The 57671-nt window shown below is 70.8% G+C and carries 50 protein-coding genes (1 of these 50 running past the window's edge); 29 read left to right on the plus strand and 21 right to left on the minus strand.

Going from position 1 to position 57671, the window contains the following annotated elements; translation table 11 throughout:
- Positions 1-272 precede the first annotated feature (272 nt).
- The 6 genes from ASG87_RS04595 to dapD all read right to left on the minus strand — a co-directional run bounded on the left by ASG87_RS04595 (position 273) and on the right by dapD (position 4846).
- Positions 273-1331 carry a VIT1/CCC1 transporter family protein gene (locus ASG87_RS04595; protein ID WP_056001519.1) on the minus strand — a complete coding sequence of 353 codons (1059 nt, stop codon included), beginning with the start codon at positions 1329-1331 and terminating at the stop codon, positions 273-275.
- Between the two features lie 87 nt (positions 1332-1418).
- A complete protein-coding gene (locus ASG87_RS04600; RefSeq protein ID WP_056001522.1) occupies positions 1419-2594 on the minus strand; it encodes a TPM domain-containing protein in 1176 nt (391 codons plus the stop codon).
- An 80-nt stretch (positions 2595-2674) separates the two neighbouring features.
- Positions 2675-3169, minus strand: a complete 495-nt coding sequence (locus tag ASG87_RS04605) for a DUF2165 domain-containing protein (RefSeq protein ID WP_056001525.1) — start codon at positions 3167-3169, stop codon at positions 2675-2677.
- Positions 3170-3181: 12 nt separating this feature from the next.
- Positions 3182-3535: a Spx/MgsR family RNA polymerase-binding regulatory protein gene (locus tag ASG87_RS04610; protein ID WP_056001528.1), complete on the minus strand. Its 354-nt coding sequence runs from the start codon at positions 3533-3535 to the stop codon at positions 3182-3184.
- Positions 3532-3999 carry a hypothetical protein gene (locus ASG87_RS04615; protein ID WP_157510882.1) on the minus strand — a complete coding sequence of 156 codons (468 nt, stop codon included), beginning with the start codon at positions 3997-3999 and terminating at the stop codon, positions 3532-3534. Before ASG87_RS04615 ends, ASG87_RS04610 begins: the two co-directional genes overlap by 4 nt.
- A gap of 19 nt (positions 4000-4018) precedes the next feature.
- A complete protein-coding gene (gene dapD, locus ASG87_RS04620; protein WP_056001534.1) occupies positions 4019-4846 on the minus strand; it encodes a 2,3,4,5-tetrahydropyridine-2,6-dicarboxylate N-succinyltransferase in 828 nt (275 codons plus the stop codon).
- A gap of 257 nt (positions 4847-5103) precedes the next feature.
- Here dapD and ASG87_RS04625 point away from each other — a divergent pair, with 257 nt between their 5' ends.
- The gene (locus ASG87_RS04625) at positions 5104-6216 is read left to right on the plus strand and encodes an HD domain-containing phosphohydrolase (protein WP_056001537.1); all 1113 of its coding nucleotides are present in this window, start codon (positions 5104-5106) and stop codon (positions 6214-6216) included.
- Here ASG87_RS04625 and glnD read toward each other — a convergent pair.
- From glnD to map, 3 genes are read right to left on the minus strand one after another with little or no spacing between them, the layout of a single operon-like run.
- Entirely contained in the window at positions 6213-8894 is a 2682-nt protein-coding gene (gene glnD, locus ASG87_RS04630; protein WP_056001540.1) for a [protein-PII] uridylyltransferase, read from the minus strand. The genes ASG87_RS04625 and glnD overlap by 4 nt on opposite strands.
- 40 nt (positions 8895-8934) lie before the next feature.
- Positions 8935-9207, minus strand: a complete 273-nt coding sequence (locus ASG87_RS04635) for a hypothetical protein (protein ID WP_056001543.1) — start codon at positions 9205-9207, stop codon at positions 8935-8937.
- A 16-nt stretch (positions 9208-9223) separates the two neighbouring features.
- Entirely contained in the window at positions 9224-9988 is a 765-nt protein-coding gene (gene map, locus ASG87_RS04640; RefSeq protein WP_056001546.1) for a type I methionyl aminopeptidase, read from the minus strand.
- A gap of 325 nt (positions 9989-10313) precedes the next feature.
- Here map and rpsB point away from each other — a divergent pair, with 325 nt between their 5' ends.
- The 15 genes from rpsB to ASG87_RS04715 all read left to right on the plus strand — a co-directional run bounded on the left by rpsB (position 10314) and on the right by ASG87_RS04715 (position 25419).
- Positions 10314-11195, plus strand: a complete 882-nt coding sequence (rpsB, locus tag ASG87_RS04645) for a 30S ribosomal protein S2 (protein ID WP_056001549.1) — start codon at positions 10314-10316, stop codon at positions 11193-11195.
- A 72-nt stretch (positions 11196-11267) separates the two neighbouring features.
- Entirely contained in the window at positions 11268-12146 is an 879-nt protein-coding gene (gene tsf / locus ASG87_RS04650; RefSeq protein WP_056001552.1) for a translation elongation factor Ts, read from the plus strand.
- 334 nt (positions 12147-12480) lie between these two features.
- Complete coding sequence (gene pyrH, locus ASG87_RS04655; RefSeq protein WP_056001555.1) at positions 12481-13203, plus strand: UMP kinase; 723 nt, start codon at positions 12481-12483, stop codon at positions 13201-13203.
- Positions 13204-13266: 63 nt separating this feature from the next.
- Positions 13267-13824, plus strand: coding sequence for a ribosome recycling factor (gene frr / locus ASG87_RS04660; RefSeq protein ID WP_056001558.1), 558 nt, complete (start codon positions 13267-13269; stop codon positions 13822-13824).
- 15 nt (positions 13825-13839) lie between these two features.
- Positions 13840-14577: a polyprenyl diphosphate synthase gene (gene uppS, locus ASG87_RS04665; RefSeq protein WP_056001560.1), complete on the plus strand. Its 738-nt coding sequence runs from the start codon at positions 13840-13842 to the stop codon at positions 14575-14577.
- Between the two features lie 14 nt (positions 14578-14591).
- Complete coding sequence (locus ASG87_RS04670) at positions 14592-15413, plus strand: phosphatidate cytidylyltransferase (RefSeq protein WP_056001563.1); 822 nt, start codon at positions 14592-14594, stop codon at positions 15411-15413.
- Positions 15414-15418: 5 nt separating this feature from the next.
- Positions 15419-16600 (plus strand): 1-deoxy-D-xylulose-5-phosphate reductoisomerase, encoded by a 1182-nt coding sequence (locus ASG87_RS04675; protein WP_082582749.1) that lies wholly within the window; start codon positions 15419-15421, stop codon positions 16598-16600.
- A 13-nt stretch (positions 16601-16613) separates the two neighbouring features.
- On the plus strand, positions 16614-17960 hold the full coding sequence (gene rseP / locus ASG87_RS04680; RefSeq protein ID WP_056001569.1) for an RIP metalloprotease RseP: 1347 nt from the start codon (positions 16614-16616) through the stop codon (positions 17958-17960).
- 201 nt (positions 17961-18161) lie between these two features.
- Positions 18162-20639 carry an outer membrane protein assembly factor BamA gene (gene bamA / locus ASG87_RS04685; protein WP_056001572.1) on the plus strand — a complete coding sequence of 826 codons (2478 nt, stop codon included), beginning with the start codon at positions 18162-18164 and terminating at the stop codon, positions 20637-20639.
- Between the two features lie 100 nt (positions 20640-20739).
- The gene (lpxD, locus tag ASG87_RS04690; protein ID WP_056001574.1) at positions 20740-21798 is read left to right on the plus strand and encodes a UDP-3-O-(3-hydroxymyristoyl)glucosamine N-acyltransferase; all 1059 of its coding nucleotides are present in this window, start codon (positions 20740-20742) and stop codon (positions 21796-21798) included.
- On the plus strand, positions 21791-22264 hold the full coding sequence (fabZ, locus tag ASG87_RS04695) for a 3-hydroxyacyl-ACP dehydratase FabZ (RefSeq protein WP_056001577.1): 474 nt from the start codon (positions 21791-21793) through the stop codon (positions 22262-22264). The genes lpxD and fabZ overlap by 8 nt, the downstream gene beginning before the upstream one ends.
- Positions 22261-23034 carry an acyl-ACP--UDP-N-acetylglucosamine O-acyltransferase gene (gene lpxA, locus ASG87_RS04700; RefSeq protein WP_056001580.1) on the plus strand — a complete coding sequence of 258 codons (774 nt, stop codon included), beginning with the start codon at positions 22261-22263 and terminating at the stop codon, positions 23032-23034. Before fabZ ends, lpxA begins: the two co-directional genes overlap by 4 nt.
- A 64-nt stretch (positions 23035-23098) precedes the next feature.
- A complete protein-coding gene (gene lpxB, locus ASG87_RS04705) occupies positions 23099-24316 on the plus strand; it encodes a lipid-A-disaccharide synthase (protein WP_056001583.1) in 1218 nt (405 codons plus the stop codon).
- 58 nt (positions 24317-24374) lie between these two features.
- Positions 24375-24962 (plus strand): ribonuclease HII, encoded by a 588-nt coding sequence (rnhB, locus tag ASG87_RS04710; RefSeq protein ID WP_056001758.1) that lies wholly within the window; start codon positions 24375-24377, stop codon positions 24960-24962.
- Between the two features lie 256 nt (positions 24963-25218).
- Entirely contained in the window at positions 25219-25419 is a 201-nt protein-coding gene (locus ASG87_RS04715; RefSeq protein ID WP_056001586.1) for a hypothetical protein, read from the plus strand.
- 30 nt (positions 25420-25449) lie between these two features.
- Here the strand turns inward: ASG87_RS04715 and ASG87_RS04720 are convergent, their stop codons facing one another.
- Positions 25450-25983 carry a TlpA disulfide reductase family protein gene (locus ASG87_RS04720; protein ID WP_056001590.1) on the minus strand — a complete coding sequence of 178 codons (534 nt, stop codon included), beginning with the start codon at positions 25981-25983 and terminating at the stop codon, positions 25450-25452.
- A 198-nt stretch (positions 25984-26181) separates the two neighbouring features.
- On the opposite strand from ASG87_RS04720, the gene dnaE reads away from it, so the two are divergent.
- The 7 genes from dnaE to ASG87_RS04755 all read left to right on the plus strand — a co-directional run bounded on the left by dnaE (position 26182) and on the right by ASG87_RS04755 (position 35752).
- Positions 26182-29757: a DNA polymerase III subunit alpha gene (gene dnaE, locus ASG87_RS04725; protein ID WP_056001593.1), complete on the plus strand. Its 3576-nt coding sequence runs from the start codon at positions 26182-26184 to the stop codon at positions 29755-29757.
- 115 nt (positions 29758-29872) lie between these two features.
- Complete coding sequence (locus ASG87_RS04730; protein WP_056001596.1) at positions 29873-30829, plus strand: acetyl-CoA carboxylase carboxyltransferase subunit alpha; 957 nt, start codon at positions 29873-29875, stop codon at positions 30827-30829.
- Positions 30830-31170: 341 nt separating this feature from the next.
- Complete coding sequence (locus ASG87_RS04735; protein WP_056001599.1) at positions 31171-32391, plus strand: hypothetical protein; 1221 nt, start codon at positions 31171-31173, stop codon at positions 32389-32391.
- 76 nt (positions 32392-32467) lie between these two features.
- A complete protein-coding gene (locus tag ASG87_RS04740; RefSeq protein ID WP_056001603.1) occupies positions 32468-33217 on the plus strand; it encodes an NYN domain-containing protein in 750 nt (249 codons plus the stop codon).
- A complete protein-coding gene (gene tilS / locus ASG87_RS04745) occupies positions 33214-34509 on the plus strand; it encodes a tRNA lysidine(34) synthetase TilS (RefSeq protein WP_056001606.1) in 1296 nt (431 codons plus the stop codon). Before ASG87_RS04740 ends, tilS begins: the two co-directional genes overlap by 4 nt.
- Before the next feature lie 108 nt (positions 34510-34617).
- Positions 34618-34869, plus strand: coding sequence for an exodeoxyribonuclease VII small subunit (locus ASG87_RS04750; protein ID WP_056001609.1), 252 nt, complete (start codon positions 34618-34620; stop codon positions 34867-34869).
- Complete coding sequence (locus ASG87_RS04755) at positions 34853-35752, plus strand: farnesyl diphosphate synthase (protein WP_056001612.1); 900 nt, start codon at positions 34853-34855, stop codon at positions 35750-35752. The genes ASG87_RS04750 and ASG87_RS04755 overlap by 17 nt, the downstream gene beginning before the upstream one ends.
- 30 nt (positions 35753-35782) lie before the next feature.
- On the opposite strand, the gene ASG87_RS04760 is transcribed toward ASG87_RS04755, so the two are convergent.
- Complete coding sequence (locus ASG87_RS04760; protein WP_056001615.1) at positions 35783-37312, minus strand: alpha/beta fold hydrolase; 1530 nt, start codon at positions 37310-37312, stop codon at positions 35783-35785.
- An 85-nt stretch (positions 37313-37397) separates the two neighbouring features.
- Here ASG87_RS04760 and ASG87_RS04765 point away from each other — a divergent pair, with 85 nt between their 5' ends.
- A complete protein-coding gene (locus tag ASG87_RS04765; RefSeq protein ID WP_056001618.1) occupies positions 37398-37922 on the plus strand; it encodes a MarR family transcriptional regulator in 525 nt (174 codons plus the stop codon).
- Positions 37923-37976: 54 nt separating this feature from the next.
- Here ASG87_RS04765 and ASG87_RS04770 read toward each other — a convergent pair whose 3' ends face one another.
- Positions 37977-38336: a DUF4870 domain-containing protein gene (locus ASG87_RS04770; protein WP_200948992.1), complete on the minus strand. Its 360-nt coding sequence runs from the start codon at positions 38334-38336 to the stop codon at positions 37977-37979.
- Positions 38337-38534: 198 nt separating this feature from the next.
- A complete protein-coding gene (pmbA, locus tag ASG87_RS04775; RefSeq protein ID WP_235499564.1) occupies positions 38535-39902 on the minus strand; it encodes a metalloprotease PmbA in 1368 nt (455 codons plus the stop codon).
- Between the two features lie 108 nt (positions 39903-40010).
- Between pmbA and ASG87_RS04780 the strand changes: the two genes are divergently transcribed.
- Both ASG87_RS04780 and yjgA read left to right on the plus strand, forming a co-directional pair.
- Positions 40011-40244, plus strand: a complete 234-nt coding sequence (locus ASG87_RS04780; protein WP_056001621.1) for a DUF1653 domain-containing protein — start codon at positions 40011-40013, stop codon at positions 40242-40244.
- Positions 40245-40275: 31 nt separating this feature from the next.
- The gene (gene yjgA / locus ASG87_RS04785) at positions 40276-40830 is read left to right on the plus strand and encodes a ribosome biogenesis factor YjgA (RefSeq protein WP_056001624.1); all 555 of its coding nucleotides are present in this window, start codon (positions 40276-40278) and stop codon (positions 40828-40830) included.
- Between the two features lie 404 nt (positions 40831-41234).
- Here yjgA and tldD read toward each other — a convergent pair whose 3' ends face one another.
- A complete protein-coding gene (gene tldD / locus ASG87_RS04790; protein WP_056001627.1) occupies positions 41235-42674 on the minus strand; it encodes a metalloprotease TldD in 1440 nt (479 codons plus the stop codon).
- A 325-nt stretch (positions 42675-42999) separates the two neighbouring features.
- On the opposite strand from tldD, the gene ASG87_RS04795 reads away from it, so the two are divergent.
- The gene (locus ASG87_RS04795; RefSeq protein WP_056001630.1) at positions 43000-44205 is read left to right on the plus strand and encodes a sterol desaturase family protein; all 1206 of its coding nucleotides are present in this window, start codon (positions 43000-43002) and stop codon (positions 44203-44205) included.
- Position 44206: 1 nt separating this feature from the next.
- Here ASG87_RS04795 and ASG87_RS04800 read toward each other — a convergent pair whose 3' ends face one another.
- The 3 genes from ASG87_RS04800 to ASG87_RS04810 form a co-directional block, all read right to left on the minus strand.
- On the minus strand, positions 44207-48091 hold the full coding sequence (locus ASG87_RS04800; protein ID WP_082582753.1) for a YhdP family protein: 3885 nt from the start codon (positions 48089-48091) through the stop codon (positions 44207-44209).
- Between the two features lie 24 nt (positions 48092-48115).
- The gene (rng, locus tag ASG87_RS04805; RefSeq protein WP_056001633.1) at positions 48116-49594 is read right to left on the minus strand and encodes a ribonuclease G; all 1479 of its coding nucleotides are present in this window, start codon (positions 49592-49594) and stop codon (positions 48116-48118) included.
- Between the two features lie 110 nt (positions 49595-49704).
- A complete protein-coding gene (locus ASG87_RS04810; RefSeq protein WP_082582754.1) occupies positions 49705-50820 on the minus strand; it encodes a mechanosensitive ion channel domain-containing protein in 1116 nt (371 codons plus the stop codon).
- 122 nt (positions 50821-50942) lie between these two features.
- Here ASG87_RS04810 and ASG87_RS04815 point away from each other — a divergent pair, with 122 nt between their 5' ends.
- Positions 50943-51452, plus strand: a complete 510-nt coding sequence (locus ASG87_RS04815) for a mismatch-specific DNA-glycosylase (protein WP_056001636.1) — start codon at positions 50943-50945, stop codon at positions 51450-51452.
- Between the two features lie 41 nt (positions 51453-51493).
- On the opposite strand, the gene ASG87_RS04820 is transcribed toward ASG87_RS04815, so the two are convergent.
- Entirely contained in the window at positions 51494-52783 is a 1290-nt protein-coding gene (locus tag ASG87_RS04820) for a cytochrome c (RefSeq protein ID WP_056001639.1), read from the minus strand.
- Positions 52780-53487 (minus strand): c-type cytochrome, encoded by a 708-nt coding sequence (locus tag ASG87_RS04825; RefSeq protein ID WP_235499567.1) that lies wholly within the window; start codon positions 53485-53487, stop codon positions 52780-52782. Before ASG87_RS04825 ends, ASG87_RS04820 begins: the two co-directional genes overlap by 4 nt.
- 152 nt (positions 53488-53639) lie before the next feature.
- Between ASG87_RS04825 and ASG87_RS04830 the strand changes: the two genes are divergently transcribed.
- Entirely contained in the window at positions 53640-55229 is a 1590-nt protein-coding gene (locus ASG87_RS04830) for an amidase (RefSeq protein ID WP_326937881.1), read from the plus strand.
- A 230-nt stretch (positions 55230-55459) separates the two neighbouring features.
- On the opposite strand, the gene ASG87_RS04835 is transcribed toward ASG87_RS04830, so the two are convergent.
- Together ASG87_RS04835 and ASG87_RS04840 are read right to left on the minus strand one after the other, a co-directional pair.
- Positions 55460-56272, minus strand: a complete 813-nt coding sequence (locus tag ASG87_RS04835; RefSeq protein ID WP_056001645.1) for a hypothetical protein — start codon at positions 56270-56272, stop codon at positions 55460-55462.
- Positions 56273-56391: 119 nt separating this feature from the next.
- On the minus strand, positions 56392-57671 hold the 3' portion of the coding sequence (locus ASG87_RS04840) for a 3-deoxy-7-phosphoheptulonate synthase class II (protein WP_056001773.1). 97 nt of this gene lie beyond the right edge of the window; the window shows 1280 of its 1377 coding nt (coding positions 98-1377); the start codon falls outside the window, past its right edge; its stop codon occupies positions 56392-56394.

Below are 57671 nucleotides of genomic sequence, written 5' to 3' on the forward strand. Positions count from 1 at the left end.
AGCCTGCAATTCATCCACTTGGCGTTCCTTGCCCTCCTCCTCAAAAGATTTTGAACAGGCTCTCAGAGCCAGTTCACGATCTCTCCCATGGAACGTCGTCCCGGATGAGGCGTCATCCCAGCGGCTTTCAACGGCCGCAGGGCCGGTCAAGCCGGGATCCGGCGCCTTTGAGCTGGGGCATCAAGTCACTGGATGACCACAGCCCTCCGGCTGTTGAAAAGCGCTTCCTGCTTTCGCAGGAACGACGAGCGGGCGGTTGGATCGACAGGTTCTCAGCCCGCGACCACCGTGCCGAGCAGGTGGCCCACGCCATAGGTCACGGCCGCCGCCGCGGCGGTGATGCCGAACTGGCGCGCGATCGAGAACAGCAGGCCGCGGCCGGTGAACAGCGCCGTGCCGGTGCCGATCACCGCCAGCCCGGCGGCGGCGGAACACGCGCTGGCGAGCAGCGCGGCACGGCCGCCGAGGAACAGGTACGGCGCCACCGGGAACAGCGCGCCGAACGCGAACAGGCAGAACGACGACACCGATGCGCTCCATGCCGAGCCGCCCAGTTCGTCCGGGTCCACGCCCAGGTCTTCGCGCACCAGGGTGTCGAGCGCGGCGCGCGGCGTCTCGGCGAGGTGTCCGGCCAGGTGCTCGGCCGCCGCCGGCTCCAGCCCTTTCTCCCGGTAGATGCCGGCGATGCGCTGCAGGCCGTCTTCCGGCGCCACCGCGAGGCGCTCGGCGCGCTCGGTGATCTGCGCCTGGTAGAACTCGCGCGAACTGTTCACCGACAGCCATTCGCCCAGCGCCATCGAGCACGCGCCGGCGACCAGGCCGGCCAGCCCGGCGAGCAGCACCGCGCGGTCGCTGCTGGCGGCGCCGGCCATGCCCATCACCAGGCTGACGTTGGAGACCAGCCCGTCGTTGGCGCCGAGCACGGCCGCGCGCAGCGTGTTGCCGCTCTGCGCGCGATGGCGCCCCGCGGCACCCTGCCGCGCCGGCACGAAATGGTCGCGGTGGCCCTCGCGGTCCACCGGCGAGGCGACGTGGTCGGCATGCTCCAGCCGCACCACCGTGGGCATCACGAACTCCGTGCCGAAGCGCCGCGCGAACCAGCCCAGCACGCGCACGCGCGGCCCGGTGCGCGGCGGCGGCACCGCCGCGCCGGCTTCGCGCAGGCGCGCTTCCCAGAAGGCCGCATTGGCTCGCTCGATCGCCGCGATGCGCCGGTAGGCACGGCCCAGCCGCGCATCCGATGCCAGTTCGGCCAATTGCTCGTACAGCGCCGCGTTGTCGCGCTCGATGCGCAGGTTGGCGTGGTAGCGCCGGATCCGGGGATGGCTCATGTCGGCCTCTGGCAATGGTTCATGGGTGGCTCGCGCAATGCCTTGCCTGTTCGCTGCGTGCCGGCGGCCGCCGCGCACCAGCCCAGCCTACCAACTGCCGGAGGCTCCGCCGCCGCCCGAGCTGCCGCCACCGCCGAAACTGCTGGACGAGCTGCCGGAGGAGCCGCTGGACGAACTGCCGGAACGGCTGTCGTCGTCGCGGGACGAGCCGCCCGATCCGCTGCCGCAGCCGCCCTTGGAACTCGACGTGGCGTAGCGGAATCCGCCCGCGGTAGCCAGCAGCAGGTCGGACAGGTGCGCGCGCCAGCCATGCGGCTCCAGTTGTTTCCGCTGCACCGGCGACAGCGAGCCGACATAGTCCAGGTTGTTGGCGATCAGGTATTTCAGCCAGGGGATCGCCAGCGCGAACAGCGCCATGCCGGCGGTCGCCAGGCCGTCGCTGCCGAATGCCTTGCCGGGAAATCCCCAGAAGGGGATCAGTGCCGGGTAAAGCAGCCAGCCGAACACCGGCAGGTGCAGCGCCACCAGGCTGAAGGCGGACAGCATCACCAGCAGCAGGACCATTGCCAGGATCGCGCCCAGCCACTCCAGCGCGGACCCTGGGCCGCTGCCGGCGGCGACCGCCTCGGTGTCGATGCTCGACGCCGATTGCGGCGGCGCCTGCCACAAGGCCGCCCAGTCGCCGCCGAGGGTCGCCACGATGGCGCCGGCCCCATCGACCATCGCCGTGGCGGCGTCGCCGTCGCGCATCGCCGGGATCACCTGCTCGCGCAGTATCTGCGCGCTGCGCAGGTCGGTGAGCCGGCCTTCGAGGCCGTAGCCGACTTCGATGCGCGCGCGGCGCTCGTTCGGCGCCAGCAGCAGCATCGCGCCGTTGTCCTGGCCTTTCCGGCCCACGCCGCGGCGCTCGAATTCCTTCACCGCGAACTGCTCGATGCTGTCGCCGTCGAGCGAAGGCACGGTCAGCAGCAGCACCTGGTTGCCGCTGGCCGCCTGGAACGCCGCCAGCGCGCCGCGCAGCCGCGCGGCCGTATCCTCGCCGAGCAGGCCGGCGCCATCGTCCACGTAGAGGTACGACGCCACCGGCTGCGCCGGCGCGCGCAGCCGCATGCAGGTCGCCAGCGGCAGGAAAAGCAGGCTGACGACGATGGCGAGCAGCAGCCGCAGGCGGCGCCCGGCGGAGGCGGGTACCGCCCACATCGAGGGCCGGGGCGGCAACGCCGGCACGGCGGCCGGGTTGCCCGGGCGGGCGTCAGCGGTCATGCCCGCATCCGTGTCTCGCATCCATTTCGGCTGGCTCCTTGGTTCTTCGATTCCTTTCCGCGCGGCGGTCGCAGCGCCGGTCAATCCGGCCCGTCGTCGGGCTGCCCCAGGTAGATCAATGCCGCCAGCAGCACGGCCGCGAAGCGGAACGCGCTTTCCAGGCCGTTCCACTGCGTGGACATCCACATGCCGAACCACTCGCCGCCGATCGCCATGAAGCCGCCCAGCCACAGCAGCAGTCCAGCGGACAGCCCCGCCACCGCGATGCGTTTGGCGCGATGGAACGCCGCGGCGTCGGCGCGGCGCGCGCGCCACATCCGCCAGGCGCCGATCCAGCACAACGCGCCGGCCAGCGCCTCCACCGCGATGATCAGCGCATAGGCGGCATGCTGCAGCAGGGGCGAATGGATGGCGCGGTAGCGGATGCCGGCACCGGGGAAGATCGTGTCCATCGCCAGCACGTGCCGCACGAACTGCCAGTTGCTGCCGTAGTCGGTGAGGTTGCCGAACGCGACCAGGCTCACCCACAGGGCGATCGCGGCCACCAGCAAGGTCCTGGCGAGGCGGGCGGACACGGCGCGGCCCGCTCAGCGCGCGAACAGCTTCTTGAAGCCGTTGTCGCTGAAGCCGACGCTCACCGCGCCGTCGTCCTGCACCACCACCGGGCGGCGGACCAGCGCGGGATACTCCTTCAGCAACAGGGTCCACTCCGGATCGGAGGCCGGGTCCTTGCGCTGCGGCAGCAGGTTGCGCCAGGTGGTGGACGACTTGTTGACCAGCTTCTCCCAGCCGCCGAGCTGCCGCGCCCAGTCCTTCAGCGTGGCCGCCGGCACCGGGTTGGCGCGGTAATCGACGAAGCTGTAGGCGACCTCGAAGCGGTCGAGCCAGTTGCGTGCCTTGCGGCAGGTGTCGCAGGTGGTCAGGCCGTAGACGGTTGTCATGCACGATTCTCCTGGCGCACGGCGTCGACACGCCGGATCAGATCTTCCGCAACCTCGTTGCGGGCGAATGGGTTCAGGCGGAACAACGGCAGCCTGGGGATGAACGCGATCTCGTCGCCGAACGCGCACGGCGTGCGCAGGCGCAGGGTCAGGCGCCTGGGGTTGGTGAACTGGCTCATGCTGACGTTCATCACGTTCGCCAGCGGCACCCGCTGCTTCACCGGACCCTTGCGCACCAGCAGGAAGCTGCCGCCGTCGCTCACCTCGTCCGCGAGATTCCAGACCAGCTTGCGGAACAGGAAAAAGCCCAACGCCATCATCAGCGCCGGCTCGATCACGAAGATCGCCGACTGCCGGCCATGCGCGAAGGCGCCGACGAACATGAACACGGCGAGGAACACGAACCAGAAGCAGGGAAAGGCCACCTTGAAGAAGAAGGTTCCCCCGTACGAGATCTTCTTCATCCCGCCGCTCTCCATGGCCTTACTCGGCGCTTCTCAAGAGTTCGTTGATGCCGGTCTTGCTGCGCGTCTTCGCGTCCACCCGCTTGACGATCACCGCCGCGTACAGGCTGTGGCTGCCGTCCTTCGCCGGCAGGCTGCCGGCCACCACCACGCTGCCGGCCGGCACGCGGCCGTAGCTGACCTCGCCGGTGGCGCGGTCGTAGATGCGGGTGGACTGGCCCAGGAACACGCCCATGCCGATCACGCTGCCCTGCTCCACCACCACGCCCTCGACCACCTCCGAGCGCGCGCCGATGAAGCAGTCGTCCTCGATGATGGTGGGATTGGCCTGCAGCGGCTCCAGCACGCCGCCGATGCCGACGCCGCCGGACAGGTGCACGCGCGCGCCGATCTGCGCGCAGGAGCCGACCGTGGCCCAGGTGTCGACCATGCTGCCGGCGCCCACGTAGGCGCCGATGTTGACGTAGCTGGGCATCAGCACCGCGTCCTTGGCGACGTGCGCGCCGCGCCGCACCAGCGCGCCGGGCACCACGCGCGCGCCGAGGCTTTCCAGCTCGATGTCGTTGCCGTGGCCGAAGCGCAGCGGCACCTTGTCGAAGGCCAGCGCCGGGCCGCCGTCCACCACCTGGTTGCCGTTGATGCGGAAGTACAGCAGCACCGCCTTCTTGATCCACTGGTTCACCGTCCAGCCGCCCTGGCCGTCCGGCTCGGCGACGCGGCGCTCGCCGGATTCGAGCAGTTCGATCACCTGTTCGACCGCGGGCCGCACCTGGGCCTCGATCTCGCTCTGGGTCAGTTCGTTGCGACGTTCGAAGGCGTCTTCGATGAGGGTTTCGATGGCTTGCATGGAGGTCGGTTCGCTCGCAGGGGAAGGGGCCGGCCGCCAAGAGTAATGCAGCCGGCGCGGGCGATGGCGAACCGCTTGGCGGCAAACCGCTCAAGTTTCTCCGCCGGCGGCCGACAAAGCCTTCTGCCGATCCGCGAAATGCCGGGTCCAGCCCATAGGGGGTGACGCCGATGCTGCCGTCGTGTCCTTGCGCCGCAAGCCGGAGGGCCGGAGCGCGCCCGCCCCGGCCCGGCCGGTCGTCCTGACCCGGCAACGGCATGCCGCGACGGACCATCCATCCTTCGGAACTCCAGGTCGGCCGTCCGCTGCCGTGCGACGCCTACGACGCCAAGGGCAAGCTGCTGCTGCGCAAGGGCCAGCTCCTCGCCAGCGCCAGCCAGCTCGAGCGGCTCGCCCGGCACGCCCTGTTCACCGACGTCGCCACCGAGAACGAGCCGGAGCCGCCCGTCCACGCCAGCCCGCTGGGCCTGGTGCTCGCAGCGCGGCGCCAGTTGCAGGAACTGCTCGAAACCGCCCCGGCGGACGCTTTCGTCGCCACGCTGCAGCGCATCGCCGGCATGGTCCGGCGCGCCTGCCGCGCCAATGCGGACGTCGCGCTCGCCTCGATCCTGATGCGCCGCGAAGGCCCCCACGCGGGCCGGCATGCGCTGAACGCGGCGATCGTGTGCCAGGTGGTCGGCACGGCGGCCGGGCTGGCTGCGCCGGCGCTCGCCGCGACGGTCGCCGCCGCCCTCACCATGAACATCGGCATGCGCGAACTGCAGCAGCGGCTGCGGTCGCAGCAGGCGCCGCTCGACGAGGAGCAGCGCGCCGCAGTGCATGCCCACTGCGAGCGCGGCGAGCGGATGCTGCGCGACCTGGGCGTCGCCCACGACGCCTGGCTGGAGGCGGTCCGCGACCACCACGAGCGGCCGGACGGCAGCGGCTATCCGGCCGGCAAGGCGGGCGACGCGCTCGGCCTGCCGGCGCGGCTGCTGACCATCGCCGACCTCTACTGCGCGCGCGTGTCGGAGCGCGACTACCGCCCCGCGCTGGCGCCGAACGTGGCGCTGCGCCGGCTGTTCCTCAACGAGGGCGCCTGCGTGGACGAGCACCTGGCGGCCCTGTGCATCAAGACGCTAGGCATCTATCCGCCCGGCACCGGCGTGCGCCTGCGCAACGGCAGCATCGCGGTGGTCACCCATCGCGGCGCCGCCGGCAACACGCCGAAGGTCGCCCTGATCACCACCCACGACGGCCTGCGCTTCGGCGCCCCGATCCGCCGCCGCGGCGACATGGCCGCGCACGCGGTGAGCGAGGTGGTCGACCTGGCCGAACTGCAACTGGAAGTGGGCATGGAAGCCCTGTGGGGCGCGGACGCGGCCGTCTAGCCGTCTGCTTGGCCGCCCGCCTGGCCGCCCGTCTTCGGCACCCCCTTCGACGCCGGTCCGACCCGTTCGAGCAGCGCCTGCAGCAGGCGCTCCTGCAAGGCCGGCGACAGCGGCTCATCGTGGCGGTCGGTGAGCTGGAAGAAATCCTCCACGCGCTCGCCGAAGGTGGCGATGCGCGCATCGTGCACGCGCACCCCGGCGTCCACCATCACCCTCGCCACGGCGGCGAGCAGGCCCGGATGGTCGGTGCAGACCAGGGCCAGCTGGGTACGTCCGCCGGCGGCGTGGAAGCCGATCCGCGGCGTCATCTGGAAGTGCCGCAGGTGGCGCGACAGGCTGCGCCGCGCCGGATGCACCGGCCCCGGCTGGGCCAGCGCGCGCTGCAGCCGCTGCTGCAGCTCCTCCGAGCGCGCCGGCGTGGCCGGCTGCTGGGTTTCCGAATCGAGCAGCAGGAAGGTGTCCAGCGCCATGCCGCTGGACGAGCCGAGGATGCGCGCCTCCATCACCGACAGCCGCAGCCGGTCGAGCATCGCGGTCACCGTGGCGAACAGGCCGTCGCGGTCCGGTGTGTAGACGAACAATTCGGTGGTGCCGCGCACCGACAGCGGATGCACGGCGATCAGCGGCAGGGCGCCGTCGGCGCGCAGGATCGCCGCGGTCTGCCATGCGATCTGCTCGGGCCGGTGGCGCAGGAAGCTGGCGTTCGGGAAATCGGCCCAGGTCCGCTCCACCGCCTGCCGGTCGAAGCCGTCCGCCTGCAGCAGCGGCATCGCGTAGTCCTGGCATTCGCGCGCGCGCGCCGCGGCGTCGCGCGGCAGCTCGACGTCGCTGCGCAGGGCGTAGCGGGTGGCCGTGTAGAGGTCCGCCAGCAGGCGGTCCTTCCACGCGTTCCACAGCCTGGGGCTGGTGCCGATGATGTCGGCGATGGTCAGCAGGTAGAGCTGGCCCAGCCGCTCGCGGTCGCTCACCACCTCGGCGAAGCGGTCGACCACTTCCGGATCGGTGATGTCCTGCCGCTGCGCGGTCACGCTCATCAGGAGGTGCCAGCGCACCAGCCAGGCGACGCGCTCGCCGTCGTTCGCCGGCAGGCCAAGCCGGGCGCAGAACGCGCGCGCTTCCTCCTCGCCGAGCACCGAGTGGTCGCCGCCGCGGCCCTTGGCGATGTCGTGGAACAGCGCGGCCAGCAGCAGCACCTCGGGCGTGGGCAGGGTCGGCCAGATGTCGCAGGCCAGCGGGAACTCGCTGCGCGCGGCCGGGTCGGCGAAGCGCGCCACGTTGCGAAGCACGCGCAAGGTGTGCTCGTCCACCGTGTAGACGTGGAACAGGTCGTACTGCATGCGCCCGAACACCTGGCTGAACGCGGGCAGGATCGCCGCCAGCAGGCCGTGCCGGTTCATCCGCCACAGCGCATCCACCGCCGGCGCGCCCAGCCGCAACAGGCGCAGGAAGGCGGCGAGCACGGCCGGGTCGTCGGCCAGCGCGCCGTCGTGCAAGGCGGTGGCCTGGTGGATGCGGCGCATGGTGTCGGCGGTGAAGCCGACGATGCCCGGCTCGCCCAGGCGCGCGATGAAGGCCTCCACCAGGGCGGCCGGGCGGCGCGTGAACAGCTCCGGATCGCGCGCGGCCAGCCGCGTGCCGTAGCGCAGGAAGTCGTCGCCGACCGGCTGCGCGGCCAGCGGCGGCTCCAGCAGCTCCTCGAAGCGCTCGACGATCTGCGCGCCGAGCCGCTCGACCTGGCTGGCGGCGCGGTAGTAGCCCTGCATGAACTGTTCGACGCCGAGGTTCTTCGCGTGCTCGTCGACGAAGCCGAGCCGCGCGGCGAGCGCGCGCTGGTAGTCGAACAGCAGCCGCTCCTCCGGCCGCCCCGCCTCCAGGTGCAGGGCGTAGCGGTAGCGCCGCAGGGTCGCCTCGGACTGCTCCAGCGTGGCCTGCTCGGCCGGGTCGAGCAGGCCCTCCTGCACCATCCCGGCGAAGTCGTCCGCATGCGCCAGCCGGCGCCCGAGCCAGCGCAGCGCATCGAGCGTGCGCAGGCCGCCGGGACCGTCCTTGAGGTTGGGCTCCAGGTTGTAGGCGGTGTCGTTGTAGCGCGCGTGGCGCGCCTGCCGCTCGGCCAGCCGGGCCGCCAGGTAGGCCGAAGGGTTCCACAGCGCCGGATCGTCGACGATGGCGCGGAGCGCCGCGTCCAGCGCCGGGTCGCCGGCCAGCCGGCGCGCGTCGAGCAGGCTGGTGAACACGCTGGCGTCCTGTTCGGCCAGCGCGCGGCATTGCAGCGGATCGCGCAGCGCATGGCCGACCTTCAGCCCGATGTCCCACAAGGTGGCGAAGCACTGCTCCAGCGCGCGCAGCCGCGCCGGGTCCGCCCGCGCCACCAGCGCCAGCAGGTCCACGTCGGAATGCGGGAACAGCAGGCCGCGGCCGAAACCGCCCACCGCGAACAGTGCCGCGCCCTCCACTTCGCCCAGGCAGGCGGTCCACACATGCGCCACCACGCGCGCCACCGATTCGCCGCGGCGCCGCGCCAGCGCGCTGGCGTCGGCGCCGTCGCGGAAGGCGGTGGCGAGCGCGCGGTCCACGTCGCCCAGCAACTGCCGCAGCGCGCGGCGCGCCTCGCCGGACACGCCCGAGCGCGGCACCGCCGGCGGCAGGCGCGGCAAGGCGGGGGGAGCGGCGGCAGTCACGGCGCCCAGTACAGCACGAGCCAAGGTGCCGGCCGCACCGTCACCACCTGGGCCGGCGCCATCGCCACAGGCCGAAGGCGCCGGCCACGCTGACCAGCACGATGGCCGCCAGCGTGCTGCCGGCCGGGTTGCCCAGGCCGAGGCGGTCGGCCAGCGCGATCAGGCCGATCGCCAGCAGCAACTGCGCCGGCAGGATCGCGCGCAGGTCCGCGAACGGCCGCGGCACGCCAAGCTTGTGCAGCATCAGCGCAACGGTGTAGGTGGGCAGCCACAGGATGGTCAGCCCGATCGCGAGCAGGAACAGGTAGGCCACGTGCCCGCGCGCCGGCTCAGGCGTCCGGCCAGGCAGTGAGGATCTCGAAGCCGTCGGCGGTGACCGCGATGGTGTGCTCCCACTGGGCCGACAGCGAGTGGTCCTTGGTGACCACGGTCCAGCCGTCCGGCAGTTGCTTGGTCTGCGGCTTGCCGGCGTTGACCATCGGCTCGACGGTGAAGGTCATGCCCTCCTTCAGCTCCACGCCGGTGCCGGGCTTGCCGTAGTGCAGCACCTGCGGCTCGTCGTGGTAGATCTTGCCGATGCCGTGGCCGCAGTACTCGCGCACCACGCTGAAGCCGGCCGCCTCGGCGTGCTTCTGGATCGCATGGCCGACGTCGCCCAGGGTGGCGCCGGGGCGCACCGCCTGGATGCCGCGCATCATCGCCTCATGGGTGGTCTCCACCAGCCGCCTGGCCAGCACCGACGGCGTGCCCACGAAGTACATGCGGCTGGTGTCGCCGTGCCAGCCGTCCTTGATGACGGTGACGTCGAGATTGACGATGTCACCGTCCTTGAGCACCTTGCCTGGGCTCGGGATGCCGTGGCAGATCACGTGGTTGACCGAGGAGCACAGGGTCTTGGGGAAGCCGTTGTAGCCGACGTTGGCCGGGATCGCCTTCTGCACGTTGACGATGTGCTCGTAGGCGAGCCGGTCCAGTTCCTCGGTGGTGACGCCCGGCCTGACGTGGTCCTTGAGCATGGCCAGCACTTCGGCGGCCAGCTTGCCGGCGACGCGCATGCCTTCGAGGTCTTCGGGGGATTTCAGGGTAATTGCCATGATGGGAGCCTAGATGGCGGCGCGAGCGCCGCGGTTCAACGAAACCGCCGCAACTTGCCGCCTCGCCGGCGTACCGGCTACAATTCACGGGTTTTGCAGGCCGCATGCCGCCGTTCCGGCAGCCGCGTCCCGCAAAAACGAGCGGGAATTGTAACCGCGCCGCGGTACAAGCCCAAACCAACGCCACACACGCATCGGCACCGCCTTCGGGGTGCCGCGGCCGATCCCGCCACATCCAGGGAACGCCCGCGGTCGAAGCCGGGGATGCGTGGAGGTCCCAACCCCCGGGTCCTTCCACGGACCCAAGACAATCGGAGTTACACCCATGGCCCAAGTCACCATGCGCCAGATGCTCGAAGCCGGCGTCCATTTCGGTCACCAGACCCGCTACTGGAACCCCAAGATGGCCCCGTACATCTTCGGCGCCCGCGGCAAGATCCACATCATCAACCTGGAAAAGACCCTGCCGCTGTTCACCGACGCGATGAACTTCCTGTCGGGCCTGGCGCAGAAGCGCGGCACCATCCTGTTCGTTGGCACCAAGCGCTCGGCCCGCGAGTCGCTCGCCGAGGAAGCCGCCCGCGCCGGCATGCCCTTCGTCACCGCCCGCTGGCTCGGCGGCATGCTGACCAACTTCCGCACCGTGAAGCAGTCGGTGGCCCGCCTGAAGGAACTGGAAGCGGCCGAGACCGACGGCTCGTTCGACAAGCTGGTCAAGCACGAAGTGCTGGCCCGCCGTCGCGAGCGCGACAAGCTGGAGAACTCGCTGGGCGGCATCAAGGACATGGCCCGCCTGCCGGACGCCCTGTTCGTGATCGACATCGGCCACGAAGACATCGCCGTGCAGGAAGCCAAGAAGCTCGGCATCCCGGTGGTCGCGGTGGTCGACACCAACTACAACCCCGAGCTGGTCGACTACGCCATCCCGGGCAACGACGACGCGATCCGCGCGATCCAGCTGTACGCCCGCGCCGCCGCCGACTCGATCCTCGAGGGCAAGGCCGCCGCGCCGGCCGCCGCCCAGGGCGACGCCAACGACTTCGTCGAGCTGGACGAGGAAGGCAACCCGGTCGCCAAGGTCGACGACCGCCGCCCCGCCCCGCGCCGCGACAACCGCGGCCCGGCCAAGAAGGGCGCCGGCGCCCCGCGCCGTGACGGCGGCCGCGGCGACAACGGTCGCGGCTCGCGCGGTGGCGACACCGCCTGAGCGGTCGCCGCATGATCTTCCGCTGCCGCGGGGCCTTGCCCCGCGGCGCAACCCGTATTTAGAGGAATCCTGATGAGCACTATTTCCGCCCAACTGGTCAAGGAACTGCGCGAGCGGTCCGGCGCCGGCATGATGGAATGCAAGAAGGCGCTGGTCGAGAACAACGGCGACATCGACGCCGCGATGGAGTGGCTGCGCAAGTCCGGCCTGGCCAAGGCCGACAAGAAGGCCAGCCGCGTCGCCGCCGAGGGCCGCATCGTGGCCGCCCAGGGCGCCGGCAAGGCCGTGCTGGTCGAGATCAACTGCGAGACCGACTTCGTCGCCAAGGACGCCAGCTTCCTGAAGTTCAGCGACGCCGTCGCCGACGTCGCGCTCAGCTCCGGCGCCGCCGACATCGACACGCTCAAGGCTGCCGCCTACCCGGGCGCCAGCAACGTCGAGGAAGCCGCCAAGGCGCTGGTCGCCACCATCGGCGAGAAGATCGACGTGCGCCGCATGGCCCGCGTCGAGAGCGACGGCGTGATCGGCAGCTACATCCACGGCGGCCGCATCGGCGTGCTGGTGTCGCTCAAGGGCGGCTCCGAGGAGCTGGCCAAGGGCATCGCGATGCACGTCGCCGCGATGAACCCGCCGCACATCCGCGCCGAGGACGTCCCGGCCGAGTTCATCGCGAAGGAAAAGGACATCGCGCTGAGCCAGATGACCGAGAAGGACAAGGCCAAGCCGGCCGAGATCCTCGAGAAGATCATCGCCGGCAAGATCAACAAGATCGTCTCCGAGGTCACCCTGCTGGGCCAGCCCTACGTGCTGGACACCAACGTGACCGTGGGCGAGGCACTGAAGAAGGAAGGCGCGGACGTCGCCTCCGTGGCCCGCCTGGCCGTCGGCGAAGGCATCGAGAAGGTGCAGGAAGACTACCTGGCCGAAGTCGCCAAGGCGATGCAGGTCTAAGCGGCTTCCCGTCGCCTGGCCGTACGAAGAAGCCGCGGGCAACCGCGGCTTTTTTTGTGGGCGCGCCGCCGGCCCGCTCTCCGCGGCGGACGGAAAATGGCAGCCCGTCCGATCCATCAGCGGACCGCCTGCGCCCAGCCAGCCCCGACGCATTGCCCGGGCGATCCGCCCACGGAAGCCCACCGGCCGGAACGCACCGTCGCCAGCGCATTCGCCGCCGCCGCGCATGCCGATCCATGAACGGCGAACCGCCGCCACGGCCCGCGCCGGCGTTCCGGCCACGGCCCGCAGCCGCTACAATGCGCCGGTTTGCCCCACACAATTCGGAGACCCCATGAGCGACCAGCCCACGTACCGCCGCATCCTGCTCAAGCTCTCCGGTGAAGCGCTGATGGGCGATGCCGACTATGGCATCGACCCGAAGGTGATCGGCCGCCTGGCCGACGAGATCATCGAGGTGCAGCGCGCCGGCATCCAGGTCGGCGTGGTGATCGGCGGCGGCAACATCTTCCGCGGCGCCGGCCTCGCCGCCGCCGGCATGGACCGCGTCACCGGCGACCACATGGGGATGCTCGCCACGGTGATGAACGCGCTGGCGATGCAGGACGCGATCGAGAAGCGCGGCGGCTTCGCCCGCGTGATGAGCGCGATCCAGATCCACGACGTGGCCGAGGACTTCATCCGCCGCCGCGCCATCCGCCACATCGAGAAGGGCCGCATCGTGCTGTTCGCCGCCGGCATCGGCAACCCGTTCTTCACCACCGACTCGGCCGCCGCCCTGCGTGCGGTGGAAGTGGGCGCCGACCTGCTGCTGAAGGCGACCAAGGTGGACGGCGTGTACACCGCCGACCCGGCCAAGCACGCCAACGCCACGCGCTACGAGCGGCTGACCTACGACGAGGTGATCGAGCGCAAGCTGGCGGTGATGGATACCGCCGCGATCGCGCTGTGCCGCGACGACCGCATGCCGATGCGCATCTACGACATGACCGTGCCGGGCAACCTGATGCGGATCATGCGCGGCGAGCCGGTCGGCACCCTGGTCGACGCCGGCTGAGCCGGCCGCGCCCGGCGTCGCTGCTATACTCGTCCGCTTGCCAGATCCACCGGGAAACACCCCATGATCAACGACATCAAGACCGATGCCCAGACCCGCATGGGCAAGAGCATCGACTCGCTCAAGCACGACCTCACCCGCCTACGCACCGGCCGCGCCAGCACGGCCCTGGTGGACGGCATCAAGGTGCCCGCCTACGGCTCGGAGATGCCGCTGAACCAGGTCGCCTCGGTGGCGCTGGGCGACGCGCGCTCGATCATCATCACGCCCTTCGACAAGAGCCTGGTGGGCCCGGTCGAGAAGGCGATCATGGCGTCCGACGTGGGCATCACGCCGACCACCGCCGGCACCGTGATCCGCCTGAACATGCCGCCGCTCACCGAGGAGCGCCGCCGCGAGCTGGCCAAGCACGTGGCCCACGAGGGCGAGAACGCGAAGATCGCGATCCGCAACGTGCGCCGCGACGCGATGCAGAAGGTCAAGGACCTGCTCAAGGACAAGCAGATCACCGAGGACGACGAGCGCCGCGCCGACGACGAGATCCAGAAGCTGACCGACCGCTTCGTCAAGGAAGTCGATGCCGTGGTCAAGCACAAGGAAGAGGAGCTGATGGCGCTCTGAGCGCCATCGGACCCCATGCCCGGCGCCGACGCCGCCCAGGTACCGCGCCACATAGCCATCGTGATGGATGGCAACGGGCGCTGGGCCAAGGCACGCTTCCGCCCGCGCAGCTTCGGCCACAACGCCGGCCGCAAGGCGGTCCGCGACGTGGTGGAAGGCTGCCTGCGCCAGGGCGTCGAGGCGCTGACCCTGTTCGCGTTCTCCAGCGAGAACTGGCAGCGCCCGCAGGATGAGGTCAGCGCCCTGATGGAGCTGTTCCTGCGCGCGCTCGACAAGGAGGTGGACGAGCTGCACGCGCAGGGCGTGCGCCTGCGCTTCGTGGGCGACCTCGACGCGTTCGGCGAGGAGCTGCGCGAACGGATGCGGGCGGCGATGACGCGCACCGCCGGCAACGCCAAGCTGCAACTGAACATCGCGGTCAACTACGGCGGCCGCTGGGACATCGTGCAGGCGGCGCGGCAGGCCGCGCGGGCCGTGGCCGGCGGGCAGCTCGCCATCGACGAGATCGACGAGGCCAGGTTCGGGCAGTGGATCAGCCTCGCCGGGCTGCCGCCGCTGGACCTGTTCATCCGCACCGGCGGCGACGTGCGCATCAGCAACTTCCTGCTGTGGCAGGCGGCCTACGCCGAGCTGTATTTCACCGACACCTTGTGGCCCGACTTCGACCAGGCTTGCCTGCGGCGCGCCATCGAGGACTTCGCCCGCCGCGAACGCCGCTTCGGCCGCACCGGCGAGCAGGTCGCCCAGGCCTGACCCCAAGGATTTCCATGCTCCTCCAGCGCACCCTCACCGCCCTGCTGCTCGCCCCGCTGGCGATCCTCGTGATCCTGCTGCCGCCGACCTGGCTGTTCGCGCTGATCGCGGGCGTGGCGTTCCTCGGCGCGCAATGGGAATGGACCTGTCTGTCCGGCCTGAAGGCACCGGCCGCGCGCGTCGCGCTGCTGGCGCTGGCCGTGCTGCTGTTCGCCCTGTTGTGGTGGGCGCGCGGCCTGGCGGTGTGGTCGCTGATGCTGGCGGTCGGGGTGGCCTGGTGGGTGCTGGCCTGCGTGTGGCTGCGCCATTTCGCCTTCGGCGCCGCGCCCACCGCCGAGAACCGCAACCTCAAGCTGCTGGCCGGCGCCTTCGTGACGATCCCGGCCTGGGTGGCCCTGCTGTGCGTCCACGACGACGCCAAGCCGCACGGCCACTGGTGGACCCTGCTGGCCCTGGTGGTGGTCTGGGCGGCCGACATCGGCGCGTACTTCAGCGGCCGCTTCCTCGGCAAGCGCAAGCTGGCGCCGCAGATCAGCCCCGGCAAGACCTGGGCCGGCGTCTACGGCGCCTTCGCGGCCGGCGCGCTGGTGATGGGCGTGGGCGGCTGGCTGCTTGACGTGCGCGGTGCGCAACTGGCCGGACTGATGCTGCTGGCGGTAGTCACCGTGGCCGCCTCGATCGTCGGCGACCTGATCGAGAGCCTGATGAAGCGCCACGCCAAGGTGAAGGATTCGGGCACCCTGTTCCCCGGCCATGGCGGCCTGCTGGACCGCCTCGACAGCGTGTTCGCCGCGCTGCCCGTGTTCGCCCTGGGCAAGCTGCTGCTGGGCCTGTGAGCGCCATGGCTCTCCGCAACGTCGCCGTGCTCGGCGCCACCGGCTCGATCGGCGGCAGCACGCTCGACGTCGTCGCGCGCCACCCCGAGCGCTTCCGCGCCACGGTGCTGACCGCGCACCGGCAGGTCGAGGCACTGGCCGAACTGTGCGTGCGCCACCGGCCGCAACTGGCGGTGATCGCCGACCCGTCGCTGGAAGCCGAGCTGGCGCGCCGGCTCGCCGCGGCCGGCGTGCGCTGCGAGGTCGCCAGCGGCATGGAGGCGATCGCCGCGGCCGCGGCCGGGCCGCTATGCGACACCGTGGTGGCGGCCATCGTCGGCGCGGCGGGGCTGGATTCCACCCTGGCCGCGGCGCGTGCCGGCAAGCGCCTGCTGCTGGCCAACAAGGAATCGATCGTGATGGCCGGCGAACTGCTGCTGGAGGCGCTGCGCGCCGGCGGCGGCGAGCTGATCCCGGTCGATTCCGAGCACAACGCGATCTTCCAGTGCCTGCCGGGCGGCCGCCCGGACCTGCGCGGCAGCGGCGTGCGGCGGCTGATCCTCACCGCCTCGGGCGGCCCGTTCCGCGGCCGCACGCGGGCGCAACTGGCCGGCGTCACGCCCGACCAGGCCTGCCGGCACCCCAAGTGGTCGATGGGCCGCAAGATCTCGGTCGACTCGGCCACCCTGATGAACAAGGGCCTGGAGGTGATCGAGGCGCATCACCTGTTCGGCGCCGGCGCCGATGCGATCGAGGTGCTGGTGCACCCGCAGAGCCTGGTGCATTCGCTGGTGGAATACGTCGACGGCTCGGTGCTGGCGCAATTGGGCAACCCGGACATGCGCACGGCGATCGCCCATGCGCTGGCCTGGCCCGGCCGCGTCGAGGCCGGGGTGGCGCCGCTGGACCTGGCGGCCAGCGCCCCGCTGGCGTTCGAGCCGCCGGACCTGGCCACCTTCCGCTGCCTGGCGCTGGCGTTCCAGGCGCTGCGCGCAGGCGGCGACGCGCCGGCGGTGCTGAACGCCGCCAACGAGGTGGCGGTGGATGCCTTCCTTGCCGGGGCGCTGCCGTTCCTGTCGATCGCCGACGTGGTCGAGGGCGTGCTTGCGGAACTGACGGCGCAGCCCGTGGTCGATGTCCAGACCCTTCGTGAACGCGACCAGACGGCCCGCGACGCCGCCCGGCGCATCCTGCGCAACGCATGCTGATATTCTTGAGTCAATGAATCCTTTCCTCGGCTCGGTGTTCTGGTTGCTGGTCACGCTCGGCGTGCTGGTGACCTTTCACGAATTCGGCCACTACTGGGTCGCGCGGCGCTGCGGCGTCAAGGTGCTGCGCTTCTCGGTGGGCTTCGGCCGCGCGATCTGGAAGCGGGTCGGCCGCGACGGCACCGAATATCAGGTCGCCATGATCCCGCTGGGCGGCTACGTGAAGATGCTCGACGCCCGCGAGGGCGAGGTCGATCCGGCGCTGGCCGCGCAGGAATTCACCGGCAAGCCGGTGTGGCAGCGCATCGCCATCGTGGTCGCCGGCCCGGGCTTCAACCTGATCTTCACCCTCGTCGCGTTCTGGCTGATGTTCATGCTGGGCAAGCCGGACGTGGCGCCGGTGGTCACCGCCGCGCCGCAGAGCATGGCCGCCCAGGCCGGCATCCATCCGGGCGACCGCCTGCTCGCCATCGGCGGCAGGCCGGTGGCCACCTGGAGCGACTCGATGGACGCGGTGGCCAACGCCATGCTCGGCCGCGAGCCGCTGGCCGTGCAGGTGCGCGACCCGGACGGCCGCGAGCGCGCGCTCACCCTGCCGCTGGACCGCCTGCCGGCGGGCCAGGACATCGGCCAGTACCTCGACAAGCTGGGCCTGAAGCTGGCGCCCCCGCCCGCCGTCGCCGCCACCGTGATGGCCGGCGAGCCGGCCGCGCAGGCCGGCCTGCAGGGCGGCGACCGCATCCTCAGCGTCAACGGCCAGCCGGTGGCCGACTTCGCCGCCTTCAGCACCCTGCTGCCCGCCGAGGCCGCCAAGTCGCCCCGGCTCGTCCTCGCGGTGGAGCGTGCCGGCAAGCCGCTGCAGTTCACCGTGACGGCGCGCATGGCGTCGCTGGAAGGCCAGCCGGAGAAATGGGTGATCGGCGTGGGCGCGCCGCAGATGGAGGCCGCCACGCGCCACTACGGCCCGTTCAAGGCGCTCGCCGCCTCGTTCGCGACCACCTGGGACCGCACCGCCTCGATGTTCAACATGATCGGCAAGATGCTGAGCGGCCAGGCTTCCACCAAGAACCTGTCCGGCGTGATCGGCATCGCCCAGGTCGCCAACGCCACGGCCAGCATGGGCCTGCCGTGGTTCCTGGAATTCCTCGGCCTGGTCTCGCTGAGCCTGGCCGTGCTCAACCTGCTGCCCATCCCCGTCTTGGACGGCGGCCACCTGCTGTACTACCTTATCGAGTTGGTCAAAGGCAGCCCGGTCAGCGAACGGACCATGATCGCCGGCCAATACGTGGGGCTGGCCCTGCTGTTCACCCTGATGGGGCTGGCGTTCTACAACGATATCCACCGCATGCTGCTGTCGTGACCGGCGATGCGACTGAGCGCAACCGCCGCGCCGCCGCCGGCCGGGCCGGACAGGCCCCCGGCGATGGCGCGCGGATGCGCCGCGGCGCCGTCGCCCCGCGGCACGCGGACCCTTCTTCGAGGCTGGGCACCACCCGGCCTCATGCCTTGATCGGGGTGGCCGTTTCGGCCGCCCCGTCGGAATAACCCAACGGAATCGACGATGAAGCGTATCGCCGCCCTGATCCTGCTTGCCTCCCTCTCCGCGAACGTGCTGGCGTTCGATCCCTTCGTCGTTTCCGATATCCGCATCGAGGGCCTCAGCCGCATCTCGGCCGGCACGGTCTACAACTACCTGCCGGTGAACAAGGGCGACCGGCTGACCGAGGACGACGCCCAGCGGGCGATCCGCGCGCTGTACCAGACCAAGTTCTTCAGCGACGTCGAGCTGGACCGCGAAGGCGACATCCTGGTGATCAAGGTGGTCGAGCGTCCCTCGATCGCCAAGCTCACCCTGCGCGGCAACAAGGACATCAAGGAAGAGGACCTGCGCAAGGGCCTGAAGGAGATCGGCCTGTCCGAGGGCGAGACCTTCGACCGGCTGTCGCTGGACCGCGTGCGGCAGGAGCTGATCCGCCAGTACTACAACCGCGGCAAGTACAACGTGTCGGTCGACCCACACGTCACCCGCCTGGACCGCAACCGCGTCGCGATCGACATCGAGATCCGCGAAGGCAAGGTGGCGAAGATCAAGCAGCTCAACATCGTCGGCAACACCGCGTTCAGCGACAAGGCGATCCGCAAGGACTTCGAGTCCGACACCACCAACTGGATGTCGTGGTACTCCAAGGACGACCAGTATTCGCGCGAGAAGCTTTCCGGCGACCTGGAGAAGCTGCAGTCGTACTACATGAACCGCGGCTACGCCGACTTCGGCGTGGACTCCACCCAGGTCACCATCGCGCCGGACAAGCGCGCGATGTACATCGCCGCCAGCATCAAGGAAGGCGAGATCTACACCGTCTCCGACGTGCACCTGCTGGGCGACCTGATCCTGCCGGAGGAAACCCTGCGCAGGCTGGTGTTCGTGCGCAAGGGCGAGACCTTCAACCGCGGCGCGGTCGAGGCCAGCTCCGACGCGATCAAGGCGATCCTCGCCAACATCGGCTACGCCTACGCCAAGGTCACCCCGGTGCCGAAGCTGGACAAGGCCAAGCGCACCGTCGACCTGACCCTGTTCATCGAGCCGGGCCAGCGCGTGTACGTGCGCCGCGTGGTGTTCAACGGCAACACCCGCACCGAGGACGACGTGATGCGCCGCGAGCTGCGCCAGCTGGAAGGCTCGTGGTACTCGCAGGCCGCCGTCGACCGTTCCAAGACCCGCCTGCAGCGCCTGGGCTATTTCAAGAAGGTCGACATCGACAAGGCGCTGGTCCCCGGCACGCAGGACCAGGTCGACGTGACGGTGAAGGTGGAGGAGCAGTCCGCCGGCAGCCTGATGTTCGGCATCGGCTACTCGCAGTACTCGGGCATGATCCTGTCCGCCTCGGTGTCGCAGAACAATTTCCTCGGCACCGGCGACAGCTTCAGCATCGGCGCCGAGCGTGCCAGCTACTACACGCGCATCAACGCGAGCTACTACAACCCCTATCTCACCGAGAGCGGCGTCGGCATCGGCTACACCGCCACCTACTCGAAGACCGACTTCGGCGACGTCAACTCCGACTTCGTGAACTACTCGACAAGTTCCAAGGGCTTCTCCGCCTACCTCGGCATCCCGATCACGGAAACCGACGGCCTGCGCGTCGGCCTCGGGCTGAGCAGCAACAAGATCAACCTGACCGCTCCCTGCTACAACTTCGATGGATCCATCGACAGGACCAAAAACCCGGACGGAACCTCCAGGCGTTGCTATGCCGCCACGCCCCAGCAACTGATCAACTACCAGAACGCCCTCGGCCACGAGACCATCCACTCGTGGACCGGCACCCTGGGCTGGAACCACGACACCCGCAACGGCTACTGGGCGCCGACCCGCGGCGGCCTGCTGTCGGCCTCGTCGGACATCGCCCTGCCCGGCTCCACCGTGCAGTTCTGGAAGCTCAACCTGGAAGCGAACCACTACTGGCCGATCGGCAAGGGCTTCGTGCTGTACCTGGACGGCCAGGTGGGCTACGGCAAGACCTACGGCAACCAGACCTACGGTCGCAGCTTCGGCGACTACAAGGCCGGCGAGAAGCTCGACTTCCCGTTCTGGGAGAACTTCTACTCCGGCGGCGTGCGCGACGTGCGCGGCTTCCAGGACAACACGCTCGGCCCGAAGGTCTGCGTGGGCACCATGAGCGACGGCTCGCCGATCCAGCCGAACAAGAACGGCCGCTGCGACAACAGCCCCTACTACTACGCGCAACCGCTGGGCGGCGCGTTCAAGGTGCTCGGCACCGCCCAGGTGTTCCTGCCGCTGCCGTTCCTGAAGGACGTGAACACCGCCCGCGTGTCGTGGTTCTTCGACGTGGGCAACGCCTACCGCGACTACCAGAGCTTCAAGGCCAAGGACCTGCGCGCCTCCACCGGCCTGTCGCTGCAGTGGCAGGCGCCGATCGGCCCGCTGATCATCAACTTCGCCGTGCCGATCCGCTCGAAGGACGAGGACAAGCACTACGAGGAACGCATCCAGTTCACCTTCGGCAGCCAGTTCTAGGCCGCCGGGACGCCGGATCGAGGAAGCGCGGCCCGGCCGCGCTTTTCCTTTTGTGCCACCGCCCGGCGCGCCCGCGCAGGCGGCCGGCGCAAGCCCTACAATGCCCGGCGCGGCATGGAGACACCGAGTGAGCGCGAACCCTTCCTACACCCTGGCCGAGCTTGCGGCGCGCTTCGACCTGGCCTGCCACGGCGATCCCGACACGGCCGTGGCCGGCGTCGGCACGCTGGCCGGCGCCGGCCCGGGCAGGCTGACGTTCCTGTCCAACAGCAAGTACGCCGCACAACTGGCCGCCACCCGCGCGAGCGTCGTGGTGCTGCGTGCGGAAGACCTGTCCGCCTGCCCCGTCGCGGCCCTGGTCGCCCGCGACCCCTATGTCGCCTACGCGAAGATCGCCGCCCTGTTCGAGTCGCTGCCGGCGGCGCCGGCCGGCATCCACGCCAGCGCGGTGGTGGCCCCCGGCGCCCGCGTGGCGGCCACCGCCAGCATCGGCCCGTGCTGCGTGGTGGACGACGGCGCGGTGATCGAGGACGGCGCCGTGCTCGGCCCGCACTGCATCGTCGGCGCCGGTTGCACGGTGGGCGCGCAGTCCCGCCTGGTGGCGCGCGTCACCCTGGTGACCCGGGTGACCCTGGGCAGGCGCGTGCTGGTGCATCCGGGCGCGGTGATCGGCTCGGACGGCTTCGGCCTGGCCTTCGACGCGGACCACTGGATCAAGCTGCCCCAGCTCGGCGGCGTGCGCATCGGCGACGACTGCGAGATCGGCGCCAACACCACGATCGACCGCGGCGCGCTGGACGACACCGTGCTGGAGGAGGACGTGCGGCTGGACAACCAGATCCAGATCGCCCACAACGTCCACGTCGGCGCGCATACCGCGATGGCCGGCTGCGCCGCGGTGGCCGGCAGCGCGAAAATCGGGCGCTACTGCATGATCGGCGGCAATGCCGGCGTGCTGGGCCATCTGGAGCTGGCCGACCGGGTTACCATTACCGCCAAGAGCCTGGTCACGCACTCCATCCGCGAGCCGGGCGAGTATTCCTCGGGCACGCCGCTGCAGGACAACCGCCAGTGGCGCAAGAACGCCGCCCGCTTCAAGCACCTGGACGAGTACGCGCGCCGCCTATCGGCGCTGGAGAAGGACAGTAACGATGAGTGACAAGACCGCGACCGTAAGCCTGCCGGTGAGCGTCGAACAGATCCAGCAGCTGCTGCCGCACCGCTACCCGTTCCTGCTGGTGGACCGCGTGATCGAGCTGGTCCCCGACACCAGCGTGGTGGCGCTGAAGAACGTGACCATCAACGAGCCGTTCTTCCAGGGCCATTTCCCGGGCCATCCGGTGATGCCGGGCGTGCTCATCGTCGAGGCGATGGCGCAGACCGCCGGCCTGCTGACCCAGATCAGCAGCCGCCTGAAGGGCGACAGCGGCAGCCCGCTGTTCTATCTCGCCAAGGTGGACAACGCGCGCTTCAACGCGCCGGTGGTGCCGGGCGACCAGTTGCGCATGGAAGTGTCGCTGAAGCGCCTGATGCGCGGCATGGGCCTGTTCGTCGCCCGCTCGCTGGTCGCCGGCAAGGAGGTCGCCAGTTGCGAGCTGATGTGCGCCGCGAGGGCCGATAAATGATCCACCCCACCGCGCAGGTCGACCCTTCCGCCGTCATCGGCCGCGATGTGAGCGTCGGCGCCTACAGCGTGATCGGCCCGGAGGTGGAAATCGGCGAGGGCACGACGATCGGCCCGCACGTGGTGATCGAGGGGCCGACCCGGATCGGCCGCGACAACCGCATCACCCAGTTCGCCTCGATCGGCGGCGCACCGCAGGACAAGAAGTTCGGCGGCGAGCGCACCGAGCTGGTGATCGGCGACCGCAACCTGATCCGCGAATTCACCACGATCAACCGCGGCACCGGCGACGGCGGCGGCATCACCCGCATCGGCAACGACAACTGGCTGCTGGCCTACGTGCACATCGCGCACGACTGCATGGTCGGCAACCACGTGGTGTTCTCCAACTACTCGGCGCTGGCCGGGCACGTGGAGATCGGCGACTGGACGATCCTGTCCGGCTACTCGGGCGTGCACCAGTTCTGCAAGGTGGGCGCGCACGCCTTCATCGGCATGGGCTGCCTGGTCGGCTCCGACGTGCCGCCGTTCGTGATGATGGCGAACGACCAGCACGGCCGCCCCCGCGGCATCAACAGCGAGGGCCTGAAGCGCCGCGGTTTCGACGCCACCCGCATCGCGGCGATCAAGCGCGCCTACCGCACCCTGTACATGGCCGGCCTGTCGCTGCCCGAAGCGCGCGAAAAGCTGATGGACCAGGCCGAGGACAGCGAGGACGTGCGCGCCATGATGGATTTCCTGGCACGCAGCGACCGCGCGCTCGCACGCTGAATGCCCCTGCGACGGCGCCGGCGGGCCGCATGCGGCGCCCGGCTTTTGCCTGTATCGTCGAGCCATGGCTACCGTTGACACAGCCAACCGCCAGCCGCTGATCGCCATCGTCGCCGGCGAGGACTCCGGCGACCAGCTCGGCGCCGAGCTCATCGCCGCGCTGCGCAGGCGCTACCCGCACGCACGCTTCGTCGGCATCGGCGGCCCGCGCATGCAGCGCGAAGGCTTCGAGTCGTGGTACGCGATGGGCGAGCTGTCGCTGTTCGGCTTCGCCGAGGTGGTCGCCCACCTGCCGCGCCTGCTGCGCCTGCGCAAGGCCCTGGTCGCGCGCCTGCTCGAGGCTAAGCCGGACGTGATGGTCGGCATCGACGCGCCGGACTTCAACCTCGGCGTGGAACGGCGCCTGAAGGAGGCCGGCGTGCGCACCGTGCACTACGTCAGCCCCTCGGTGTGGGCCTGGCGCGAGAAGCGTGCGGAGAAGATCGGCCGCTCGGCCTCCCGCGTGCTCTGCCTGTTCCCGATGGAGCCGCCGATCTACGCCCGCCACGGCATCGACGCGCGCTTCGTCGGCCATCCGCTGGCCGACCGCTTCGCGCTGGTGTCCGACCGCGTCGGCGCGCGCGAGGCCCTGCAACTGCCGCAGGACGCCCCGGTGCTGGCGGTGCTGCCCGGCAGCCGGCTGTCGGAACTGGAACGGCTGGGCCCGGCCTTCGTCGAGGCGGCGGCCCGCCTGGGCGCCGCCCTGCCGGGCCTGCGCGTGGTGATCCCGGCGGCCAACGAGCGCGTGCACGCGCGGCTGAAGACCCTGCTGGCGAAAGGCCCGCGCGACGAGAGCGCGCCGCTGCTGCTGGACGGCCACGCCCACGAGGCGATGCTGGCGGCCGACGTGGTGCTGCTCGCCTCCGGCACCGCCACGCTCGAGGCGATGCTGGCGAAGCGGCCGATGGTGGTCGGCTACCGCGTGTCCCCGCTGAGTTACCGCATCGCCCGCGCAATGAACATGCTCAAGACCGACATCTACGCGCTGCCGAACATCCTCGCGCGCGCCTGCGGGCTCAGCGAGAAACCGCTGGTGCCCGAACTGATGCAGGACGACTGCACCGCCGCCAACCTGGCCGCCGCCACGCTGGACCTGTTCCGCGACAGCGAGCGCCGCGGCCGCATCGTGGCCGCGTTCGAGCAGTTGCACCAGGCACTGCGCGGCGACCTCGAAGGTCATGCCGGGGAATGCGCCGCCGCGGCCGTCGCGGAGCTGGTGGAGGCCGACCGTGCCGCTGGATAGGGTCGGTGCCCGGCGCAGGCCCGCGCCCGCGCCCGGGCCAGCCGCGCAGGCAGCGGCCATCGGCGACCTCCTCGTCGCCGGTGTCGACGAGGCCGGCCGCGGGCCGCTGGCCGGGCCGCTCGCGGTGGCCGCGGTGATCCTCGACCCGGACCGCCCGATCGAGGGCCTGGACGATTCGAAGAAGCTCACCGAGGCGCGCCGCGAGGCGCTCTATGCGCAGATCGTCGGCCGTGCGCTGGCCTGGAGCGTGGTGCTGGTCGAGGTGGACGAGATCGACCGGATCAACATCTTCCAGGCCACCATGGCCGGGATGGGCCGCGCGCTGGCCGGCCTGCCGGTGGCCGCCCGGCATGCGCTGATCGACGGCAACCAGTTGCCGAAGAACCTGCCCTGCACCGCCCGCGCGATCGTCGGCGGCGACGCGCTGGAACCGGCCATCAGCGCGGCCTCGATCCTCGCCAAGGTCACCCGCGACCGGCTGATGCACGCGCTGGACGGGCAGCACCCCGGCTACGGCTTCGCCCGCCACAAGGGCTATTCCACGCCCGCGCACCTGGCCGCGCTGGAGCGGCTGGGCCCCTGTCCCCAGCATCGGCGCAGCTTCGCCCCGGTGCGCCTGATGCTCGACCAGGGCGTGCTGTTCTGACGGCGACGGCCGGTCGCCGGCGCGATCCCACGCCGCGTTCCGCCGCACGGCTTCGATGGCTGTCACGGCCTGTTTCGCCGCCGCCGTATGCCATCCGTTTATGCAACTTTCCCGCGCGTCGGCGCATCCTATCCAGCAAGGAAGCGAAGCCGGCGGTCGCCGGCCTTCCGGTCCGGCACGGATGTTGTTTGGCTACGCCCAGACGCCGCATGAAACCCGTCATCTGCGCGCTGATTCGACCCTGAGGAGTCGTGCCATGATGCTTACCTTCCTCCGCTCTCTCGCCCGCCGTCCCAAGGCCACGGAAACCGCCGATGCCGATGCGACGCTGTGCAAGATCGACCTCGCCGAGGCGATGCCGCCGCACGTCGACTACGACCGGCAGCCGCTCAACGTGCGCGAACTGGACCATTACATCGACCGTGCGGCCGAGGACGACCGCTTCCACGTGCACTGAACGCGGCGGCCGCGCGCAGGCCCGGCCGATTCACGCCTGCGTCGCGGCCGGCGGTTCCGGCTCGGCCAGCAGCGCGTTGATCTCGGCGAGCAGCGATTCCAGCATGTCCTCGCCGTAGCCGACGTGCACGTGGGCGACGGTGCCGTCGCGGTGCAGCATCACCATCACCGGGATGCCCTTGTCGGCGCCGTACGGCTTGCCGATGGCGCCGTCGCTGTCCCAGCTCAGCAGCAGTTCCGGGAAGCGCGAATGCAGCGCGCGGGCGCTGTGCACGAAGGTCTGGCGGCTTTCCATGGAGTTCACCGACACCACCTGCAGCGGCAGGCGGCGCTCGGTGGCCAGTTGCTGCACGCCGACCAGCACCGGCATCTCCTTCATGCAGTAGCGGCACCAGGTCGCCCAGAAGCTGACCACCACCACCTTGCCGCGCAGCGACGACACCGTGACCGGCTGGCCGTCGCGGGTCTTGCCCAGGGCATCCGGCGGGACGTCGCCCGGCTTCACGGCGGCGCTGGCGGCCAGGCAGAAAAATACGGCGAAAAGAACTGACGCGATCCTGCGCATGACATTCTCCCCGGATGGAGCCGCCAGCCTAGCGCCGCCGCCCGGCACCCGCAATCGGCCTGGCCCGGCGCCGGTCGCGCCGCCGCGTCGTTTTCCGCTGACGCGGCGGCTGTCAAGCTTGTGGGCGGTCTGCGCCACGGTTAGCCTTCCCGGGATGCCCGGCGCTCCGGGCATCCTTCGCTCACTGCGTGAGTCTGCATGTCCGCTCGCTTCGTCCACCTGCACCTGCACAGCGAATACTCGCTGGTCGACTCGACCATCCGCATCAAGGCGCTGGTCGATGCCTGCGTGCGCGCCGGCATGCCGGCGGTGGCGCTGACCGACGAATGCAACATGTTCGCGCTGGTGAAGTTCTACAAGGCCTGCAGCGCGGCCGGCATCAAGCCGATCGGCGGCAGCGACCTGTGGATCAGCGCGCCGGACGACCCGCGGCCGTGGCGGCTCAGCCTGCTGTGCCAGCACCGCGACGGCTACCTCAACCTGTCGCGCCTGGTGTCGCGCGCCTGGCGCGAGGGCCAGCACGGCGGCCGCGCCCTGGTCGAGGCCGGCTGGCTCGGCACCGAGGCGGTCGGCGGGCTGATCGCCCTGCTCGGCCGCGACAGCGAGGTCGGCCGCATCGCGGCGAACCAGGGCATCGACGCGGCGCTGGCGAAACTGCGCCCGCTGGCGCGGCTGTTCCCGGACCGGCTGTACCTGGAACTGACCCGCTGCGGCCGCGACGGCGAGGAACACTGGAACACCGCCGCGCTCGCGCTGGCCGGCGAGCTCGACCTGCCGGTGATCGCCAGCAACGACGTGCGCTTCCTGCGCCAGGACGACTTCGAGGCGCACGAGGCGCGCGTGTGCATCAACCAGGGCCGCGTGCTGGCCGATCCGAAGCGCCCGCGCGACTACAGCGACCAGCAATACCTGAAGACGCCGGAGGAAATGGCCGCGCTGTTCGCGGACCTGCCCGAGGCGCTGGAGAACACCGTCGAGCTGGCCAAGCGCTGCACGCTCGAGCTGAAGTTCGGCACCTACTACCTGCCCGACTTCCCGGTGCCGGAAGGCTACGACCTCGACAGCCACATCCGCGAACTGTCGCGGCGGGGCCTCAGCGAGCGCCTGGCCGCCGCGCCGCTCGCCGCCGGCCACACCCTGGCCGACTACGAGGCCCGGCTGGAGCGCGAGCTGGACGTCATCATCAAGATGGGCTTTCCCGGCTACTTCCTGATCGTGGCGGACTTCATCAACTGGGGCAAGCAGAACGGCATCCCGGTGGGGCCGGGCCGCGGCTCGGGCGCCGGCTCGCTGGTGGCCTGGGCGCTGAAGATCACCGACCTGGACCCGCTGCAGTTCGACCTGCTGTTCGAGCGCTTCCTGAATCCCGAACGCGTGTCGATGCCGGACTTCGACATCGACTTCTGCATGGACCGCCGCGACGAGGTGATCGACTACGTGGCGCGCAAGTACGGCCGCGACCACGTCAGCCAGATCATCACCTACGGCTCGATGGCGGCCAAGGCGGTGCTGCGCGACTCCGGCCGCGTGCTCGGCTTCGGCTACAACCAGGTCGACCGCATCGCCAAGCTGGTCCCGGCGCGCCCGCTCGACCTCACCCTCTCGTGCGTGCTGGGTCGCAGCGAAAAGGCCAAGAAGGAGCCCGAGCGCGTCGTCAGGGAGTTCTGCGAGCTGTACGAGCAGGACGAGGAAGCGCGCAGCCTGATCGACCTCGCGCTGAAGCTGGAAAACCTCACCCGCAACGCCGGCAAGCACGCCGGCGGCGTGGTGATCGCGCCCACCCCGCTGACCGACTTCGCGCCGCTGTACTGCGAACCGGGCGGCGGCGGCGTGGTGACCCAGTACGACAAGGACGACGTGGAAGCCGTCGGCCTGGTGAAGTTCGACTTCCTCGGCTTGCGCACGCTCACCATCATCGACTGGACGGTGAAGGCGATCAACGCGCGCCGCGCCGCGCAGGGCGAGGCGCCGCTGGACATCGCCACGCTGCCGCTGGACGACGCCTACACCTACGCCGAGGTCTTCGCCAAGGCGAAGACGGTGGCGATCTTCCAGTTCGAATCGGCCGGCATGCAGCGCATGCTCAAGGACGCCAAGCCCGACCGCTTCGAGGACCTCATCGCGCTGGGCGCGCTGTACCGCCCCGGCCCGATGGACCTGATCCCCAACTTCGTGGCGCGCAAGCACGGCCGCGAGGAAGTCGAATACCCCGACCCGCGCGTCGAACCCGTCCTGAAAGAGACCTACGGCATCATGGTCTACCAGGAACAGGTGATGCAGATGGCGCAGATCGTGGGCGGCTACACGCTCGGCGGCGCCGACCTGCTGCGCCGCGCGATGGGCAAGAAGAAAGTCGAGGAGATGGCGAAGGAGCGCGCCAAGTTCCGCGAGGGCGCGGCCAAGGACGGTCTCAGCAGCAGCAAGTCCGACGAAATCTTCGACCTGATGGAGAAGTTCGCCGGCTACGGCTTCAACAAGTCGCACGCCGCCGCCTACGCGCTGGTGTCCTACCAGACCGCGTGGCTGAAGGCGCACTACCCGGCCGAGTTCATGGCCGCGACGATCTCCTCGGACATGGACAACACCGACAAGGTGGTGACCTTCCTGGACGAGTCGCGCGCGATCGACCTGACCGTGCTGCCGCCGGACGTGAACGCATCGGACTTCATGTTCGTGGCGGTGGAGCCCGGCGCGCCCTCTTCGTCCGGACGCCAAGGCATCCGGACGATCCGCTACGGCCTGGGCGCGATCAAGGGCGTCGGCCAGGGCGCCTGCGAATCGATCGTCGAGGAGCGCCAGCGCAACGGCCCGTACAGGGACCTGGCCGACTTCTGCCGCCGGGTCGATCCGGGCAAGCTCAACCGCCGCGTGCTGGAGGCGCTGATCCTGTCCGGCTCGCTCGACGCGCTCGCGCCGACCCGCGCCAGCCTGATGCTGCAACTGCCGGATGCGATCAAGGCCGCCGAGCAGCACCTGCGCGACCGCCAGTCCGGCCAGAACGACATGTTCGGCGCGGCGATGGGCACGGCCGCGCCGGTGGTACAGATCGACCTGCCCACCGCGCCGGAATGGCCGCTGGAGCAGAAACTGCAGGGCGAGCGCGACACGCTCGGCCACTACCTGTCCGGCCATCCCACCGACCCGTGGAAGGACGAGCTGGCGCAGCTCTCCACCTGCCCGCTGGGCGAGATCGCCGAGCGCTACCAGCCGCCGAAGCCCCGGCGCAACGACGACGGCGACAACAACCGCTTCCGCCGCGGCCCGGATACACCGTGGACGGTGGCCGGCATGGTCACCGGCGTGCGCAAGCGCGGCGACAGCGACGCCTTCGTGCGGCTGGAAGACGGCACCGGCATCATCGAGGTGAGCTTCTTCGGCGAGCTGTACCAGCAGGTGGCCCCGCTGCTCACCCGCGACGAGATGCTGATCGTCGAAGGCGGCCTGCGCATCGACGACTTCTCCGGCGGCGGCTTCCAGTTGCGCGCGCGCAGCGCGACCACCCTGGCCGACGCCTGCCGCAAGCACGCCCGGCTGCTGCGTTTGAAACTGAACGGGGTGCAGCCGGCCTTCGTGCAGCAATTGCAGCAGACCCTGGCCGGCTACCGCGGCGGCCGCGCCGGCGTGGTGCTGCACGGCTACCACAACGCGACCGCGCAGGCCGACCTGGAGCTGGGCGAGGCCTGGCGCGTGGACGCCATCCCCGAGCTGCTGCGCGCCGTCCGGAGCCTGCCGGGGGTGGAGGCGGCGAAGCTGCGGATCGTCCGGCAGGACTGAAAGCCGGCCCCGGGGCCGCCGCCCGCGGCTTGTCCGCCCATGCCATACGGCGCCGTTCTCGCCTTGCCGCCCGGCCCGTTATACTGCGTCGCTTCCGTGCCATGAACCGCAACGAATGAACCCCAACTTCCTCGATTTCGAACAACCGATCGCCGAACTGGAAGCGAAGATCGAAGAGCTTCGCCATGCCAGCAACGGCCAGGCGTTCAACATCGACGAGGAAGTGCGCCGCCTGCGCGAGAAACTGAAGGTCAAGACCGCCGAGATCTTCCGCAACCTCAACTCGTGGCAGACCACCCAGCTTTCGCGCCATCCGGCACGCCCCTACACGCTCGACTACATCAGCGTGATGTGCGAGGAGTTCCACGAGCTGGCCGGCGACCGCGCCTATGCCGACGACGGCGCCATCGTGGGCGGCCTGGGCCGCATCGGCGGGCGCCCGGTGATGATCATCGGCCACCAGAAGGCGCGCGACACCAAGGGCAAGATCAAGCGCAACTTCGGCATGCCGCGTCCCGAGGGCTACCGCAAGGCGCTGCGCCTGATGAAGATGGCCGAGCGCTTCGGCCTGCCGCTGCTCACCTTCATCGACACCATGGGCGCCTACCCCGGCATCGGCGCCGAGGAACGCGGCCAGAGCGAGGCGATCGCGCGCAACCTGCTGGAAATGGCCGACCTCAAGACGCCGATCGTATGCACGGTGATCGGCGAGGGCGGCTCCGGCGGCGCGCTGGCGATCGGCGTGGGCGACCGCACGCTGATGCTGCAGTATTCGACCTATTCGGTGATCACCCCGGAAGGCTGCGCCTCGATCCTGTGGAAGAGCGGCGAAAAGACCAAGGACGCCGCCGAGGCGCTCGGCATGACCGCCCCGCGCCTGCTCGAACTGGGCCTGATCGACAAGGTGGTGCGCGAACCGCTGGGCGGCGCGCACCGCAACCCGCAGTCGATGGCCGTGCGCCTGAAGGCCGTACTGCTCAACCAGCTCGACGAACTGGCAGCGATGCCGCTCGCCGACCTGCTGGAACGGCGCTACCAGCGCCTGCGCGGCTACGGGGCCTATCAGGAATAAGCCCTGGGAGCCTGGTCACGATCCATCGGTCGATCAATCGCCTCTCGTCATCCCTGCACTTTCTCGTCATTCCTGCGAGGCGCTTTTCAACAGCCGAAGGGCTGGTCAAGCAGGAATCCAGTGACNCGCTCCAAAAAGTCGAAGACGCTGGATCCCAGCTTCCGCTGGGATGACGCTCCGATGGAAGGGCCTTGGGATCGTGAAAAGGCACCAAGAAACGCGGGCCGGCATGCGGCCGTCCACGGCGCCGCAGTGAACCGCGGGCAGCGGCTTTTGCCTTTGCCTGCTTCCATGCGCTAGGTTCCAGGCGCTGCCGCATCGCTGACGGCGCAGGGACCGCCATGAACCGCTTGCTTGCCGCACTGCTCGCCCTCGGCCTGCCGGCCTTCGCCATCGCGGCGCAAGCGCCGCCGGCGCGCCCGCCCATCGCCTCGAAGGCCGAGCTGGACCGCTACCTGCACGACACGCCGCCGGGCCGCTCGCCGCTGGATGCTCTGTCGCCGGGGGGACGCAAGCGGTTCCTGGCCGGGCTGAAATTCGGCGAACGCGGCTTGCGCGGAGCATCCCTGGACGATCCGGGCAGCGAACTGACCCATCCGCAGATGGTGGCGCTTTATGCGCTGTTTGGCCTCGAAGCCTATGCGGGCAAGGACGATGGACTGACTCCCGCACGGCAGGCCCAGTTGCATGCCGAGCGCGTCGCGGCCGCCAGGCAACGCGGGTGCGCTCCCGCCCGATGCCCCGAGAGTGCGATCGAGCGCGGTTACGACACCTTCGTCACCAGCGGGCAAGGCGCCTCGCTGTCCGACGCCCAGATGGACGCGCAGGTCCAGCGAGCCTACGACCAGGCCTTTGGGGCGTATCGGACGGCCGCACAGTTGCGGCAGGTCGATGCGCCGGACCTGCGCCTGCTCCACCGTGCTACCGGCACGGTCACGAAACAGGTCAGATCCGCCGCCGACTTCGATCAGTCGCGCAGGGTCCTGGCCGAAATGCAGCGGCGCGGCATGGCCGACGACAAGGACTACGCAGACCTCTACGATGCCCTGGTGGCCGACCGCCAGTTCAACGCGGCCGCCGCGCTCCGGCACGCACACCCGAAGATGGATACCGTGCCGTTGCCGGCCTACGTGCCGGCCGGGACCCTGCCGGCAGGCCAGCCCACCGCACTCGGCATCGACGCGCGCGCGCATACGATGCGCCGCGAACCCGTGGACCTGGATGGGCCCCTGCGCATCGTGGTGATCGCCGGATGCCACTTCAGCGAGGATGCGGCACGCGCCATCGAGGGCGATGCGCAACTGCGACCGCTGTTCGCCAGGCATTCCACGTGGCTGTCCAATGCGTCCAGCGATCTGGCTGCGGTGCCCGCCTGGAACCGGCAGTTCGCGGACCTGCCGATGCGGGTCGCCTGGGACGAACGCGAATGGCCGATGCTCGACAGCTGGGCCATGCCGACCTACTACGTGTTCCGCAACGGCCGGTTGGCGAAGAAATTCTCCGGCTGGGAAGGCGTGGACAGCCTCAAGCGATCCCTGCGCGAGGCCGGCGCCCTGCCGTGACCCGCCCGCCGCGGCGATGGCCTCGCCGCGGCATCGCTACTAAAGTCGGCGCTACCGCCGCCGACGAGCCCGCACCATGGCCCATGTCACCACCCTGAAACTCGCCGTCCTGATCGACGCCGACAATGCACGGCCGGCGATCGTCGAAGGGCTGCTGGCCGAGATCGCGAAATACGGCACCGCGCACGTGAAGCGCATCTACGGCGACTGGACCAAGCCCGACCTCAACGGCTGGAAGGAGGCGCTGCTGCGCCACTCGATCCAGCCGATCCAGCAGTTCCGCTACACCGTGGGCAAGAACGCCACCGACTCGGCGATGATCATCGACGCGATGGACCTGCTCTACGCCGAGCGCTTCGACGGCTTCTGCATCGTCTCCAGCGACAGCGACTTCACCCGGCTGGCCTCGCGCATCCGCGAGTCGGGCCGCATCGTCTACGGCTTCGGCGAGCAGAAGACGCCCGAGCCGTTCCGCACCGCCTGCGACAAGTTCATCTACACCGAGGTGCTGGCCTCCTCCGCCGAAGCCGAGGCCGAGGCGTCGGCCGCGCCGAAACAGCGCTCGGCCAAGGAGCTGCGCGGCGACACCAAGCTGCTCAACCTGCTGCGCAACGCGATCGAGGCCGCCTCGGACGACACCGGCTGGGCCGGCCTCGGCGCGATCGGCAGCATCATCAACAAGCAGTCGCCCGACTTCGATTCGCGCAACTACGGCTACGCCAAGCTCAGCGGCCTGGTCAACGGCATCGGCCTGTTCGAGACCGAGGAACGCCACATCGGCAACGGCAAGCACATCTACGTGCGTCCCCGCGTCGGCAAGAAGTGACGCGGCCGCTGATCCCGCACCTGGAAGCCGCCCTGGCGGCCGCGCCGGCCGGCGCGCTCTGCGTCGCCTTCAGCGGCGGCCCCGATTCCGCCGCCCTGCTGCACGCGCTGGCGCAACTGCCCGCGGCGCGCGCGCGGGGGCTGCGCGCGCTCCACGTCGACCACGGCCTGCACGCGGACAGCGCCGCCTGGGCCGCGCACTGCACGGACTTCTGCGCGGGGCTGGGGGTGGACTGCGAAGTACGGCCGGTGACGGTGGAGCGCGACGGGGAAGGCCCGGAAGCCGCGGCGCGACGCGCGCGATACCGGGCGTTCGCCGCGCAGTTGCGGCCGGGCGAATGGCTGCTGCTCGGCCACCACCGCGACGACCAGGCCGAAACCGTGCTGCTCAAGCTGCTGCGCGGCGCCGGACCGGAGGGCCTGGGCGGCATGCGCGCCCAGCGGCCGCTCGGCGCGGGGCGACTGTGGCGGCCCCTGCTCGACCTGCCGCGCGCGATGCTGCGCGACTATGCGGCGGCGCAGCGGCTGGCCTGCATCGACGACCCCTCCAACGCGGATACCGCGCTGGCGCGCAACCGCCTGCGCCACGACATCCTGCCGCGGCTGGAGCGGCATTGGCCGCACGCGGTCGATTCGATCCTGCACAGCGCCGCCCTGTGCCGCGCCGCCGCCGAGGCGTTGCGGGAGCCGTGGCTGGCCGCGCTGGAACGGCTGCACGATCCCGCCAGCGGCAGCCTAGACGCCGCCGGCTGGCTGGCGCTGGCGCCGGCCCTGCGCGGGCCGCTGCTGGACCACTGGCTGCATCGCCGCGGCCTGCCCTCGCCGACCACCGCGCAGCGCCGGCAGATCGAGCGCCAGTGCGGCGCCCGGCCCGGCCAGTTGCCGTGCATCCGCTGGGCCGGCGCCGAACTGCACGTGTGGAAGGGGCGGCTCTGGGCGCGCCCGCCGCAGGCGGCCATCGACCCGCAATGGCAGGCCTCGTGGCAGGGCGAGCCGCTGGCCCTGCCCGACGGCGGCAGCCTGCGCCTGGAACCCAAAACCCGGCTCGCCGCGCCGCTGCAGGTGCGCCTGCGCCGCGGCGGCGAGCGGATCCGCCCGGCCGGCGACCGCCACCACCGCGAGCTGCGCGACCTGTTCCAGCAGGCAGCCATGCCGCCCTGGCAACGCAACGCCTGCCCGCTGCTGTACCTCGACGGCGAACTGGTCGCGGTGGGCGACCGCTGGCAGGGAGCGCCCGCCCAGGCGCTCTTCGAGCAGGCGTCGGCGCGGCCGCGCTGGCAGCCCGGCGACTGAACCGAAGCCTACGGCGCATGCGCCGCAGGCCAGTCGCCAGGCGGTTTGCCGGGCCTGCGTCGCCATTGCCGATTGATTCCTCCCGGGGGCTGCGTTAGCTTGCCCGGCATGGTCAAGTCCACCTCCGCCAAGCTCGCCCCCGCTGTCGATTTCGAACACTCGCTGGACGAACTCGAACAACTGGTCGCCCGCATGGAAGGCGGCGAGTTGAGCCTGGACGATTCCCTGACCGCCTTCGAACGCGGCATCGGCCTTTACCGGCATTGCCAGCAGGCGCTGGACAAGGCCGAACTGCGCGTGCGCCTGCTGCTCGACCCCGATGCCCCCGACACCGCCGAACCGTTTGAACCCGAATCCTGAACTCGGTCCGGCCCTGCAGTCGCTGATCGCCCGCGCTGACCGCGCCCTGGGCGAAGTGCTGCCCGCCGACGACCATCCGCCCATCGAACTGCACCGCGCCATGCGCTACGCCGTGCTCGGCGGCGGCAAGCGGCTGCGGCCGCTGCTGGTCTATGCCGCCGGCCATGCGCTGGGTATCGATGGCCCCCGGCTCGATGCGCCCGCCTGCGCGGTGGAGCTGATCCACGCCTACTCGCTGGTCCACGACGACCTGCCGGCGATGGACGACGACGCCATGCGCCGCGGCCGCCCGACCTGCCACGTAGTGTTCGGCGAGGCGATGGCGATCCTCGCCGGCGACGCGCTGCAGGCGCTGGCCTTCGAGATCCTCGCGCACGACCCGCACGCCGCAGCGGCGCCCGCCCGCTGCGTGGACATGCTGCGCGTGCTCGGCCGCGCCTGCGGCGCCGAGGGCATGGCCGGCGGGCAGGCGCTGGACCTGGCCGCGGTCGGGCGCCGGCTCGGCCTGGCCGAACTGGAGCACATGCACGCCTGCAAGACCGGTGCGCTGATCCGCACCGCGGTGCGCCTGGGCGCGCTGGCGTCGGGCGCCGACGACGCGGCGCTGGACGCGCTGGACCGCTACGCCTACGCGGTCGGCCTCGCCTTCCAGGTGCGCGACGACATCCTCGACGTGGAAGGCGAGTCGGCGGTGATCGGCAAGACCGCCGGCAAGGACGCCGCCGCCGACAAGCCCACCTTCCCCTCGATCATCGGCCTGGAGGCGTCGCACACCCGGCTGGCCGAGCTGACCGGCGACGCGCTCGGCGCCATCGCGCCGTTCGGCGCGCGCGGCAGCCTGCTGGAAGAACTGGCCCATTACGCCGCGCACCGCCGCCACTGAAGAACGCCCACAGGCAAGGCGGCGACGCCCTCACCCGCCTTCGGAACGGCCCGCCGGCGGCGCGAAGGCCGGCCGCTGGAACCGGGGCATCGGCAGCGTCTCTTCCGTAGGCAGGTTCTCCAGCTTGCCCGTGCGCAGGAACGCGTAGACCGCCGCCTTCGCCGCCGGGTTTTCGCGCAATTGGTAGAACGTGCCGTCGTGGCCGGCCCGGTGCACCAGGATCGCGTGGCCGTTCGGGAAAAACGGCAGCAGTCCCAGGGTGTTCTCCACCGGCGTGGAGGTGTCCCAGTCGCCGTGCACGAACACCACCGGGATCGGGCTTACGACCGGCAACCTCACCGCATCACCCATGTCGCGGGTGGGCCAGTCCGGCGCCGAGGCGATGTTCGCCTCGAAATTCCAGGTGCCGAGCAGTTCCACCGCCGGATCGGTGCGAAGCTGGTGCTCGCGCGCGGCGGTGACGCCGAGGCTGCTGTCCGCCAGGGGGCCGATCAGCTTGGTGGTGCCCGCCTGGCGGCCGGCGATGACCTCGCGCGCCCAGTCGTCGTAGTGCCGGTGATAGAGCGACAGGATGAAGGCCGGCCACTGCTCGCCCTCCTGCGTATGCGAGAGCAGCGCGAGCTGGAAATCCTCCGCCCCCAGCACCACGGTGGTCGCCTTCCCGGAGGCATCGCTGACCTGCACGCGCACCGGCTCGCCGGCGAAGCGCCGATGCAGGGCGCGCACCGCCTCCATCAGGCCGCCCGGCGGCAGGTAGGGTTTCAGGCCCGGATCGCGGTCGGCGTCGAAGGCGATGCGCTGCAACGCGGCGAACACGTGCGACGGCATGTCGTAGCCTTCGTTCAGCGGCTCCACGCCCGACAGCACGGCGCGCGCGACGATCTCGGGATGCAGCCGCATCACCGCCAGGCTCCACTGCGAGCCGAAGCTTCCGCCGAACAGGCTGATCCTGTCGTAGCCGAGCGCCTTGCGCAGGTCGTCGACGTCGGCGGCGAACTCGCCGATGTCGTAGCCGGACAGGTCCTTGCCGGGGTTCGCCGCGACGGCGGCCCTGGCCTGCGCGCGCATCGCCTCGGCCTCGGCATGCACCGAGGCGGGCCGGTCCAGCGGCGCGGCCGCGCTCGGCGCGGTGAGCATCTCGCCGCGGCGCGTATAGCCGCGCTGTTCGATCACCACCAGGTCGCCCACCGCGCCGTAGGTCAGCCACGAGCGCAGCCGGCTCGTGGAGGCTTCGTCGCCGTCGCTGAATGCCCCGAGCACGCTCAGCCCGGGGCCGCCCGGCAGCCAGAACACCGGCGGCGCGCCGGTGGGATGCGCCGCCCGGATGCGGGCGAAGCCGACGCCGATGAGGCGGCTGCCGGGCCGATGCCGGTTTTCGGGCACGTACAGCGTGCCGATCTCGTAAGGCACGACGGCCCCCGTCTCGGATCGGACCGTGCCCCGTTCGACGACGATGTCGCCCGGCCTGTGCGAAGCGGCGGCGAAAGCCGGCGCCGCGAGGAACAGCAACAGCAGCGGCAGCGCGCGCCGCCGGAACATCGCCTGGATGATCGATCGCATGAGCGGCACTCCGCGGGGTGAACGATCGGATGCTTCCACCCAAATATCTTTATGTCAAGATACTTTACGTAGGTATAATCACCGCATGCCCACGATGCCCGCGAACGACCCCGCCCCCTCCGAGCAGGATGTCGTCGACCTGCTGCTGCAGGACTGGCGCCGCGAGCGGCCGGACCTCGACGCCACGGCCATGGCCGTGGTCGGCCGCATCCTGCACCTGGGCCGCCTGCTGGAAACCGACATCAGCGAACGCCTGCGCGGGGGCGGCATCAGTTACACCGAGCTGGACGTACTCGCCACGCTCAGGCGCTCGGGATCGCCCTATCGGCTGACCCCGACCGCGCTCAGGAAGTCGGTGCTGCTCACCTCGGGCGCCATGACCGCCTGCCTGAACCGCCTGGAGGCGCGCGGGCTGATCGTGCGCACCCCGGAGGCCGGCGATCGCCGCGCGCTGGCGGCGTCGCTCACGGCCCAGGGCATCGCCCTGGTCGACCAGGCGATCGGCGTGCGTTTCGAACAGGCCGCCCAGGCCGTCTCCGGCCTGAGCGCCGCCGAGCAGGCCGAACTCGCGCAATTGCTGCGCAAGCTGCGCCTCCGGCTGCATGCCTGAGGCCCATCCGGCAGGAGCGGCGCGATGGCCGCCCCTGCCGGCACGATCGCGCTCCTACGGAATCAGCCGCAGCGTGAACGGATAGCGGTAGCGCTCGCCCTCGTTGGCCTTGATCGAGGCGATGATGATGAACACCAGCCAGTAGATGCCCAGCAGCGGCAGCAGCACGAAGCCGATCAGCACGAACATCAGCACGCCGCAGACCAGCGCCCCGATCGCCACGGTGATGTTGAAGTTGAGCGCCTCCTTGGCCTGGTCGTTGACGAAGGGCATCGTGTCCTTCTTCACCAGCCAGATGATCAGGGGCCCGAGGAAACAGCCCAGGCCGAGGAAACTGCCGGTGACCAGGCCGCCCAGCAGGGCGGCCAGGTGGGCGAACAGGGCCCACTGGCGCTCCTCGTGCGACGGCGCCATGCCGGAGGGGCCTGAGGGATCGGCACTGGCCGGCGGCTCGCCGGGCGGCGGTGGCGGCTGGTCGCCGGGCGGCGGCGGAACGGACTCGGGTGGAACGCTCATGCGCATCTCCTCCATCAAGTGTGGACGCCGGCCCCCTGCCGGTGGTCGCCGCGATGCTAGCAACTCGCGCGGGGTTTTGCCGAGATGGCTTCCGGGCTACTCGCCGGCCACCGTCATCCGCTCCAGCAGGATCGAGCCGGTGAGGATGTGCGAGCGCGGATCGACGTCGCTGCCGACCGCCACGATGCCGGCGAACATGTCGCGCAGGTTCGCCGCGATGGTGATCTCCTCCACCGGGTAGGCGATCTGCCCGTTCTCGACCCAGAAGCCGGCGGCGCCGCGCGAGTAGTCGCCGGTGATCGTGTTGACGCCCTGCCCCATCACCTCGGTGACCAGCAGGCCGGTGCCCATCCGCTTCAGCATGCCGGCGAAGTCGTCCTGGCCCGGCTCGACCAGCAGGTTGTGGATGCCGCCGGCGTTGCCGGTGGATTCCAGCCCGAGCTTGCGCGCCGAATAGCTGCCGAGCACGTAGCGCGCCAGCACGCCGTTCTCGACCAGCGCGCTGTCGCGCGTGGCCACGCCCTCGGCGTCGAACGCGCCCGAGCCTTGGCCCCGCGGCAGCAGCGGCCGCTCCACGATGTTCAGCCACGACGGCATGATCTGCCGCCCCGCATGGTCGAGCAGGAAGCTGGCGCGGCGGTACAGCGTGCCGCCGCTGACCGCGCCGACCAGGTGTCCGATCAGCCCGCGCGCCAGCTCCGGCGCGAACAGCACCGGGCATTGCCGGGTCGACAGCCCGCGCGCGCCCACGCGTGCCAGCGTGCGCTGCGCCGCCTTGTCGCCGAGCGCGCGGGCGCCGATGAAATCGCCCGGTGCGCGTACGCTGTCGTACCAGTAGTCGCGCTGCATGCCGTCCGCGTCGCCGGCGATCAGCGACAGCGACAGCGAATGCCGGGTGCCGCGCTCGCGCCCCACGAAGCCGTGCGAGTTCGCGTACACCGACAGGCTCTGACCTGCCTGCACCGAGGCGCCGTCGGAGTTGCCGATGCCGGCATGCGCGCGCCCGGCCGCCTCGATCTCCTGCCCCAGCGCGATCGCCTGTGCCGTGTCGATGTCCCAGGGATGCCACAGGTCCAGGTCGGGAAAGGCGGTGGCCATCCGCGCCGCGTCGGCCAGGCCGGCCGCGGGGTCTTCCTCGGTGAAGCGCGCGATCGCGCAGGCCTGCTCCAGCGTGATCCGGATCGAATCCGGATTGAGGTCGGCGGTGCTGGCCGAGCCCTTGCGCCCGCCGAAATACACGGTGACGCCGAAGCCGCGGTCGCGGGTGTGCTCCACCGTCTCCACTTCGCCCAGGCGCACGTTCACGCTCAGGCCGGTGTCGATGCTCGCCGCCACCTCGGCCTGGCTGGCGCCGGCGGCGCGGGCGTGGCGGATCACGTCTTCGGCCAGTTCGGCCAGGCGGTCGAGTTCCTGCTGGCTGGTGTCGGGCTGGCGGCGGTCGGCGGCGATGACTGGTGCGCTCACGGGGGCATCCTGGAAAGTGCGGGTAGAATAGGCGGTCCGAACCCGCCACGACCATGACGACATAGGGTCGCCGCGGCCGATTGCAAAGCGTCAGCGGCGGAGGCCCGCATGTCCACAGCCACCGGCATCTACCGGCACTACAAGGGCCAGCGCTACCGCGTGCTGGGCACCGCGCGCCACAGCGAGACGATGGAGGAACTGGTCGTCTACCGAGCACTGTACGGCGAAGGCGGCCTGTGGGTGCGCCCGGCCGCCATGTTCGCCGAAACGGTGGAGCTGGAGGGCGAGCCGATCCCCCGCTTCGCGCTGGAGCAGGCCGAACCGGCCGGCGACGACGCCTGACCCGCCCCTTGCCCATCCTGGAACGAAATCCGTGAGCCCGAGCCGCAGCCGCAACCAGACCGAACTCGACACCGAAGAGTACGGCCCCAGCCGCACCCAGCAGCGCCGCGAGGCGCTGGAAGTGCTCGCGTTGGCCAACCAGTTGGTCGAGCTGCCGCCGAGCAAGCTCGCCAGGATCGAGCTGCCCGACGACGTGCGCGACGAAATCGTCAACGTGCGCCGCATCACCTCGCACATTGCGCGCAAGCGCCAGCTCGCCTTCCTCGCCAAGGTGATGCGCCGCTACGACGAGGCGGACTTCGCCGCGGCACGCGCCGAACTCGGCGAGAACCGCGAGAAGCAGCGCCAGGAAACCGCGGCGATGCATCGCCTCGAGGCGCTGCGCGAACGCCTGCTCGGCGACGACGGCGACGCCGCCCTGTCCGACCTGCTCGACCGGCACCCGGACATCGACCGCCAGCACCTGCGCTCGCTGATCCGCCAGGCGCGCATCGAGAAGGACGCGCCGAACAAGCCGCCGAAGGCATACCGGGAAATCTTCCAGGTGTTGAAGGACCTGCCGGCGGGCGGCGACGCCGAAGCCTGAAAATCCATCCTTGCTGCCGGCACCGGGGATTCGCCCGCTCGATCCGATCGATGCCAAACGAATCCCGTTAGATCCCGCCAGACCCCATTAAATCCCGCCAAAAAACCCTGCCGCCCCCCGTTCGCCCTGAGCGTAGCGCAGCGAAGTCGAAGGGTTCTTGCCTCGGCCGATGGGTGGCGGGGGTTCGCGCCTTCGCGCTCGAAAGCCAAAGGCGCTGGATGACCAGCCCTTCGGCTGTTGAAAAGCGCTTCCGGCTTTCGCCGGAATGACGGGGTGTGGGCTCGAGGGGCGGGTGTGCGGATTCGCCAGGGCGGGCATCCGGTGCCTCGCGTGGTCCCGGATGCTCCGCAAGCGCAGGGACTCCAAGCGCAGGGACTCCAAGTGCCAGGACTCCGCACCGGGACTCAGGACGCGGTGCCGCCCACCGTCATCCCGTCGATCTTCAGGGTCGGCTGGCCGACGCCGACCGGCACGCTCTGGCCGTCCTTGCCGCACACGCCCACGCCTTCGTCCAGGGCCAGGTCGTTGCCGATCATCGAGACGCGGTTGAGCACCTCGGGGCCGGCGCCGATCAGGGTCGCGCCCTTGACCGGCGCGGTGATCCGGCCGTCCTCGATCAGGTAGGCCTCGCTGGCGGAGAACACGAACTTGCCGTTGGTGATGTCGACCTGGCCGCCGCCGAAGTTCGGCGCGTACAGGCCCTTCTTCACCGAGCGCAGGATCTCCTGCGGGTCGTGCGAGCCGGCCAGCATGTAGGTGTTGGTCATGCGCGGCATCGGCAGTTGGGTGAACGATTCGCGGCGGCCGTTGCCGGTGGGCTTCATGCCCATCAGGCGGGCGTTGAGCTTGTCCTGCATGTAGCCGGTGAGGATGCCGTCCTCGATCAGCGTGGTGCACTCGGTCGGCGTGCCTTCGTCGTCGATGCTGAGCGAGCCGCGCCGGCCCGGCAGGGTGCCGTCGTCGACCACGGTGACGCCCTTGGCGGCCACGCGCTGGCCCAGGCGGCCGGCGAAGGCGGAGCTGCCCTTGCGGTTGAAATCGCCCTCAAGGCCGTGGCCGATCGCCTCGTGCAGCAGCACGCCGGGCCAGCCGGGGCCGAGCACCACGGTCATGCTGCCGGCCGGCGCGTCGATCGCGTCGAGGTTGACCAGGGCGGCGCGCACTGCCTCGTCGGCGAAGGCCAGCGCGCGGCCGTTCTCGATCAGCTCGCGGTAGCCGTAGCGGCCGCCGCCGCCGGCGTGGCCCTGCTCGCGACGGCCGTTCGCCTCGGCGATCACCTGCACGTTGAGGCGCACCAGCGGGCGCACGTCGGCGGCCAGGGTGCCGTCGGAGCCGGCGACCAGCACGGTGTCCATGGTCGCGGCGAGGCTGACGATCACCTGCTTCACGCGCGGGTCGCGCGAGCGCGCATAGGCGTCGACCTCGCGCAGCAGCGCGATCTTGTCCGGGTTGGGCAGGCTCTCGACCGGGTCGATCGCCGGATACAGCGCCCGCGCGCCGTTCAGCGCCAGCGGCTTGCCGGCGCCGTTGCCGCCCTGGGCGATCGCGCGCGCGGCCTTCGACGCGTCCAGCAGTTGCGGCAGCACGATCTCGTCGGAATAGGCGAAGCCGGTCTTCTCGCCGGAGATCGCGCGCACACCCACGCCCTGCTCGATCGAATGGCTGCCGTCCTTGACGATGCCCTCCTCCAGCAGCCACGACTCGCTGCGCGAATGCTGGAAGTACAGGTCGGCGGCGTCGATCGACGGCCCCATCAGCTGGGCGAACACGCGCTCCAGGTCGCCGGTGGCGAGGCCGCCCGGGGTCAGCAGCTTGCGCTCGGCTTGCGCGATCAGGGAATCCATAGGCGTTCAACCATCGACGATCGGTTCGGAACTATCCCACATGGGGCCGCGCGCGGCAGCTTTAAAGAAGACCATGACGGCCCGCTTCGAGTCCGTCGTTCCTGCACAGGCAGGAGGCGCTTTTCAACAGCCGAAAGGCCGGTCATCCAGCGTCCTTGCGTCCGATGGACCGAAGGCGCTGGATCCCAGCTTCCGCTGGGATGACGAGCCAAAGGCGACGAGCCGACGATGATGGCTGTCCAAAGGTGACGAGCCGAACCGGAGGCGCCGGCCCCGGCTTGCGATTACCATGCCGCCACCGCCCGAAACGCCGTGAAGGAACACGATGAACGAACCGTCCAAACGCAAGCTGGCCAGTCAGGTGCTCGACCGCGCCGTGAAGGCGCCGGTGGAGGAGACCCGCGCGCTGCTGCGGCGCGACGGCGAGCTGCGCCCGGGGCTGGGCAAGGTCAGCAGCGTGGTGGCGTTGTCGCTGGGCTTCCTTGGCCTGCTGGCGGTGCTGGCGTTCCACTTCCCGCAGTACCTGACCACGCCGGACCTGCGCCACAAGTATTCGGTGGACGTGCTGCGCCAGTTGCTGCTGGTGGCGCTGCTGGTTTCCGGCGGCATCGCGCTGGGCAACCTGATCCTCGGGCGCATGCGCAACCTGAACATCGTCGCGTTCGCCTTCGTGCTGGCGGCGACCGCGCTGGGCGGCTCGCGGGTGCCGGTGGGCAGCTTTCCCGACCATACGCCGTACATCGGGCTGGACTGGTTCATCCTCGACCTGCTCGGCTCCACCCTGGTCTTCGTGGTGATCGAGAAGCTGTTCCCGCTGTACAAGGGGCAGACGCTGTTCCGCAGGGAATGGCAGACCGACCTGAAGCATTTCGCGGTGAACCACTTCATCGTCGGCCTCGCCCTGCTCACGGTGAACTTCCTGCTGCATCACCTGCTCGGCTGGATGGTCGGCAGCGATTTCCAGCAGGCCGTGCAGCACATCCCGTTCCTGCCGCAGTTGCTGCTGTGCGTGCTGGTGGCCGACCTGGCGCAGTACTGGACGCACCGCGCCTACCACGAGGTACCGTTCCTGTGGCGCTTCCATGCGGTGCACCACAGCGTGAAGACGATGGACTGGCTGGCCGGTTCGCGCCAGCACATGCTGGAGCTGATCGCCACGCGCGTGTGCGTGCTCGCGCCGCTGTACGTCCTCGGCTTCAGCGAGGCGGTGATGAACGGCTACATCCTCATCGTCGGCTTCCAGGCGGTGTTCAACCACGCCAACGTGCACCTGCCGTGGGGGCCGCTGAAGTACCTGGTGGTGACGCCGGATTTCCACCACTGGCACCACGCCTCCGACGACGAGGCGATCGACAGGAACTACGCCGCCCACTACGCCTTCCTCGATTACCTGTTCGGCACCGCGGTGAAGTCGACGAAGCGGTTTCCCGAGCGCTACGGCGTGGTCGGCGACTACATGCCCGACGGCTTCGTGAAGCAGCAGTTGTTCCCGTTCCGCAGCGGCAAGCCGCCGGCCGGCCCGGCGGCGTGAATCAGCGGCTGGCGGCGCTGGACGCCGGCGCGGGCACCGCGGCCGGCGTGGCGGCCGCATGCTTTTCCACCAGAGTGATCACCGGCTTGTCCCACGAGCCGGTGATGCGGTAGCGCGCGCCGGCGGCCTTGTTCAGGCCGTGCCCGAGCAGCCCCTGCACGGCCAGGCCGGCGGCCGCGCCCACCGGCCCCGCCACCACGGCGCCGACCACCGGCAGGCTGTTGCCCACGTGCGGCACCACCTGCACCTGCTGGTCGTAGTCCTTCGCGCGCAGGCCGGTGCGGCCCTTGATGCTGATCTCGGCCGCCGGGCCGGCGATCTTCAGGTTGTCGGTGGTCGCATTGCCGTCGGCCAGGCGGAAGTCGCCGGTGATCGAGTCGAAACCCAGCCCCTTGCCGAACACGTCGCCGAAGTCGAGCGTGAGCCGGCGCGGCAGCTCGGCCACCGAGATCAGCCCGAACAGCCGCCCGACGCCCGGCCCCACGTCGGGAATGCGGCCGTTGCTGACCTGGATGCCGAGCTTGCCGTCCATGTTCGCCAGCGCCAGCGTCGAGGGCGCGCCGGGCCAACTGGCGTCCAGTTCGGCGCGGGTCTTGCCGCCTTCGAACAATCCTTCGAAACCGAGCGCGTTGAGCATGCTGCCGAGGTTCTCCGCGGCGAAGTCGATGCGCAGGCGGGTATGGCTGTCCTGCGCCGTGCCGTTCCAGTCGCCGCCGGCGTTGATCTGCACCTGCTTGGACAGCGCGCGCAACTGGTCGATGTGCATGCCCTTGGCGGTCGGCCAGGTCTCCAGCCGCGCCTCGCCGAGCTTCGCCTCGCCCAGCCGCAGGTCGCCGATCCACAGGTGGAACGGCGGCAGGCTGGCCGGATCGATGCCGGTCGCGGCGGGATTGGGCGCCGGCACGGCGGCGCCGGCCGTGGCCTGCGCGCTGCCTGCGGCTTGCGGCGCCGCAGCCGTCGCCTTGCCGGCGGACGATGCCGACGGCGTGTTCTCCTTGGGCATGTACAACTGCTGCAACCGTGCGGTGACGCCGCGCTTGCGCAGGTCCTGCGTCGGCACGTCGAAGTGCCCGGTCAAGGTCGCGCTTTCCACGTCGATGCCCAGCGCGTCGGCCTGCGGCCTGGCCCGCACGTGCATGCTGCCGAAGTTCTTGCCGAACAGCTCGGCCTGGTCGGCGCCGACCTCGATGCTCTCCAGCCCGACCCCGCCCTCGCCGCTGCCGGCCACGGTGCGCTGTACCCAGCCGCTCATGTCCATGCGGGCGGCATGGCCGCGGATGCGCAGTCCCTTGTCGGGCAGGGTTTCCGGCATCACGCTGCCGAAGGCCAGGGTGCCGGCGAGCGGTTGCGCGTCGTTCGCCGGCAGGCGGAAGCGGCCCCGCAACACCGGGCCCAGCGCGATCTGCAGGTCGCTGCCCTCGACCGGCAGCGGCAGGCTCAGGTGCAGCGGCAGCGGAACCGGCGCGGCCTTCTTCAGCGGCGTCGGGAAGTCGAGGGCGATGCCTTCCAGGGACGAATCCACGCTCAGGGTCTGGGTCAGCGCCTGGCTGCCGCCGGCGTGCGCGATGTCGAAGCCGATGGCGAACGCGCTGCGGCCCTGCGCCGCGTCGCCGAGCCAGCCCAGCGACGGCAGGTCCTGCAGCAGTTCGGCAAAGCTGTAGTTGCCGTCGAGGCGGGCCGACAGCACGGTATCCGGCTGGCCGGTGGCGGTGGCGATCTTCAGGTCCAGCCTGGACGGCTGGCCGCGGAACCCGGCGTCCAGCGGCCCCGCGTGCAGGCCCTTCGCGTCGAACTGCAGCGGGCCGGCGAGCTTGTCCAGCCTGAGCTTCCAGTCCGGCGCGCTGAGGTCGGCGTCGCGCAGTTGCGCACTGCCCTGCAGGGTCAGCGCCTCGACGTCCTTCAGCGGCAGGGACAGGTGGAAATCGAACGTGCCGCTGCCACCCAGGCTCAGCTTGGACAGGGCGTCGGCCTGGCGCGCGGCGATCGGGCTCTTGCGCACGAACCCCATCAGGCTGGCGCCGCTGCCGTTGCCCTGCACGTTGAGGTCCAGGGTGGAGTCGGCGAAGTCGGGGATCAGCGCCACCGCCTTGTCCACCGCCACGCCCAGGGCCTGCCCGCCGCTGGCCTCGACCAGCATGCCGTTGTTGACGAAGCTGGCCACCGCCGCGACGCCTTCGGCGCGCGGCCAGCCCTTGCCGTAGTCGAGGGTGAGCCCGCTCATGGCGGCCCGCGCCTCGAACCGGCCCTCGTTGTGGCGGAACGGCCAGTCCGCCAGGCTGCCGCGCACCAGTACGTCGCCCTGGTCCACCGTACCCGCCACCAGGGCGCGGTCCAGCCATTCGATCGCCGCCGGCGACATCGAGCCCAGCGGCCAGAACAGCTTGGCCGCCTGCACGTCGGCATGGTCGAGGCGCGCGTACAGGTCGAGGAAGGGCCGGCCGCCGCCGTCCGGCAGGGCCACCTCGCCGCGCACCTGCCCGGCGAAGTCCTCGCCGGCGAAGTCGAAGGCATCGGTGCCGATGTGCCAGGCGCCGTCGGCGGGCCAGGCCACCACGTCGCCGGCCAGCTTCGACATCGCGAACGGCTTGCGGAAGGTGTGCGGGAAGCGCAGCACGCTGGCCTGCGCGGGCAGGGCCAGCGCGAGCGCGCCGGCGTCGCCGCGCAGTTCGCCGTGCAGGCTGCCCACGCCCGGCAGCTTGCCGACCGGGTCGATGCCGAGGCCGTCGAACGACGCATCCACCGCTTCGAGCCCGTGCGCGCGGCTCCAGTGCACCCTGGCGTGCTCCAGCACGCCGCGCGGATGCCCGCCCCCCAGCCATCGGGCCAGTCCCGCCGGCAGGCCCGGCTTCAGGGCCAGCCACGGCAGCAGCGGCCCCAGCCGCAGCCGGCGGGTGTCGAGGTCGAGGCGGTCGACGCCTTCGTCGGACCGGCGCAGGACGGCCGCCAGCACGCTGCCGTCGTCGCCGGCCAGGCGCAGGTCGTAGCCGTCCGCGCGCTGCGCCATCGCCGCTACGGCATGCAGCGCCGGCACCTGCACCTTGCCCGAAGGCGTGCCCAGCACGAGGTCGGCCAGGTCGGCGCGCACCGTGCCGCGGACGATCCGCGACCGTTTCCAGTCCAGCCACACGGCGAGGCTGCCACCGCCGCGTTCGGCCGTATAGCCGTCCATCGCCACATCGCCCAGCAAGGCATGCAGGTCGGGGCCGTCGCCGGCCAGCCAAAGCCGCCCGGCGCTGCCGTCCTCGCGGAAGCTGCCGGCGCCGCGCCAGTTGCCGGCGATGCCTTCGCGGCGCAGCCGCAGGCCCACGCGGACCGTGCCGGCATGCCGGCTCAGCCGCAACTGGTCGGCGACCAGGCCGTAGTGCTTGCCGGCCACCGCATCGGCGATGTCCAGGCGCAGGTCGCTGAGCCACAGTTCGAGCGACAGCGAGCCCAGCGACGCGCTGTCCGCGCCGTCGCCCCCGGCCACGCGGACGCCGTTGACGTGCCAGCTACCATCGGCGGCGTGCCCGAGATCCAGTTGCAGGCCGCGCACGTGCAGGTTGAGCAGATGCCGCGACGGCAGCAGCCAGCCGCCGAAGTCGAGCTTGAGCTCGGACTCGGGCACGTGCAGCGCCTGGCCGCCCTTGCCGTCGCCGATGCTCACGTCGTGCAGCACGAACAGCGGGCCGGACGGCTGCCAGCGCCCTTCCAGCGAGGCGAAGCTCACCGGCCGCTGAAGCCGCTCGCTGAGCTGGGCGGCGACCCAATGCGGGTGGCGCGCCAGCAGCGGCAACAGCACCTGCGCCAGCGCCATCAGCACCGCCAGCGCGATCACCGCCACGCCCGCGACCCAGCCGCACCCGCGCGCAAGGCGGTGCAGGCATTGTTGCCACGGCGGGATCACTGTCGGTAACCCGGGTCGCCCGGCTTACAGCAGAACGACATCGAACTGTTCCTGCGAATAATGCTCTTCGGCCTGGAATCGTATGCTTTTGGAGATGAACTCTTCCAATTCGGCCACCGCCGCGGATTCCTCCTCCAGGATCCGCCCGACCACCTGCGGGCTGGCCATCACCAGCAGCTTCTCGGCGTTGAACTGGCGCACCGCGCGGGTGATCTCGCGGAAGATCTCGTAGGTCACCGTCTCGGCGGTCTTGATCGCGCCGCGGCCGGCGCAGGCCGGGCACGGCTCGCACAACTGGCGGGCCAGGCTTTCGGTGGTGCGCTTGCGGGTCATCTCGACCAAGCCCAGCGCCGACATCGGGTAGACGGTGGTCTTGGCGTGGTCGCGCGCCAGCCCCTTCTCCAGCATGCGGATCACCTGGCGCCGGTGCTCTTCGTCGACCATGTCGATGAAGTCGATGATGACGATCCCGCCCAGGTTGCGCAGGCGCAACTGCCGCGAGGCCGCCTGCGCCGCCTCCAGGTTGGTGCGGTAGACGGTTTCCTCCAGGTTGCGCGTGCCCAGGTAGCCGCCTGTGTTGACGTCGATCGTGGTCATCGCCTCGGTCTGGTCCACGATCAGGTAGCCGCCGGACTTCAGCGGCACTTCCTTCTTCAGCGCGCGCTGGATCTCGTCCTCCACGCCGTAGAGGTCGAAGATCGGCCGCTCGCCGCCGTAGTGCTCGACGCGGTCGTCCAGGCTGGGCATGAACTTGTGCACGAACTTGACCACCTTCTCGAAGGTCTCGCGCGAATCCACGCGCACCTTCTCGATGTCTTCGTTGAGCATGTCGCGCAGGCTGCGCAGCGGCAGCGACAGCTCCTCGTAGACGCGGTCGCCGACCCTGGCCTTGGCGATGTTCTCCTGCACCACGCGCCACACCTTGCCCAGGTAGGTGACGTCGAACGCCAGCGACTCGGCGGTCTGTCCCTCGGCATTGGTGCGCACGATGTAGCCCAGCGGGTTCTCGCCGATCAGCGGGGTCAGCACTTCCTTCAGCCGCGTGCGCTCGGCCTCGTCCTCGATGCGCGCGGAAATGCCCAGCGTCTTCGCGTGCGGCAGCAGCACCAGGTAGCGCGACGGGATCGACAGGTGGGTGGAAAGCCGCGCGCCCTTCGTGCCGATCGGGTCCTTCACCACCTGCACCACGATTTCCTGGCCTTCGTGCACCAGCTCGCTGATCGAGGGCGTGTGGCCGTTGCCGTTCGCCGCCGGCTCGACCGCGTCGGGCAGCGGCGGGCGCAGGATGTCCGAGGCGTGCAGGAACGCCGCGCGCTCCAGCCCGATCTCCACGAACACCGCCTGCATGCCCGGCATCACCCGCTGCACGCGGCCCTTGTAGACGTTGCCGACATAGCCGCGGCGGGAGGCCCGCTCGACATGCACCTCCTGCAGCATGCCGTTCTCCACCACCCCGACGCGGGTCTCGCGCGGGGTCACGTTGATCAGGATTTCTTCACTCACCGCGGACTCCGAAAGCTGGCAGCCTTTATAGCGGCTGCGCGAGCGGACTGTCGATGCCGTGGCGCACAGCCGCGGGGGATGCCGGGCGCCCGGCCGGCCGCCGGGTCGCGCTACGGCGCCGGCGGCCCGTACGCGGCGGGGCCCGGCCCGCCGGCCCCACCGGACGGCGCCCGGGGGAATTCGCCGCGCCAGCGCGGCAGGGCTTCGGGGTAGCGGGCCTGGACGAAGGCCAACAGCCCCTCGCGCACGCGGCAGCGCAGGTCCCAGTTGCGCCCGGAATCGGCCGAGCTGACCAGCGCGCGCAGTTGCATCGCACGCTCGTTCGCGTCGGTCACCTGCAGCACGCACACCCGTCCGTCCCACTCCGGCGCCTCCCGGCACAGCCGCGCCAGTTCCTCGCGCAGCGGCGCCAGCGGGGTGCGGTAGTCCAGCCACAGGAACACCGTGCCGATCAGCCGGGCGGTGCGGCGGGTCCAGTTCTGGAACGGATGCTCGATGAACCAGTTCAGCGGCACCACCAGCCGGCGCTCGTCCCAGATGCGCACCACCACGTAGCTGCCGGTGATCTCCTCGACGCGGCCCCATTCGTTCTCGATGATGACCACGTCGTCCAGCCGGATCGGCTGGGTCATGGCGATCTGCAGGCCGGCGATCAGGTTGCTCAGCACCGGCCGCGCAGCCAGGCCCAGCGCCAGCCCGGCCACCCCGGCGGAGGCGAGCAGGCTGGCGCCCAACTGGCGCACGCCCGGGATCGTGAGCAGGATCGCCGCGACGCCGATCGTCGCCAGCAGGATGTCCGCCGTGCGGCCGAGCACGCGCACCTGGGTCAGCACCCGGCGCGCCAGCAGGTTGTCGGCCACGTCCATCGGGTAGTGCCGCATGGCGACGCGCTCCAGCGCGCCCACGCAGCGGATCGCCAGCCACGTCGCCGCAGCCAGCAGCGCGACCAGCAGCAGGTGCCGCAGCAGCACCGCCGCCGGCAAGGCATCCGCCCCGGGCATGACGCGCAGCGCGACGGCGAGCATGAGCAGCGGGATCAGCCACTCCATCGGCGCACTGGTCCGCTTCAGCAGGTCGGCGGCGAACGGGCGGCGCCTCGCCAGGCGCCGGAGCACGCCGTACGCCAGCGCGCGCAGCAGCAGCGCCAGGACCAGGGCCACCAGCACGGCGACGCCGAGCCGCAGCCAGACGTCGTGCGACCACGAGACGGCGAATCGATCGGCCATGCCGCACAGGATGCCGGCCGGTGCGTGGACATGGCGTGGGCAAGCCGCGGCATGCCTCGCGTAACATGGCGCCAGCCGCACGGCGCCCGCGCGCCGGCCCGCTTCCCTGCCTCCCGCGCCCGATGCCCTCTCCAGCCCAGTCCCACATCCTGCCCGACCTGCTGCAGCCCGGCCTCGCGCTGGTGTTCTGCGGCACCGCGGCCGGCAAGCGCTCGGCCGCCGAGGGCGCCTACTACGCGCATCCGGGAAACCATTTCTGGCGCGCGCTGCACGAAACCGGGCTGACGCCGCGCCTGTTCGCGCCGGCGGAGTTCCCGCAGTTGGCCGCCCTGGGCATCGGCCTCACCGACCTGGCCAAGCGCCACAGCGGCAACGACGACGAACTGCCGCCCGGCGCCTTCGACGTCGCCGCGCTGCACGCCAAGATCGAAGCCTCGCAACCCCGCCTGTTGGCCTTCACCAGCAAGGCGGCGGCCCGCGCCGCGCTGGGGCGCGCGGTGGACTACGGCCTCCAGGCCGAACGCATCGGCCACACGAAGCTGTTCGTGCTGCCCTCGCCTTCCGGGCAGGCGCGCGGCCGCTGGGACCTCGCCCCCTGGCGAACGCTGGCCGGGCTGCTGCGCGACGGCTGACGGCGGGATTCCCGCGCGCCCGCGCCGGCACGCCGCCACGCTCAATCCACCGGCGTATGCCGGTACGTCGCCACGTCGCGCTCCAGCACCGGCGCCGCCTTGTTGGACCAGGCCTGGCGCACGTAGCTGACCACCGCGGCCACGTCGGCGTCGTTGAGCTGCTGCGCGAACGGCGGCATCGAGTACGGCCGCGGGTTGCCGGCGGTCACCGGCGGGAAGCCGCCCAGCAGCACCACGCGGATCGCGTTGATGCCGGTCGGTTCGTTCACCGAGGAATTGCCGTCCAGCGGCGGATAGACGCCGGCGACGCCCTTGCCGTCCTTGCCGTGGCAGGCGGCGCAGCGCTGCTCGTAGAGCTTGCCGCCCTGCGCGGCCTGCGCCTTGCCGCCGGCCAGGTCCTTCGCCGGCACCGCCGGGCGGGCCGGCAGCGACTGCAGGTAGCCCGCCACCGCACGCAGGTCCTCGTCGCTCATGTGCTGGGTGCTCTGCGCCACCACCTCGGCCATCGGGCCGAAGGCGCTGCCCTTGGCCGACAGGCCGGTCTTCAGCAGGTCGACGATGTCCTGCTCGCTCCAGCCTTCCAGGCCGCCGTTGGCCTGCGTGCTGAGGTCGGGGGCGTACCAGTTCTGCACCGGGATCTGCCCGCCGGAAAGCTGCGTGTTCCGCGGCAGGCCGCCGAGCGAATCGCGCGCGACGTGGCATTCGTTGCAGTGGCCCAGGCCCTGCACCAGGTAGGCGCCGCGGTTCCACTGCGCGGAGCGGGCCGGGTCCGGCTTGTACTCGCCCGCGGCGAAGTACAGCGCCCGCCACGCGTTCAGGCTGGCGCGCAGGTTGTACGGAAAGCCCACGCTGGGAGACGGGGCGGACTGGCGCACCGGAGCCAGCGACTGCAGGTAGGCGAACATCGCCAGTGCGTCGTCGCGGCCGACCTTGGTGAACGAGGTGTACGGGAAGGCCGGGTACAGCGGCCGGCCGTCGCGGCCCTGGCCGTGATGCAGCGCGCGCCAGAAATCCTCGAAGCTCCATTCGCCCAGGCCTGTCTCGCGGTCCGGCGTGAGGTTGGGCGCGGGAATGTCGCCGAACGGCGTGGGCGTCATGCGACCGCCGGCATAGCGCGCGCCGCCCTGCGCGGTGTGGCAGGTGGCGCAGTCGCCCAGCGTGGCGAGGTATTCGCCCCGGGCGATCAGGGCGGGATCGCGCAGGGTGGCGGGCGCCACCGCGCTGTCCGCACGCGGCGTCGGCCGGCCGCCCCGGTTGCCGAAGGCCAGCCATGCGCCGAGCGCCACGGCCGCCAGCACGGCGAGCATCGACAGGCGAAGCAGCCATTTCATCGGGCACTCTCCCGTACGCCGAGCACCCCGCACGCCAGCGGCGGGTTCACCGAGCCGGCCGGCTGCGCATGCACGTCGGCCGGCGGCTCCTGGCCGGCCAGCCAGGCGGCGACCGCGGTGATGTCCGAGGCGTCCAGCCGGCCGGCCACCTCGGCCATGCAGTCCGGCGCCACCGTGGCGCGCGTCTTCGTGCGCCACGAGCCCAACTGCGAGCTGAGGTAGTCGTACGGCAGGCCGACCAGGCCGGGGATGTCCGGCTGCACGCCGGTGAGCTGGCTGCCGTGGCAGGCGGCGCAGGCCGGCACCTTCCGCGCCGGGTCGCCCTTGGTCACCAGTTCCTCGCCGCGCCGCAGGACGGCGTCCGACACCCGCGGCATCGGCGAGCGCGCATAGGGCACCTGCTGCGCCGCGAAGTACTCGGCGATCTCGCGCAGATAGGCCGGGCTCAGGCCGCGCACCGTGTATTCCATCGGCGCGTACTTGCGCAGCCCCTGCTGGAAATCCAGCAACTGCCGCGCCAGGTAGCCCGCCGGCTTGCCTGCCAGCCGCGGGAAGAAGCCGCTCTCCGGCGTGCCCTCGCCGCGCGCGCCGTGGCAGGCGGTGCAACTGGCGATGCGCTGCTGCAGGGTATCGGGCACCGCGGGCGCGGATTCGGCGGCCCGCGCGCCCATGGCGGGCAGCGCCGCGCAGGCCAGCAGCGCCATCGCGGCGAGCCACCGGGCACGGAACGATCTGGCTGGAATGGTCATCGCCCGATTATAGGCGCCGCCATCCTGCCGCACGGCAGCCGTTGCGGATAAGCTGCCCCGTCGCGACAACTTGTCGCAAGCCGCCGCAGGAGACCGCCGTGAACCGTCTGTCCGCCCTCGCCGCCTGCACCGCCCTGCTCGGCCAGGCGGCCGTCGCCGCCGAGGCGCCGCCCTCCCTGGCCTACGCCTCGATCGCCGAGCTGCAGCAGCGCATGGACGCCGGCACGCTGACCAGCCAGGCGCTGGCCCGGCAGTTCATCGAGCGGATCGCGCGGATCGACCGGGCCGGACCGTCCCTCCACGCCGTGATCGAGGTGAACCCCGAGGCGGCGTCGCTGGCCGCTGCGCTCGACGCGAAACGGGCCGGCGCCAGGTCGCGTGGCCCGCTGTACGGCATCCCGGTGCTGCTGAAGGACAACATCGACACCGGCGACCGCATGCTGACCACCGCCGGCTCGCTGGCGCTGGCCGACGCGCCGGCGCCGCGCGATGCCGGGCTGGTCGAGCGGCTGCGCAAGGCCGGCGCGCTGATCCTCGGCAAGACCAACCTCAGCGAATGGGCCAATTTCCGCTCCAGCCACGCCAGCAGCGGCTGGAGCGGCCGCGGCGGGCAGACCCGCAACCCGTACGTGCTCGACCGCAACCCTTGCGGCTCCAGCGCCGGCTCGGGCGCTGCGGTGGCCGCCGGCCTGGCCACCGTGGCGATCGGCAGCGAGACCGACGGCTCGATCCTCTGCCCGGCGGCGATGAACGGCCTGGTCGGGATCAAGCCCACGCTGGGCCTGGTCAGCCGCAGCGGCATCGTGCCGATCAGCCACAGCCAGGACACCGCCGGCCCGATGGCGCGCAGCGTGGCCGACGCCGCCGCCGTGCTCGGCGCGATCGCCGGCAGCGACCCGCGCGACCCGGCCACCGCCGAGGCCGACCGCCACGCCACCGACTACACCCGCTTCCTCGACCCGGACGGCCTCAAGGGCAAGCGCATCGGCGTGGTGCGCCAGCTCGCCGGCGCCGAGCCGAATGCCGACCGCATCCTCGAACAGTCCATCGCGCTGATGAAGGCCCGGGGCGCGGTCATCGTCGACCCGGTCAAGGTGCCCCACCTGAACGAGCTCGGCGAGGCCGAGATGACCGTGCTGCTGTACGAGTTCAAGCACGACATCGCCGGCTACCTCGCCACGCGGCCGAAAACGAAGGCGAAGAATCTGGCCGACCTGATCGCCTTCAACCGGGCCCATGCCGCCGAGGAAATGCCCTGGTTCGGGCAGGAACTGTTCGAGCAGGCGCAGGCGAAGGGGCCGCTGACCGACAAGGCCTACCTCGACGCGCTCGCCAAGGCCAAGCGCCTGTCCGGGCCGGAAGGCATCGACGCGGCGCTGAAGGCGCAGCGCCTGGATGCGCTGCTGGCGCCGTCGTGGGGGCCGGCCTTCGTCACCGACCCGGTGCTGGGCGACCACGTGGTCAGCGGCGACCCCACCGTCGGCGGCGCCTCCCAGGCAGCCGCGGTGGCCGGCTATCCCTCGATCACGGTACCCGCCGGCTTCGCCCACGGGCTGCCCGTGGGTATCGTGCTGTTCGGCGCGAAGTGGAGCGAACCGACGCTGATTTCGATCGCCTACGGCTTCGAACGGCACGCCAGGGCCTGGCAGCCGCCGAAGTTCCTCGACACCGTGGACGGCGCGCCGGCCGTGCCCTGAGACACCGTTCCGGGCGGCCGAGTCCCTTCGTCCGCCTGCATTGCGGGGGCCCGCAGTATCGGAGCCATGCCGCCCGGCACCTGCCTTTTCTTTCACGACTGCACCGGCTGTGGCGCACGGTTGCGTGCCCTGACCGGGCGACTGCCGCGTGTTCCGCTCCTTGGGCGACGTGTCGTGCCTGCCGGCCCGCAGCGACGCATGGACTGCTGCGGACTACGCAGAATCCGGCGTCAGCCTAGCGTGATGCCCGGCCCGAGCACGGCGGCGAAGGCCACCGTCACCAGCGCGCCGGCGACCATGATCGCCGCATGCCGCCCGACCGCGAACGGCGTCGGCGGCAGCGTGCGGCGGCGCGCATAGGCCACGTTGAACAGCCCGGCGGTGCCGCCGAAGGAGGAAGCCACCGCCGACATCAGCGTGATCGCGATGCCGAGCGGATTGAACAGGCTGACCAGCAGCGCGGCCGCGCCGCCGACGAAGTACAGCGTCAGCGCGATCGTCCGCTGCGCGCGCCACGACGATTCGCCGCCGCCCAGCATCGACGCCATCATCGCGATCGCCTTGCGCGTCACGCCGACGTAGACGGCCAGGCCCACGGCGAACATCAGCACCCGCCAGGCCCACGGCCACGGCAGCGGCCCGATGCCGTCGACCGCCGCCGTGCTCCAGTCACCGAGGTTGGTGAGGCCGGAGAACATCCAGTAGCCGGCCGCCACCATGCCCTTGACCGTGAACACGATCCACCAGGCCAGCCGGGGCAACGGGCGCTCGGCGCGCCGCCACAGCACGAAGGCCGCGCCGGCCAGCAGCACGTCCATGCCGGTGCCTGCCATCGCGACGATCCGGCCGCTCCAGCCCGTATGCACGGAGCACTCGACGTAGTAGGCGCCGAGCTGGGTGGGCCGGTGTCCGGTCGCCACGCAGGCCAGCGCATGGCCCAGCAGTTCGTGCGCCATGGTGAGCAGCGGCAACAGCAGCAAGGCCAGCCCCGCCACCGTCCATGCGTCGACGCGCGAACCCGCGCTCCCGGTCTGCCTGGTCATGGCCGCTCTCCCCGTCGATGACGCGGACACCATCGCAGGCACGCGCGGCCAACGCCAATGCCTGCTGCCACGCACGGGCCATGACGATTGTCACCCGCACGCGGCGGGGAATGCCGCGCTCAGGCGTTGGCGCCGGCCGACTTGCGCACGATCAGCATGGCCAGCTCCAGCGACTGCTCGTAGTTCAGCCGCGGATCGACCATCGACTTGTAGGCGCGCGCCAGGTCGGCCTCGGCCAGGTCGCGCGCGCCGCCCAGGCATTCGGTGACGTCCTCGCCGGTGAGCTCCAGGTGCACGCCGCCCAGCCGCGTGCCGGCGGCCGCGTGGATGTCGAAGGCCTGGTCCAGCTCGCCGCGGATGTTGTCGAAGCGGCGGGTCTTGTAGCCGTTGGACGTGCTCTCGGTATTGCCGTGCATGGGATCGGCCACCCACAGCACGCGCCGCCCTTCGCGCTTCACCGCCTCCAGCAGCGGCGGCAGCGCCGTGCCGATCTTCGCGTGGCCCATGCGGTGGACCAGGGTAAGGCGGCCAGGCTCGTCGGCGGGGTTCAGCGCGTCGATGAGCGGCAGCAGTTGGTCCGGCGTCACCGAGGGGCCGACCTTCACCGCGACGGGATTGCGGATGCCGCGGAAGTACTCCACGTGCGCGCCGTCCAGCGCGGCGGTGCGCATGCCGATCCACGGGAAATGCGTGGACAGGTTGAACCAGCCCGGATGGCGCGGCACCTGGCGCGTCAGCGCCTGCTCGTAGTGCAGCAGCAGCGCCTCGTGCGAGGTGAAGAAGTCCACCTTGCTGAAGCCGGCGATCGGCCCGGCCAGGGTTTCCATGAAGCGCAGCGAATCGCCGATGGCGGCCACCATGCGGCGGTATTCTGCGGCCAGCGGCGAGCGTTCCACCCAGGCCAGGTCCCAGTACTCGGGATGGTGCAGGTCGGCGAAGCCGCCGTCGATCAGGGCGCGCACGAAATTCATCGTCAACGCCGAATGCGAGTGCGCCCGCAGCAGCCGCTGCGGGTCGGCGCGGCGCGCCTCGGGCGTGAAGTCGGGGGCGTTGACCACGTCGCCGCGGAAGCTCGGCAGGGTCATGCCGTCGCGCGTCTCGGTGTCGGCCGAACGCGGCTTCGCGTACTGCCCGGCGAAGCGGCCCACGCGCAGCACCGGCTTCTTCATGCCGTGCACCAGCACCAGGCTCATCTGCAGCAGCACCTTCAGGCGATTGGAGATCACCGGGCTGGTGCAGTCCGCGAAGCTCTCCGCGCAGTCGCCGCCCTGCAGCAGGAAGCGCTCGCCCTCCTGCGCCTCGGCCAGCGCCTGCTTCAGCGCGAGCACCTCCCACGAGGTGACCAGCGGCGGAAGCTGCGCCAGGCGGCCGGTGGCCTGCGCCAGCTCGTCGGCGTCCT

This window comes from Frateuria sp. Soil773, assembly GCF_001428405.1.
GTDB lineage: Bacteria > Pseudomonadota > Gammaproteobacteria > Xanthomonadales > Rhodanobacteraceae > LMSL01.

What these genes read in the sequence shown, in the direction of transcription:
- pyrH (WP_056001555.1), top strand. Translation starts at nt 12,481, where the DNA reads ATGAGCGACCAGCCCACGTACCGCCGCATCCTGCTCAAGCTCTCCGGT.
- ASG87_RS04765 (WP_056001618.1), top strand. Translation starts at nt 37,398, where the DNA reads ATGCCCACGATGCCCGCGAACGACCCCGCCCCCTCCGAGCAGGATGTC.
- ASG87_RS04615 (WP_157510882.1), bottom strand. Translation starts at nt 3,999, where the DNA reads ATGAAGAAGATCTCGTACGGGGGAACCTTCTTCTTCAAGGTGGCCTTT.
- ASG87_RS04600 (WP_056001522.1), bottom strand. Translation starts at nt 2,594, where the DNA reads ATGACCGCTGACGCCCGCCCGGGCAACCCGGCCGCCGTGCCGGCGTTG.
- lpxA (WP_056001580.1), top strand. Translation starts at nt 22,261, where the DNA reads ATGATCCACCCCACCGCGCAGGTCGACCCTTCCGCCGTCATCGGCCGC.
- lpxD (WP_056001574.1), top strand. Translation starts at nt 20,740, where the DNA reads ATGCCCGGCGCGGCATGGAGACACCGAGTGAGCGCGAACCCTTCCTAC.
- ASG87_RS04735 (WP_056001599.1), top strand. Translation starts at nt 31,171, where the DNA reads ATGAACCGCTTGCTTGCCGCACTGCTCGCCCTCGGCCTGCCGGCCTTC.
- ASG87_RS04675 (WP_082582749.1), top strand. Translation starts at nt 15,419, where the DNA reads ATGGCTCTCCGCAACGTCGCCGTGCTCGGCGCCACCGGCTCGATCGGC.
- ASG87_RS04795 (WP_056001630.1), top strand. Translation starts at nt 43,000, where the DNA reads ATGAACGAACCGTCCAAACGCAAGCTGGCCAGTCAGGTGCTCGACCGC.
- ASG87_RS04610 (WP_056001528.1), bottom strand. Translation starts at nt 3,535, where the DNA reads ATGACAACCGTCTACGGCCTGACCACCTGCGACACCTGCCGCAAGGCA.
- ASG87_RS04625 (WP_056001537.1), top strand. Translation starts at nt 5,104, where the DNA reads ATGCCGCGACGGACCATCCATCCTTCGGAACTCCAGGTCGGCCGTCCG.
- ASG87_RS04730 (WP_056001596.1), top strand. Translation starts at nt 29,873, where the DNA reads ATGAACCCCAACTTCCTCGATTTCGAACAACCGATCGCCGAACTGGAA.
- uppS (WP_056001560.1), top strand. Translation starts at nt 13,840, where the DNA reads ATGCCCGGCGCCGACGCCGCCCAGGTACCGCGCCACATAGCCATCGTG.
- frr (WP_056001558.1), top strand. Translation starts at nt 13,267, where the DNA reads ATGATCAACGACATCAAGACCGATGCCCAGACCCGCATGGGCAAGAGC.
- tsf (WP_056001552.1), top strand. Translation starts at nt 11,268, where the DNA reads ATGAGCACTATTTCCGCCCAACTGGTCAAGGAACTGCGCGAGCGGTCC.
- ASG87_RS04595 (WP_056001519.1), bottom strand. Translation starts at nt 1,331, where the DNA reads ATGAGCCATCCCCGGATCCGGCGCTACCACGCCAACCTGCGCATCGAG.
- rseP (WP_056001569.1), top strand. Translation starts at nt 16,614, where the DNA reads ATGAATCCTTTCCTCGGCTCGGTGTTCTGGTTGCTGGTCACGCTCGGC.
- dapD (WP_056001534.1), bottom strand. Translation starts at nt 4,846, where the DNA reads ATGCAAGCCATCGAAACCCTCATCGAAGACGCCTTCGAACGTCGCAAC.
- ASG87_RS04835 (WP_056001645.1), bottom strand. Translation starts at nt 56,272, where the DNA reads ATGACCAGGCAGACCGGGAGCGCGGGTTCGCGCGTCGACGCATGGACG.
- bamA (WP_056001572.1), top strand. Translation starts at nt 18,162, where the DNA reads ATGAAGCGTATCGCCGCCCTGATCCTGCTTGCCTCCCTCTCCGCGAAC.
- ASG87_RS04820 (WP_056001639.1), bottom strand. Translation starts at nt 52,783, where the DNA reads ATGAAATGGCTGCTTCGCCTGTCGATGCTCGCCGTGCTGGCGGCCGTG.
- lpxB (WP_056001583.1), top strand. Translation starts at nt 23,099, where the DNA reads ATGGCTACCGTTGACACAGCCAACCGCCAGCCGCTGATCGCCATCGTC.
- ASG87_RS04815 (WP_056001636.1), top strand. Translation starts at nt 50,943, where the DNA reads ATGCCCTCTCCAGCCCAGTCCCACATCCTGCCCGACCTGCTGCAGCCC.
- ASG87_RS04740 (WP_056001603.1), top strand. Translation starts at nt 32,468, where the DNA reads ATGGCCCATGTCACCACCCTGAAACTCGCCGTCCTGATCGACGCCGAC.
- rpsB (WP_056001549.1), top strand. Translation starts at nt 10,314, where the DNA reads ATGGCCCAAGTCACCATGCGCCAGATGCTCGAAGCCGGCGTCCATTTC.
- ASG87_RS04750 (WP_056001609.1), top strand. Translation starts at nt 34,618, where the DNA reads ATGGTCAAGTCCACCTCCGCCAAGCTCGCCCCCGCTGTCGATTTCGAA.
- ASG87_RS04810 (WP_082582754.1), bottom strand. Translation starts at nt 50,820, where the DNA reads ATGGCCGATCGATTCGCCGTCTCGTGGTCGCACGACGTCTGGCTGCGG.
- dnaE (WP_056001593.1), top strand. Translation starts at nt 26,182, where the DNA reads ATGTCCGCTCGCTTCGTCCACCTGCACCTGCACAGCGAATACTCGCTG.
- tldD (WP_056001627.1), bottom strand. Translation starts at nt 42,674, where the DNA reads ATGGATTCCCTGATCGCGCAAGCCGAGCGCAAGCTGCTGACCCCGGGC.
- ASG87_RS04770 (WP_200948992.1), bottom strand. Translation starts at nt 38,336, where the DNA reads ATGGCGCCGTCGCACGAGGAGCGCCAGTGGGCCCTGTTCGCCCACCTG.
- ASG87_RS04825 (WP_235499567.1), bottom strand. Translation starts at nt 53,487, where the DNA reads ATGGCGCTGCTGGCCTGCGCGGCGCTGCCCGCCATGGGCGCGCGGGCC.
- ASG87_RS04670 (WP_056001563.1), top strand. Translation starts at nt 14,592, where the DNA reads ATGCTCCTCCAGCGCACCCTCACCGCCCTGCTGCTCGCCCCGCTGGCG.
- ASG87_RS04760 (WP_056001615.1), bottom strand. Translation starts at nt 37,312, where the DNA reads ATGCGATCGATCATCCAGGCGATGTTCCGGCGGCGCGCGCTGCCGCTG.
- ASG87_RS04715 (WP_056001586.1), top strand. Translation starts at nt 25,219, where the DNA reads ATGATGCTTACCTTCCTCCGCTCTCTCGCCCGCCGTCCCAAGGCCACG.
- fabZ (WP_056001577.1), top strand. Translation starts at nt 21,791, where the DNA reads ATGAGTGACAAGACCGCGACCGTAAGCCTGCCGGTGAGCGTCGAACAG.
- ASG87_RS04780 (WP_056001621.1), top strand. Translation starts at nt 40,011, where the DNA reads ATGTCCACAGCCACCGGCATCTACCGGCACTACAAGGGCCAGCGCTAC.
- ASG87_RS04720 (WP_056001590.1), bottom strand. Translation starts at nt 25,983, where the DNA reads ATGCGCAGGATCGCGTCAGTTCTTTTCGCCGTATTTTTCTGCCTGGCC.
- map (WP_056001546.1), bottom strand. Translation starts at nt 9,988, where the DNA reads ATGGCAATTACCCTGAAATCCCCCGAAGACCTCGAAGGCATGCGCGTC.